This window comes from Providencia sp. wls1943 (assembly GCF_009706275.1).
Lineage (GTDB): Bacteria > Pseudomonadota > Gammaproteobacteria > Enterobacterales > Enterobacteriaceae > Providencia > Providencia zhijiangensis.
Genome location: NZ_WLTU01000023.1, coordinates 115344 through 173014 on the forward strand (window position 1 = coordinate 115344; position 57671 = coordinate 173014).

53 protein-coding genes, 1 tRNA gene, 1 other RNA gene and 1 pseudogene (2 of these 56 cut by a window edge) are annotated in these 57671 nt (G+C 42.1%); 33 read left to right on the plus strand and 23 right to left on the minus strand.

Features of this window, described 5'->3' with window-relative positions; genetic code table 11:
* The 3 genes from GKR48_RS12055 to hpaR form a co-directional block, all read right to left on the minus strand.
* Positions 1 to 3418 carry the 5' portion of a DUF637 domain-containing protein gene (locus GKR48_RS12055; protein ID WP_230088658.1) on the minus strand. Its footprint begins 1739 nt before the window's first position, so only the first 3418 of its 5157 coding nucleotides appear in the window; its start codon is at positions 3416 to 3418; its stop codon lies off the left edge, out of view.
* A 24-nt stretch (positions 3419 to 3442) separates the two neighbouring features.
* Positions 3443 to 5116 carry a ShlB/FhaC/HecB family hemolysin secretion/activation protein gene (locus tag GKR48_RS12060; RefSeq protein WP_154628262.1) on the minus strand — a complete coding sequence of 558 codons (1674 nt, stop codon included), beginning with the start codon at positions 5114 to 5116 and terminating at the stop codon, positions 3443 to 3445.
* 432 nt (positions 5117 to 5548) lie between these two features.
* Positions 5549 to 6001, minus strand: a complete 453-nt coding sequence (gene hpaR / locus GKR48_RS12065) for a homoprotocatechuate degradation operon regulator HpaR (protein WP_006657322.1) — start codon at positions 5999 to 6001, stop codon at positions 5549 to 5551.
* Positions 6002 to 6478: 477 nt separating this feature from the next.
* Between hpaR and GKR48_RS12070 the strand changes: the two genes are divergently transcribed.
* The 25 genes from GKR48_RS12070 (at position 6479) to GKR48_RS12190 (ending at position 31131) form a co-directional block, all read left to right on the plus strand.
* Positions 6479 to 7108, plus strand: coding sequence for a fumarylacetoacetate hydrolase family protein (locus GKR48_RS12070; RefSeq protein ID WP_154628263.1), 630 nt, complete (start codon positions 6479 to 6481; stop codon positions 7106 to 7108).
* Positions 7109 to 7110: 2 nt separating this feature from the next.
* The gene (locus GKR48_RS12075; RefSeq protein WP_154628264.1) at positions 7111 to 7878 is read left to right on the plus strand and encodes a fumarylacetoacetate hydrolase family protein; all 768 of its coding nucleotides are present in this window, start codon (positions 7111 to 7113) and stop codon (positions 7876 to 7878) included.
* A complete protein-coding gene (gene hpaE, locus GKR48_RS12080; RefSeq protein WP_006657319.1) occupies positions 7878 to 9344 on the plus strand; it encodes a 5-carboxymethyl-2-hydroxymuconate semialdehyde dehydrogenase in 1467 nt (488 codons plus the stop codon). The genes GKR48_RS12075 and hpaE overlap by 1 nt, the downstream gene beginning before the upstream one ends.
* Before the next feature lie 223 nt (positions 9345 to 9567).
* Complete coding sequence (gene hpaD, locus GKR48_RS12085; protein ID WP_006662718.1) at positions 9568 to 10449, plus strand: 3,4-dihydroxyphenylacetate 2,3-dioxygenase; 882 nt, start codon at positions 9568 to 9570, stop codon at positions 10447 to 10449.
* Positions 10450 to 10458: 9 nt separating this feature from the next.
* Complete coding sequence (locus GKR48_RS12090; protein WP_006657317.1) at positions 10459 to 10842, plus strand: 5-carboxymethyl-2-hydroxymuconate Delta-isomerase; 384 nt, start codon at positions 10459 to 10461, stop codon at positions 10840 to 10842.
* Between the two features lie 71 nt (positions 10843 to 10913).
* Entirely contained in the window at positions 10914 to 12143 is a 1230-nt protein-coding gene (locus tag GKR48_RS12095) for a Bcr/CflA family multidrug efflux MFS transporter (RefSeq protein ID WP_195848248.1), read from the plus strand.
* On the plus strand, positions 12140 to 13603 hold the full coding sequence (locus tag GKR48_RS12100) for an NAD-dependent succinate-semialdehyde dehydrogenase (RefSeq protein ID WP_154628265.1): 1464 nt from the start codon (positions 12140 to 12142) through the stop codon (positions 13601 to 13603). Before GKR48_RS12095 ends, GKR48_RS12100 begins: the two co-directional genes overlap by 4 nt.
* Positions 13604 to 13795: 192 nt before the next feature.
* Positions 13796 to 14599 (plus strand): 2-oxo-hept-4-ene-1,7-dioate hydratase, encoded by an 804-nt coding sequence (gene hpaH / locus GKR48_RS12105; protein WP_036954012.1) that lies wholly within the window; start codon positions 13796 to 13798, stop codon positions 14597 to 14599.
* A gap of 10 nt (positions 14600 to 14609) precedes the next feature.
* A complete protein-coding gene (gene hpaI / locus GKR48_RS12110) occupies positions 14610 to 15416 on the plus strand; it encodes a 4-hydroxy-2-oxoheptanedioate aldolase (RefSeq protein ID WP_036954009.1) in 807 nt (268 codons plus the stop codon).
* Between the two features lie 153 nt (positions 15417 to 15569).
* Positions 15570 to 16940: a 4-hydroxyphenylacetate permease gene (gene hpaX, locus GKR48_RS12115; RefSeq protein ID WP_154628266.1), complete on the plus strand. Its 1371-nt coding sequence runs from the start codon at positions 15570 to 15572 to the stop codon at positions 16938 to 16940.
* 213 nt (positions 16941 to 17153) lie between these two features.
* Complete coding sequence (gene hpaA, locus GKR48_RS12120) at positions 17154 to 18032, plus strand: 4-hydroxyphenylacetate catabolism regulatory protein HpaA (protein WP_154628267.1); 879 nt, start codon at positions 17154 to 17156, stop codon at positions 18030 to 18032.
* Positions 18033 to 18482: 450 nt separating this feature from the next.
* Entirely contained in the window at positions 18483 to 20045 is a 1563-nt protein-coding gene (hpaB, locus tag GKR48_RS12125; RefSeq protein ID WP_108479482.1) for a 4-hydroxyphenylacetate 3-monooxygenase, oxygenase component, read from the plus strand.
* A 19-nt stretch (positions 20046 to 20064) separates the two neighbouring features.
* Positions 20065 to 20583, plus strand: a complete 519-nt coding sequence (gene hpaC, locus GKR48_RS12130) for a 4-hydroxyphenylacetate 3-monooxygenase, reductase component (protein ID WP_154628268.1) — start codon at positions 20065 to 20067, stop codon at positions 20581 to 20583.
* A gap of 182 nt (positions 20584 to 20765) precedes the next feature.
* The gene (locus GKR48_RS12135) at positions 20766 to 21575 is read left to right on the plus strand and encodes a winged helix-turn-helix domain-containing protein (protein WP_154628269.1); all 810 of its coding nucleotides are present in this window, start codon (positions 20766 to 20768) and stop codon (positions 21573 to 21575) included.
* Complete coding sequence (locus GKR48_RS12140) at positions 21565 to 22047, plus strand: FidL-like protein (RefSeq protein WP_006662724.1); 483 nt, start codon at positions 21565 to 21567, stop codon at positions 22045 to 22047. Before GKR48_RS12135 ends, GKR48_RS12140 begins: the two co-directional genes overlap by 11 nt.
* Positions 22048 to 22515: 468 nt before the next feature.
* The gene (locus GKR48_RS12145; RefSeq protein WP_154628270.1) at positions 22516 to 23067 is read left to right on the plus strand and encodes a fimbrial protein; all 552 of its coding nucleotides are present in this window, start codon (positions 22516 to 22518) and stop codon (positions 23065 to 23067) included.
* 41 nt (positions 23068 to 23108) lie between these two features.
* Complete coding sequence (locus GKR48_RS12150) at positions 23109 to 23663, plus strand: fimbrial protein (RefSeq protein WP_195848249.1); 555 nt, start codon at positions 23109 to 23111, stop codon at positions 23661 to 23663.
* Positions 23664 to 23689: 26 nt separating this feature from the next.
* On the plus strand, positions 23690 to 26179 hold the full coding sequence (locus tag GKR48_RS12155; RefSeq protein WP_154628272.1) for a fimbria/pilus outer membrane usher protein: 2490 nt from the start codon (positions 23690 to 23692) through the stop codon (positions 26177 to 26179).
* Between the two features lie 12 nt (positions 26180 to 26191).
* Positions 26192 to 26920, plus strand: a complete 729-nt coding sequence (locus GKR48_RS12160; protein ID WP_154628273.1) for a fimbria/pilus periplasmic chaperone — start codon at positions 26192 to 26194, stop codon at positions 26918 to 26920.
* A 27-nt stretch (positions 26921 to 26947) separates the two neighbouring features.
* A complete protein-coding gene (locus tag GKR48_RS12165; protein WP_154628274.1) occupies positions 26948 to 27313 on the plus strand; it encodes a hypothetical protein in 366 nt (121 codons plus the stop codon).
* Complete coding sequence (locus tag GKR48_RS12170) at positions 27306 to 27842, plus strand: fimbrial protein (protein WP_154628275.1); 537 nt, start codon at positions 27306 to 27308, stop codon at positions 27840 to 27842. The genes GKR48_RS12165 and GKR48_RS12170 overlap by 8 nt, the downstream gene beginning before the upstream one ends.
* 10 nt (positions 27843 to 27852) lie before the next feature.
* Positions 27853 to 28359, plus strand: a complete 507-nt coding sequence (locus GKR48_RS12175; protein ID WP_230088659.1) for a fimbrial protein — start codon at positions 27853 to 27855, stop codon at positions 28357 to 28359.
* Positions 28360 to 28374: 15 nt separating this feature from the next.
* On the plus strand, positions 28375 to 29430 hold the full coding sequence (locus tag GKR48_RS12180; protein WP_154628277.1) for an adhesin: 1056 nt from the start codon (positions 28375 to 28377) through the stop codon (positions 29428 to 29430).
* A 27-nt stretch (positions 29431 to 29457) separates the two neighbouring features.
* Entirely contained in the window at positions 29458 to 30840 is a 1383-nt protein-coding gene (locus tag GKR48_RS12185) for an O-antigen ligase domain-containing protein (RefSeq protein WP_230088660.1), read from the plus strand.
* Positions 30841 to 30873: 33 nt separating this feature from the next.
* Complete coding sequence (locus GKR48_RS12190) at positions 30874 to 31131, plus strand: helix-turn-helix domain-containing protein (RefSeq protein ID WP_154628278.1); 258 nt, start codon at positions 30874 to 30876, stop codon at positions 31129 to 31131.
* Between the two features lie 118 nt (positions 31132 to 31249).
* Here GKR48_RS12190 and GKR48_RS12195 read toward each other — a convergent pair whose 3' ends face one another.
* The 9 genes and pseudogenes from GKR48_RS12195 to dkgB form a co-directional block, all read right to left on the minus strand.
* The gene (locus tag GKR48_RS12195) at positions 31250 to 31663 is read right to left on the minus strand and encodes a GNAT family N-acetyltransferase (RefSeq protein WP_154628279.1); all 414 of its coding nucleotides are present in this window, start codon (positions 31661 to 31663) and stop codon (positions 31250 to 31252) included.
* A gap of 79 nt (positions 31664 to 31742) precedes the next feature.
* Positions 31743 to 32018 carry a VF530 family DNA-binding protein gene (locus tag GKR48_RS12200; protein WP_154628280.1) on the minus strand — a complete coding sequence of 92 codons (276 nt, stop codon included), beginning with the start codon at positions 32016 to 32018 and terminating at the stop codon, positions 31743 to 31745.
* 172 nt (positions 32019 to 32190) lie between these two features.
* A complete protein-coding gene (fbaA, locus tag GKR48_RS12205) occupies positions 32191 to 33267 on the minus strand; it encodes a class II fructose-bisphosphate aldolase (protein ID WP_006657248.1) in 1077 nt (358 codons plus the stop codon).
* Between the two features lie 60 nt (positions 33268 to 33327).
* A complete protein-coding gene (pgk, locus tag GKR48_RS12210) occupies positions 33328 to 34491 on the minus strand; it encodes a phosphoglycerate kinase (protein ID WP_036953968.1) in 1164 nt (387 codons plus the stop codon).
* A 103-nt stretch (positions 34492 to 34594) separates the two neighbouring features.
* Positions 34595 to 35614 carry an erythrose-4-phosphate dehydrogenase gene (epd, locus tag GKR48_RS12215; protein WP_154628281.1) on the minus strand — a complete coding sequence of 340 codons (1020 nt, stop codon included), beginning with the start codon at positions 35612 to 35614 and terminating at the stop codon, positions 34595 to 34597.
* Between the two features lie 337 nt (positions 35615 to 35951).
* Complete coding sequence (gene tkt / locus GKR48_RS12220; protein ID WP_154604462.1) at positions 35952 to 37946, minus strand: transketolase; 1995 nt, start codon at positions 37944 to 37946, stop codon at positions 35952 to 35954.
* Positions 37947 to 38428: 482 nt separating this feature from the next.
* On the minus strand, positions 38429 to 39664 hold the full coding sequence (locus tag GKR48_RS12225; protein WP_154628282.1) for an HlyD family efflux transporter periplasmic adaptor subunit: 1236 nt from the start codon (positions 39662 to 39664) through the stop codon (positions 38429 to 38431).
* Position 39665: 1 nt separating this feature from the next.
* Positions 39666 to 41102, minus strand: a complete 1437-nt coding sequence (locus GKR48_RS12230) for an ATP-binding cassette domain-containing protein (RefSeq protein ID WP_230088661.1) — start codon at positions 41100 to 41102, stop codon at positions 39666 to 39668.
* Positions 41099 to 41852: pseudogene (gene dkgB, locus GKR48_RS12235) on the minus strand (2,5-didehydrogluconate reductase DkgB). The gene GKR48_RS12230 and the pseudogene dkgB overlap by 4 nt, the downstream one beginning before the upstream one ends.
* Positions 41853 to 42253: 401 nt before the next feature.
* Between dkgB and GKR48_RS12240 the strand changes: the two are divergent.
* Complete coding sequence (locus GKR48_RS12240) at positions 42254 to 42523, plus strand: hypothetical protein (RefSeq protein WP_154628283.1); 270 nt, start codon at positions 42254 to 42256, stop codon at positions 42521 to 42523.
* 155 nt (positions 42524 to 42678) lie between these two features.
* Here GKR48_RS12240 and GKR48_RS12245 read toward each other — a convergent pair.
* Positions 42679 to 42755, minus strand: a tRNA-Asp gene (locus tag GKR48_RS12245).
* A 121-nt stretch (positions 42756 to 42876) separates the two neighbouring features.
* Positions 42877 to 43638: a DNA polymerase III subunit epsilon gene (gene dnaQ, locus GKR48_RS12250; protein ID WP_154628284.1), complete on the minus strand. Its 762-nt coding sequence runs from the start codon at positions 43636 to 43638 to the stop codon at positions 42877 to 42879.
* A 54-nt stretch (positions 43639 to 43692) separates the two neighbouring features.
* On the opposite strand from dnaQ, the gene rnhA reads away from it, so the two are divergent.
* Positions 43693 to 44163 carry a ribonuclease HI gene (rnhA, locus tag GKR48_RS12255; RefSeq protein ID WP_154628285.1) on the plus strand — a complete coding sequence of 157 codons (471 nt, stop codon included), beginning with the start codon at positions 43693 to 43695 and terminating at the stop codon, positions 44161 to 44163.
* Positions 44164 to 44175: 12 nt separating this feature from the next.
* Here the strand turns inward: rnhA and GKR48_RS12260 are convergent, their stop codons facing one another.
* The gene (locus tag GKR48_RS12260) at positions 44176 to 44901 is read right to left on the minus strand and encodes a class I SAM-dependent methyltransferase (RefSeq protein ID WP_154602720.1); all 726 of its coding nucleotides are present in this window, start codon (positions 44899 to 44901) and stop codon (positions 44176 to 44178) included.
* 34 nt (positions 44902 to 44935) lie between these two features.
* Between GKR48_RS12260 and gloB the strand changes: the two genes are divergently transcribed.
* The 4 genes from gloB to GKR48_RS12280 all read left to right on the plus strand — a co-directional run bounded on the left by gloB (position 44936) and on the right by GKR48_RS12280 (position 48321).
* Positions 44936 to 45688, plus strand: a complete 753-nt coding sequence (gene gloB, locus GKR48_RS12265; protein WP_154628286.1) for a hydroxyacylglutathione hydrolase — start codon at positions 44936 to 44938, stop codon at positions 45686 to 45688.
* A gap of 82 nt (positions 45689 to 45770) precedes the next feature.
* Positions 45771 to 47150, plus strand: coding sequence for a murein transglycosylase D (gene mltD, locus GKR48_RS12270; RefSeq protein ID WP_154628287.1), 1380 nt, complete (start codon positions 45771 to 45773; stop codon positions 47148 to 47150).
* Between the two features lie 526 nt (positions 47151 to 47676).
* The gene (gene tomB / locus GKR48_RS12275; RefSeq protein ID WP_154602723.1) at positions 47677 to 48045 is read left to right on the plus strand and encodes an Hha toxicity modulator TomB; all 369 of its coding nucleotides are present in this window, start codon (positions 47677 to 47679) and stop codon (positions 48043 to 48045) included.
* Between the two features lie 72 nt (positions 48046 to 48117).
* Positions 48118 to 48321 carry an HHA domain-containing protein gene (locus GKR48_RS12280; protein ID WP_004905417.1) on the plus strand — a complete coding sequence of 68 codons (204 nt, stop codon included), beginning with the start codon at positions 48118 to 48120 and terminating at the stop codon, positions 48319 to 48321.
* A gap of 370 nt (positions 48322 to 48691) precedes the next feature.
* On the opposite strand, the gene ffs is transcribed toward GKR48_RS12280, so the two are convergent.
* Both ffs and GKR48_RS12290 read right to left on the minus strand, forming a co-directional pair.
* An RNA gene (gene ffs, locus GKR48_RS12285) (signal recognition particle sRNA small type) lies at positions 48692 to 48788 on the minus strand.
* A 180-nt stretch (positions 48789 to 48968) separates the two neighbouring features.
* A complete protein-coding gene (locus tag GKR48_RS12290) occupies positions 48969 to 49427 on the minus strand; it encodes a YbaY family lipoprotein (RefSeq protein WP_154628288.1) in 459 nt (152 codons plus the stop codon).
* A 238-nt stretch (positions 49428 to 49665) separates the two neighbouring features.
* Between GKR48_RS12290 and tesB the strand changes: the two genes are divergently transcribed.
* On the plus strand, positions 49666 to 50532 hold the full coding sequence (gene tesB / locus GKR48_RS12295) for an acyl-CoA thioesterase II (RefSeq protein WP_154628289.1): 867 nt from the start codon (positions 49666 to 49668) through the stop codon (positions 50530 to 50532).
* Positions 50533 to 50679: 147 nt separating this feature from the next.
* Here tesB and GKR48_RS12300 read toward each other — a convergent pair whose 3' ends face one another.
* The 3 genes from GKR48_RS12300 to GKR48_RS12310 form a co-directional block, all read right to left on the minus strand.
* Positions 50680 to 52464 carry a SmdB family multidrug efflux ABC transporter permease/ATP-binding protein gene (locus tag GKR48_RS12300; RefSeq protein WP_154628290.1) on the minus strand — a complete coding sequence of 595 codons (1785 nt, stop codon included), beginning with the start codon at positions 52462 to 52464 and terminating at the stop codon, positions 50680 to 50682.
* Complete coding sequence (locus GKR48_RS12305) at positions 52461 to 54206, minus strand: SmdA family multidrug ABC transporter permease/ATP-binding protein (protein WP_336431157.1); 1746 nt, start codon at positions 54204 to 54206, stop codon at positions 52461 to 52463. The genes GKR48_RS12300 and GKR48_RS12305 overlap by 4 nt, the downstream gene beginning before the upstream one ends.
* 84 nt (positions 54207 to 54290) lie before the next feature.
* Entirely contained in the window at positions 54291 to 54752 is a 462-nt protein-coding gene (locus GKR48_RS12310; protein WP_036953928.1) for an Lrp/AsnC family transcriptional regulator, read from the minus strand.
* Positions 54753 to 54981: 229 nt separating this feature from the next.
* Between GKR48_RS12310 and queC the strand changes: the two genes are divergently transcribed.
* Positions 54982 to 55683, plus strand: coding sequence for a 7-cyano-7-deazaguanine synthase QueC (gene queC, locus GKR48_RS12315; RefSeq protein WP_154628291.1), 702 nt, complete (start codon positions 54982 to 54984; stop codon positions 55681 to 55683).
* A gap of 70 nt (positions 55684 to 55753) precedes the next feature.
* Here queC and GKR48_RS12320 read toward each other — a convergent pair whose 3' ends face one another.
* The 3 genes from GKR48_RS12320 to ppiD form a co-directional block, all read right to left on the minus strand.
* Positions 55754 to 56182, minus strand: coding sequence for an acyl-CoA thioesterase (locus GKR48_RS12320; protein WP_154628292.1), 429 nt, complete (start codon positions 56180 to 56182; stop codon positions 55754 to 55756).
* Positions 56183 to 56395: 213 nt separating this feature from the next.
* Positions 56396 to 56767 carry a ComEA family DNA-binding protein gene (locus GKR48_RS12325; protein WP_154628365.1) on the minus strand — a complete coding sequence of 124 codons (372 nt, stop codon included), beginning with the start codon at positions 56765 to 56767 and terminating at the stop codon, positions 56396 to 56398.
* Between the two features lie 163 nt (positions 56768 to 56930).
* Positions 56931 to 57671: the 3' end of a peptidylprolyl isomerase gene (ppiD, locus tag GKR48_RS12330; protein WP_154628293.1), read on the minus strand. 1128 nt of this gene lie beyond the right edge of the window; 741 of the gene's 1869 nt are visible here — the last part of the coding sequence; the start codon falls outside the window, past its right edge; it ends in the stop codon at positions 56931 to 56933.

Below are 57671 nucleotides of genomic sequence, written 5' to 3' on the forward strand. Positions count from 1 at the left end.
TTTTAGCTTTAACATCTGCGGTGACGCCCTTTGCGGCATCAATGGTCAACTTGCCACCAATGTGCAGGGCTGGCAGTACCCATTTATCTTCGGTATACCCTTTATTGCGTTGGGTAATATAAAACCCTTTCGAATTAGAAATCACTTGCTCAAAAGTGGTGTTCTTCACCGCTTTAAAATTCACCTTACCGGTTTGGCTGGTGATTTTGGCATTCTTGCCCGCATTAATTTTGGTGGCTTCTAACGTGACATCATCCTTGGCATACAGGTTAATATCACCGCCAGCGGTAAATTCAGTCACTTTATTGGTTGTTTCACTACGCGTTTTTTTGACTTCTTTTTTGGTTATACAAAGTGTCCATTTATTGCATTTTTTCTTTTGTTCTTCATAGTGGCTAGTTTCTTCCATCGCTTGTGCATAGAGATACCCGCCTTTTGCCGCAATATCCATCGCACCTTTGGCAACGAGACGAGACGCTTGAAAAAGAATGCTCCCCTCAGACAAAATGGTCAGGGTTTTACCGCTGTTAATTTCAGTGCCAATTTGGCGATATAGATCCTCTAATCGTTTACCCGATTGTTTGCGATAGTGGGTTTTAGCTGACTCTAAGCGAATATTTCCCCCACTGGAAATCGTAATGTCTCCCAGAGATTTGATTATGCTACCTTGTGCGGTGAGAGCGCCGTTTGAAGCCAGTGTAACGCCTTTATCTCCCGAAAGCGTCGAGGTCACATAGCGGATATTTTGGTTATCTTCATTTGGATTCGCAATAGCAGAATAAGCCGTAGCGGTTAATTTAATATCACGCCCCGAGAGCGCAGTGAGTTTACCCTTGGATTGAAGGTTTGCGGATTGAAAATCAATATCATGCGCGGCATTTAACGTGATATTGCCATTCGCGATAAGTTGGGAGCGAAGCTCTGGATAGCGATTGGTTTTAAATACATTGTCGATATCTTTAATGGCTTTAGAGCCTAACAAAATATCTTGGCCCGCATTGAATGTTAGAGATTTTCCACTGCTAAAGGTTATGCCCTGCGCTTCAATATTTTTGCCTGCGGTGAGGTTTATTTCCCCCGAACTAGCCCAATTTCCTATTTTCGTGATTAATGCATTGATATTTGCGGCTGGCTCTAAAGCCGCGAGTTTCATTAAATTGGATTCATCACGACGAATAACAATATTGTCATTAGCACTGAGGGTCAGTTTATTCGTTTTGGCTAATTGTGCATTATCAAAAGTGATATTTTTACCCGCTTGGATATGTAACGAATTCGCAGCGTTAATAACCGGAGGCGATAATACATTGTCTTTAAACGCAGAGACGGGATTTAAGCTGTACGAGATATTGCCATTTTTCGCAATTAAAGTGCCGTCTTTCGCAGTTAAATTGACTTGTTTAAGATTAAGGTCGTTATTCGCAATTAGGCTTTGTGATTGATTGGCTACGAGCTGTGCATTATTAATATTGATGTTTTGACCCGCGATAATAGACAGGTCATTTCCAGACTGTAAGTTGGAGGAAATATTTATATTATTAGAATTTAAGATGATATTTTTTGCGGTAATGGCAAAGGAAGGAGCACCTACTTGCATTATTTTCGCGATAGGTTTTTCGGTGCTAGGAAGTTTGCTTTCAAGATTAATGGTGTTTTTAAAATCAAGAACAACATTATTTCCCGCAGATATAGACTGATAACTTAATGCATCAGGAGACCAAGAATAGAATTTATCGATTAACTTAAAATCTACTGGCTCACCAACATAGAAAATATCATAAGTCCCCGTATCATCACTTTCATCTGCAAATTTGCCTAAATCTGCATTAGATCTATCGTACTTATACCAAAGATCTAACTTACCTGAGTTAAAAGAGGATATTGATACATTTTGTCCTGTCAATATCACATTATTTTTTGCAGTAATTTTCCCAAAATAACTAACTAAATCATTTGCATTAATATAGGCATTCTTTCCTGATGTTATAGTCCCAATATTTCCCAGATTTAAATACTGTTTTCGTTCAACATTAATACTGTCATTGTTGATAAAATCCATCACCCCAAACCATTTTTTATAGGGGAAACTTTCTAGTCGGGGATAGAGTGAAATAATCGATACAACTCCCTGCCTTGAACCAAAAAAAGAAGATACATAAGTACCGTTTTTATCGCTGGTAGTTGCATTAATATTGGAGATTTTTATAGGCGATGTTATTGCTGTATTGGTAAGTTTCTTCGTCCGAACAATCAAATCCCCTGCATTGGTCTTTATCGTTCCCGATTTATTTTCAATCAGGGTGCTCAAATCCCCTTTGGCATTTTTTTGCATCCACAAGTTGTCTTGTGCCTGAATAAGCGCACTATTGCCCATATTGCTTACTGACTCAGCGAAGACACGCATATCCTTACCAGCGATAACCTTTCCATTATTGCTGAGGGTGTTGGTGGCTAATGTGATGTCCTTGGTGGCATTCACCTTGGCGTTGGCGTTAATTTGCAGGTTTTTGGTGCTGATATTAATGTCTTTTTTCCCTTGAATATTGCCTGCAAGGGTAATTTTGCCATCGACGGTTAATGTCAGGTCATTTTGGTTGGTTTGCACATTGCTGAGGTTAATTCCTACCCCAGCTTCGGTACTCACCAGTTTCACTTGATTGGCGTACATGCCGCCCAGTGCTTTGGTATCTACCGAAATACTCGGCTTTGCCCCTTCCCCCGCAATGGGTGCCACGGTGCCTTTTTGAAAGTCGACACGGTTGGTGCCTTGCATCAGAGTCAAGTTCTTAGCTTTGATTTGCCCATTCAATTCGGTAGCGCGGCTGATAATATCGGCATAGGTTTGTGCTTCAGCATTCATGCCATTAGCGCCGATAACCACACTGCCTTTTTTCACTTCAACTGCAGACAAGGCGCCCTTGTTATCCAAAATGGGTTTCCCTGTGGTCAAGGTAATCGCAGGGGTATTCACAAAGCTACAGCCATTGCAGGTAATCCCATTCGGGTTGGCAATTAAGACATTCGCCCCTTTACCTGCCACTTCCAGCTTGCCCTGTAATTCTGAGCGGCTACTGCCTGTCACTTCGTTAATAATCAGATTGGCAGCATTCCCTTTTAAATTGGCATTGGCTTTGAGTTGCCCGGCAATTTGGGAGTTCACATTGCTGGTGGCGTTATTGAGTACCGCGCCTTGTTTATCCACATTGAAGTCTTGGAATTTATTATGTGATACCCCCGCCCCATTCGGCGTGGCAATATTAATAACTGGAATATTATTTTGCTGGCTGACTTGGGTGTTTTTATCTGCCGCCGTCATGACTGCCCCCCAAGCAGGATGTAAAGGGTAGACAGCCGTTAAGAAAATAATGGTGTAACTTAATAGCCGCTTAGGGCGCGAAGGCAACTGTTCATTTAGCATAAATAATCCTTTAAAAACGTAAAGCTACAGAGAGAATGAGACCGACCAGTAGGCCGACCAATTGTCTGGTTTAAGTTGTGAGGGATAATGCAAAGGCTTACTGAGTAAAAACTGAGAATAAAACAGGCTATTACCGGTAAAAGAGAGACCAACGGCTCCACCCGCTAGGGTGTCATGTTCAACGTGGTATTTATCTGAGCCAATAAACCCGTAATCTAACGCACTGATGAATCGCAGTTGCCCAATTGCTGTATTGGCGATGTCTTTGTTAATTTCATTACGCCAATACCCACCTCGGTTACCACTTAAAGACTGCTCATGGTAGCCACGAACAGAGTACTGCCCACCAATACTGATGCGTTCAATGCCATATAAGTTATCGGGTGAGTATTGACCGAAAAATGAGGTTAAATAGGTCAAACCATTGGGGAAAAAATACTGATAGCTGCTGCTTAGACTGAATTTACGGTAATGACTGCGAGGTGAATCTTTCGCAAGGGTGTCCGATGAGGCCCCAAAAGCGGATATTCCCCATTCTGCGGTAGGGTTAAACGTGGCATAGCCTTGCCCGAGTGTGGTGCTGTACTGCGGAGTAAATGAGAGGGAGGTTAGCGTTGGGCTACTGATACTCAGTGTTTGGGAAGCCAACTGAGTATTGGCTTTTTTATGTTTTAAACTGCCTTGTAAGGTTAAACGCTGCTTGCCATCACGATAAATTAAACGGCTGACATCAAATTGTTGGTTGGTATTTTTGCCTTCATAACGGTATTGCTGACCTAACGTCTTAAACGGTTGTAGCGTGCTGTTACGGTAAAATTGATAGCGGTAAGACCAATAGCCATAAGGAACGTTGATTGCAGCAACCGTGTAGCGACTGTGATGAGAACAACTGAAATCTGTATCGGTACTGGCACTGAATGACCACTGTTCACCAAATTCCAAAAGGGAATCAGCCGTCAAACTGCCAGTAATTAACTGTTTCCCTGTTGCCTTCATCCCTGAATTATCGAGGTTCAATTGGCTCGTAATCGGCCATTTTTTACCTTGTTTATGAATAATAATCCGAGAGTCGCCATTTTGGGTGCCTGGCTGAATATCGATAGTGTATTTGGCTGACGATAATCGATTGAGTTGCTCCAACCCTTGTTCAATATCCCGTAAATTTAATATTTTGCCTTGTTGATGAGGAAAGATCTGATGAGCTAAACGCTTAGGGGAATTTTCTATCTCGATAACTTCAATTTTCCCTTCAATCACTTGCAATATTAATTGATGTGAAGATAAGTCTTGTTCTGGGATGATTGCTTGGGAGGTAATAAACCCTTGCTCAATGTAATAGTTAGTGACCTGCTTGGTAAGCCCATATATTTCGCTAAGTGTGAGACAGCGTTTGAGATAGGTGGAAGTTAATTGCGTCTGAGTTGTGGCACTAAGCTGTGTAGCGCCGACAAATTGGATCTCGTTGATAGGAAAACAGGTTTCATCTTGAGTCGGTTTTAAAAAAGCATTATCCACAATGATAGCGCTCTGTTTTTCCAGTTGATTACGTTGGTTCAGTTCCGACTCTAACCGTTGTTTTTGTTCAAATTGAACGCTCTCCTGTGGTGAGCTCAGAAATTGGTTTCCTGCATAACCATAAGGAGAGATGATGAATAACGATAAGTATATTAAACGCCAAAAAATTTGATGAATAGTCATGTTGTTTGAGTTTACGTATGAGCAGTTACTTTTACGTAATGTAACTCATTCTCATTCAATTTTTTCAGCTAAAAAACATACATCATGACTAAAATTTAATCTTTCTTGTATTAGATTTTATTTATCGCACTCTTTTTATTCAATTGCTTCAATAAATCTTCATTTAACAAAAAACGCTATTATAAATTAGCGATCAAGAGGCTGGAATTCCAAGCTTATTGAGTCGATGTGAATACAAATTCAACTACAATGGTTTCACAGGAAAATATAATACTTTAGATTGGAATAAATTTGATATGGTCAATGGGAAAGAAATGACTCCTCGATAAGCCCGAGATCATTATTTATAATCCCACGACCAAAACATCGACAAGTCATATTTATATCAAGGTATAGCCACCAACAGCATTATTATACGAAATTTGAAGAAGGCTATGCGCTCTTACTTCTATCCATAATATTGCTATAATCTGGGCTCTCTAATGCAATCAGCTCTTCCAGCAATGCCGTCAATTGCTGCATTTTCTCTTGGGAGAAAGCCTGTTCAATCTTTTGATAACCCTCTTCAACTTCCTGACGCGCCTTGTCATACAAGTCTTGTCCTGTTGGCGTCAGAGACACGTACAGTTTACGTTGGTCATTCAATGGCTTTAAACGGAAAATAAGCCCTTCGCGTTCCATACGAGTCAAAATTCCCGTTAAGCTCGGGCGCAAAATACAGGTTTGTACTGATAATTCATGAAAATCAATAGAGCGATTATCCGCTAGCACGCGGATGATACGCCATTGCTGTTCGGTCAAATTATAGGACTTTAATATTGGTCGAAAGAAGCCCATTGCGGTCTCTCGCGCCTGTAATAATGCAATTGTCAATGATTCATGCATAAGCTTAAAACTCACCACGCTATTTAAAGTTATGAAACACCCACGACAGGGGGTTAGTCAGCCTCCGTGCTGGTTACCATTTTTAACGCTGCCATTTTTAATGCGGCTGTTTTTTAACACTACCGTTTTTAACGCCGCTTTAGGGTTAGCAATAAATCATAGGGTAACTGCAACACACTCAATTATCTTAAATGCAAGAGTAGCATGCAGCACTAACAATCACAAAGAAAAACACCAAAATATTAATGAGTAAATAAATTTTATTAAAAACTTAAAGTTAATATATTGTAAAATCCTAAAAGTTAAAAAAATAATAAACTCATTATATACAGCTAGTTACATAGCCACCTCTTTATTATGTTAATAAGATCACAATTAAAATTAACATTTCCATAAAGCTATTGCTTATTACAAAATAATACTTTATTAATATATTAATAATTACTCAGAATCGATCTCTTTAATAAGGAGTTGTCAATGAAAGGCACTGTTTTTGCCGTTGCCCTCAACCATCAAAGCCAGCTTGATCATTGGCTCGAGGCGTTCCAGCAAGCCCCTTATAAAACCCCACCGAAAACACCTGTGTGGTTTATTAAGCCGCGTAATACACGCATTAATTCCGAGGATAACATCCTGCATCCTGCTGGCGAAGAAGTGCAAAGTGGCGCAACGCTGGCGTTAGTGATTGGTAAAGATGCACGCAAAGTTAGCGCTCAGAATGCGCTGGAATTTATTGCTGGTTTTGCTCTGGCGAATGAAGTTAGCCTGCCAGAAGACACCTTCTACCGCCCTGCGATTAAAGCAAAATGCCGTGATACTTTCTGCCCAATCGGCGAGTTAGTGAAAACATCGTTATCTTCACCTGTTGAGATAGTGACACTAATTAACGGCCAAGAAGCTGACAGATGGTCAACCAAGGATCTCGTTCGTAGCGCAAGCGAATTAGTGGCTGCACTGAGCGACTTTGCAACCCTAAAACAAGGGGATGTGATTTTACTGGGTACTCCTCATAAACGCGTCACCATCAAACCGGGTGATCACGTTGAGATCCAAGCAGCTGGCTTCCCAAGCCTCAAGAACAACGTTGTTGCGGCAGGAGGACAATAATCATGAAACACGCAAAAATTCGTTATCAAGGCACTGAATATTCCGTCACTGTCGGTGACGACGAAACCATCAAGCTGCCAAATGGCAATGTAATTGCTGGCGATAGCGCAGATGTTGAATGGCTACCACCTGCACAAGGTACTTTATTCGCGTTAGGTCTGAACTATGCCGACCACGCCACTGAATTAGAATTTAAGCCACCTGAAGAGCCACTGATTTTTATCAAAGCAGAAAACAGCTTAACCGGTCACCGCCAAGTCTCCGTTCGCCCAGACAATGTTGAATATATGCACTATGAGTCTGAGCTGGTCGTGATTATTGGCAAAGCGGCACACAAAGTTTCTCAAGAAGATGCCATGGATTACGTCGCAGGCTACACCGTATGTAACGACTACGCGATCCGTGACTATTTAGAGAATTACTACCGTCCAAACCTGCGCGTAAAAAGCCGCGATACGTTGACGCCAATCGGCCCATGGATGGTAGACAAGTCAGATATTAAAGATCCACACAACCTCGCACTGTACACCTACGTTAATGGTGAATTGCGTCAAAAAGGCACCACCGCGGATCTGATTTTTAATATCCCATTTTTAATTGCCTACCTAAGTGACTTTATGACACTGCAACCGGGCGACATGATCGCAACGGGCACGCCAAAAGGGCTGTCCGATGTGATTCCAGGTGATGAAGTGATCGTTGAAGTTGAAGGTGTGGGCAGGCTGATCAATACCATTATCAGCGAAAAAGAGTATGAGGAGCGAGTGTGATGACTAAGATTAACCATTGGATCAACGGTAAAAATGTTGAAAGCAAAGAGTATTTCGAAACCACTAACCCAGCAACGGGTGAAGTATTAGCGGAAGTGGCATCCGGCGGCCAAGACGAGATCAACCAAGCGGTTGCTGCTGCAAAAGAAGCCTTCCCTAAGTGGGCAAACACGCCAATGAAAGAACGCGCACGCTTAATGCGCCGCTTAGGTGAGCTGATCGACGAAAACGTTCCTCAAATTGCTGAGATGGAAACTAACGATACCGGTTTACCTATCCATCAAACTAAAAACGTGTTGATCCCTCGCGCGTCACACAACTTTGAATTCTTTGCTGAAATTTGCCAGCAAATGAACGGTCGCACCTATCCGGTTGACGACAAAATGATGAACTACACCCTGATCCAGCCAGTGGGTGTGTGCGGATTAATTTCGCCGTGGAACGTACCATTTATGACCGCGACATGGAAAACAGCACCATGTTTAGCGCTAGGTAACACCGCGGTTCTGAAAATGTCTGAATTATCTCCACTATCTGCAAACCGTTTAGGTGAATTAGCCCTTGAAGCGGGTATCCCTGCGGGCGTACTGAACGTGGTGCAAGGTTACGGTGCTACAGCGGGTGATGCACTGGTGAAACACCATGACGTTCGCGCTGTCTCCTTCACTGGGGGCACCGCAACGGGTCGCGCCATTATGCAAAACGCGGGTCTGAAAAAATACTCAATGGAATTAGGCGGCAAATCTCCGGTTCTGATTTTTGAAGATGCCGACATTGAACGTGCAATGGATGCCGCGCTGTTCACCATTTTCTCTATCAATGGCGAGCGTTGTACTGCGGGTTCACGTATTTTCATTCAAGAAAGCATTTACCCAGAATTCGTAAAACGCTTTGCTGAGCGTGCAAATCGCCTGATCGTTGGCGACCCAACGGATCCGAAAACCCAAGTGGGCGCACTGATCAGTCAACAGCACTGGAACAAAGTGTCTGGTTATATCCGTATTGGTATGGAAGAAGGTGCAACCTTGTTAGCGGGTGGCCCAGACAAACCAACGGATCTGCCGGCTCATCTGAAAAATGGTCATTTCCTGCGCCCTACGGTTCTGGCGGATGTGGACAACCGTATGCGTGTGGCTCAAGAAGAGATCTTCGGACCAGTCGCTTGTTTGATCCCATTCAAGACCGAAGAAGATGGTCTGCGTATGGCGAACGATGTGGAGTACGGTCTGGCTTCTTATATTTGGACTCAAGATGTCAGCAAGATCCTGCGTCTTTCTCGCAATATCGAAGCCGGTATGGTGTTTGTTAACACCCAAAACGTCCGTGACTTACGCCAACCATTCGGCGGCGTAAAAGCCTCCGGTGTGGGCCGTGAAGGCGGCGAATATAGTTTCGAAGTCTTCGCCGAAATGAAGAACGTTTGTATCTCCTACGGCGACCACAACATCCCACGCTGGGGTGTGTAATAAAAAGCAAAATTATTCCGTAGCAAGCTACACCATTCTTTATTCTAAGTAATTTTGAATCAATGATAATTAATTTAGCTACTTATCCTAAATAATTCGTGTTGTAGCTAGGCGGCAAGTGAAGTTATCCCTAGGAGCATACTGAAGTATGTGACTAGGGTGACTTTATGAAGCCAACAACGCTACGGCGCGAAGTATGACGGATAAGCTAAGGGGGAAGGAAATGGGTAAGTTGGCATTAACGGCGAAGGTAACACACGTCCCATCAATGTACCTATCTGAACTGCCGGGCAAAAACCACGGTTGTCGCCAAGCCGCCATTGATGGGCACAAAGAAATCAGTCGTCGCTGCCGTGAACTCGGCGTCGACACCATTATCGTTTTTGACACTCACTGGCTGGTCAACAGCGCTTATCACATTAACTGTGCCGATCACTTCAAAGGCATCTATACCAGTAATGAATTGCCGCATTTTATCCGCGATATGGAATATGAGTATGACGGCAACTCTGTATTGGGTCAGATGATCGGTGAAGAAGCTCGCAAGCTAGGCGTTCGCGCTCAAGCTCATGAAATTCCAAGCCTAACTCTGGAGTACGCAACGCTGGTTCCAATGCGTTATATGAACAGCGACCGCCACTTTAAAGTGATCTCCATTTCAGCATTCTGTACCTCACACAGCTTTGAAACTAGCCGTAAATTAGGTGAAGCCGTACTGACTGCGATTGAAAAATATGATGGTACCGTGGCGGTATTAGCGAGTGGCTCCCTGTCTCACCGCTTTATTGATGATCATCGTGCGGAAGACGGTATGAACAGCTATACCCGCGAATTTGATGAGCAAATGGACAAACGCGTCGTCAAACTGTGGCGTGAAGGTCGTTTCGCTGAATTCTGCAAAATGCTGCCAGAGTACGCGGACTACTGCTACGGCGAAGGTCACATGCATGACACCGTGATGTTACTGGGTCTGCTCGGTTGGGATAAATATGACGAGAAAGTGGAAGTATTAACCGACCTGTTCGCCAGCTCCGGAACTGGGCAAATCAACGCGATTTTCCCGCTGCCAAAGTTTATTACTGATAAACAAGCTGCCAACGCATAAGGAACGGATATGCCTCATTTTTATGCTGAATGCACCGACAACATTCGTGAAGAAGCCGCCCTACCCGAGCTGTTCGCTAAAGTAAACAGCGCACTAGCTGGCACAGGAATTTTCCCGTTAGGGGGTATTCGTAGCCGTGCAATCTGGCTGGATACTTGGCAAATGGCGGATGGCAAACACGATTACGCGTTTGTGCATATGACTTTAAAAATTGGTGCGGGTCGCTCCCTTGAAGATCGCCAAAAAACTGGGGAGATGCTGTTTGATCTGATCAAAGTACATTTTGCCGATTTAATGGCAAAGCGTTACTTGGCGCTCTCTTTCACCATGGAAGAGCTCGATCCTGTTCTGAACTACAAACAGAACAATGTGCATGCCTTGTTTAAGTCATAGAAAGTTTAAGTCATAGAAAGTTTAAGTTGTCATTGATGCGTATTCATTGATAAATCACGATAGGGGGCAATATGCCAATTTCATTTACCAATAGACCGATACCGCGCTGGTTGATCCCGTTACTGGGCTCACTGGTGGCGTTCGGTCCCCTATCGATTGACATGTACTTGCCAGCCTTACCACAAATGGCACAAGCGCTGAATGCCACCCAAGGACAGATGCAGTATACCCTCGGGGCATTCTTTGCAGGTTTCTGCGTCGGCATGTTGTTTTATGGTCCCCTGAGCGATCTGCTAGGACGCCGTAAAATGTTGCTAAGTGGACTGGTCATTTTTACCCTCGCCAGCCTGCTATGCGCCCAAGCCACCAGCTCGGAAGCCTTAATTACCTTTAGAGCATTACAAGCATTTGGAAGTGGTGCCGCGATAGTGATGGCGCGCGCCATTGCCCGTGATGTGTATCCTTCTAGCGAGCTGCCTAAAGTGCTGTCACTGATGACATTAGTCACCATGATAGCCCCATTATTAGCGCCATTAGTGGGCGGGTTTTTATTAATTCATTTTGAATGGCAAGTCATTTTCTATGTGCTCGCGGCCGTGGGATTGTGCTCTGTTTCAGCAATTTTCTTACTGCTACCTGAAACCTTGCCTCATCAGCGCGAATCCCGCCATTTAGTGGGTATCGCCTTTCATAATTATCGGTTGGTGCTCACAGACCGAGAAGCACTGAGTATCATTGGCACCATGGCATTCTCTTTTGCCGGTATGTTCGCCTTTATCAGTGGTTCACCGTTTGTGTATATCAATTATTTTGGTGTTTCTGAACAGTATTATGGGCTGCTGTTTGGCTGCAATATTTTGGGCATGATTGCCATGTTGCTGCTTAACGTCCGGTTGCTCAAGGTGTATAGCCTGCCACGAATCTTGGGCATGCAAAGCGGTATCCAATTGATTTTTGGTGTCCTGTTGTTAATTTTCTATCAACAAAGCCTACCAATTATTGTTATCCTAGTGGTTCTGTTCCTATCGATGGTTAATGCTATCGGCACCAACAGTTTGTCACTGTTACTGCAACACCGCGGGAAAATCGCAGGCAGCGCCAGTGCGCTCGCCATCTCAATTCAGTTTGCCTTGGCAGCCCTTGCCAGTGTTGCAGTGTCCATACTACAAGATGAATCCCCATTTGCTATGGCACTCGTAATGGCGATTTGTGCCGGACTGAGTTTTTCAAGCCAACGCTTGTCCGCTAAAAATGTCCACGCACACGTTCATTCAGTGTCTTCGGAGAACAACGAAAAATGAGCTTAAACACCAATTCTAAATTATTCCGCCAACAGGCTTACATTAATGGTCAATGGGTGAATGCCCAAGACAGTAGCCAGTTTGATGTGACTAACCCAGCAAATGGAGAAGTGATTGCTCGCGTCAGTAATGTGGGTGCCACGGAAACTCAGCAAGCCATTGAAGCCGCAGAAAAAGCATTGCCAGCTTGGCGTGCCAAAAGCGCTAAAGAACGCAGCCAAATTCTGAATAAATGGTTCCGTTTAATGATGGAAAACCAAAAAGAACTCGCGCAGATCCTGAGTACTGAGCAAGGTAAATCCCTCAATGAATCTATGGGTGAAATTGCCTACGGCGCCAGCTTTATCGAGTGGTTTGCCGAAGAAGGTAAACGCACTTACGGTGAAACTATCCCATCCCCACTGCCGGGTCGCCGCTTAGTGACCATCAAGCAGCCAGTGGGTGTGGTCGCCGCTATCACCCCTTGGAACTTCCCGAATGCGATGATCACCCGCAAAGTCGGCCCTGCCCTCGCGGCGGGTTGCACCATGGTACTAAAACCTGCGGCTGAAACCCCATTATCTGCGTTGGCATTAGCCGCGTTAGGTGAAGAAGCGGGTATCCCTGCTGGCGTATTCAATATCGTCCCGGGTACCGATGCCAAAGCGATTGGTGCAGTCATGACTTCAAGCCCGATTGTTCGCAAACTAACCTTCACCGGTTCTACCCGCGTGGGGAAATTACTGATGGAACAGTGCGCAGATACCGTGAAAAAAATGTCTCTGGAATTAGGTGGTAACGCACCGTTTATCGTATTTGACGATGCGGATTTAGATGCTGCGGTTCAAGGGGCTTTAGCGGCTAAATTCCGTAATAGCGGACAAACTTGCGTGTGTGCAAACCGTATTTTAGTTCAAGAAGGTATTTACGATGAGTTCGCGGCTCGCCTCGCGAAAGCCGTGAGTGCCTTAAAAATTGGTCCAGCGACCCAAGCTGATTCTGAGCAAGGCCCGCTTATCAACCAAGCTGCCGTGGATAAAGTGTCTGAGCACATCGCGGATGCCGTTTCGAAAGGCGCTTCTATCGCTGCGGGCGGTAAATCATCCAGCCTTGGTGGTCTGTTCTTCGAACCTACCGTATTGGTCAATGTGACTGAATCCATGAAAGTCGCGAAGGAAGAGACATTTGGTCCATTAGCACCGTTATTTAAATTCCGTGATGAACAAGAAGCTATCGACCTCGCCAACGATACTGAGTTTGGTCTGGCATCCTATTTCTATTCACGTGATATCGGACGTATCTACCGTGTGGCTGAAGCATTAGAAAGCGGCATGGTGGGTATTAACGAAGGCATTATTTCAAATGAAGTGGCTCCGTTTGGTGGTATTAAGCAGTCAGGACTTGGTCGTGAAGGCTCACGCTACGGAATCGAAGATTATCTGGAAGTGAAATATCTCTGCTTTGGTGGTCTTTCTAATTAGAAAGAAACATTAGCTGGCGGTCTTCGCTTTTAAAATCTTAGCTCTAAATAATTCAAGTTAGAACAAAACAGTAAATGAGACTAATCCCCTAAGAGCATACCGTGTGACTAGGGGATAGGCGCAAGCCTATCGTGAAGCTAACGTAGTTATAGCTCGAAGTATGACGAGCTGAGGTGCAAAAGGAAAAATAAGATGTTGCAACAAGATACCATTTCAACAATCGCTCAACGCCTAAACCAAGCGGAAAAAAGCCGCCAGCAAATCCGTCAAATCTCTTTGGATCATCCCGAGATGACCATTGAAGATGCCTATGCCATTCAAAAAGAGTGGGTCGGCTTAAAGCTGGCGGAAGGGCGTGTATTAAAAGGGCATAAAATCGGTCTGACATCCAAAGCGATGCAAGCCAGTTCCCAGATTGATGAGCCGGATTATGGCGCACTACTCGATGATATGTTCTTTGATGATGGCTGTGATATTCCAACCGATCGCTTTATCGTTCCGCGTATTGAAGTTGAACTGGCATTCGTGTTAGCAAAACCGCTGCGCGGCCCTAACTGCACCTTATTTGATGTGTATAACGCGACGGACTATGTGATCCCCGCTTTAGAGCTGATCGATGCCCGTTGCCACAATATCGATCCTGACACTAACCGTCCACGTAAAGTGTTCGACACCATTTCAGATAACGCGGCAAACGGCGCAGTCATCTTAGGCGGACGTCCGATTAAACCTCGCGATTTAGACATGCGTTGGATCAGCGCCCTGCTTTATCGTAACGGCGTGATTGAAGAATCTGGCGTTGCGGCAGCGGTGCTAAACCACCCAGCTAATGGTGTGGCATGGTTAGCCAATAAATTAGCCCCACACAATGTCGAGCTACAGCCGGGACAAATTATCCTTGGCGGTTCATTCACTCGCCCTGTTCCTGCTCGTAAAGGGGATGTTTTCCACGTTGATTACGGCGTGATGGGCTCAATTAGCTGCCGCTTTGCATAAGGAGTTCACTGTGGATCTGTTAGAAAATAAATTCAAAAAAGCCCTGAAAACAGGCAAACCACAAATTGGTTTATGGCTAGGATTGTGCAGCCCATACAGCGCTGAGCTGGTTGCGGGCGCTGGATTTGATTGGCTGTTGATCGATGGTGAACATGCACCAAACAATGTGCAAACCACCTTAGCGCAATTACAAGCTATCGCTCCGTATCCATCGCAACCCGTGGTTCGCCCGGCATGGAATGAGCCGGTGATTATCAAGCAATTGCTGGATATCGGCGCACAAACACTTTTACTGCCAATGGTGCAAAATGCGGAACAAGCAGAGCAAGCGGTACGCTCAACTCGTTATCCACCGGCGGGAATTCGTGGGGTGGGCAGTGCCTTAGCGCGCGCCTCTCGCTGGAATCGTATTCCTGATTATTTAAAACGCGCTAATGATGAAATGTGCGTGATTGTCCAAGTGGAAACCCGCGAAGCTATCAAAAACCTACCTGAAATACTCAAAGTTGAAGGGGTTGATGGTGTCTTTATCGGCCCTGCGGATCTGAGTGCAGATATGGGCTTTTCTGGCAATCCGAACCATCCTGAAGTGAAAGCGGTGATTGAAGATGCCATTAAGCAAATTCGAGCAGCAGGTTTAGCGCCGGGAATTTTGATGGCAGCGCCGGATATCGCGGAACACTATATTAAGCTCGGCGCCCTGTTTGTCGCCGTGGGTGTGGATACCACATTATTAGCGCGCACCGCTGAAGCCCTTGCGGCGAAATTTGGTAAAACAGTTTCCGATATGGATAACAGTGCATCTAGCGTGTACTAAGCAATCTGAACTCCTCTAGGTCGTTCAATTTTACCCTACGCTCATGGGCGACCTAGATAGTAAGCAATAAAATCGCAACCACAACAAGGCAGCCCAAATGACTGCCTAGTAGACCCTTGTACCTATAATAAATTGTAATTAGAGGGCATTATAATGAGTCATTCACAGAATGTTGCTAGTACCAACCCTGCAGAGCAACATAAGAACCTTACCGAACCGCAACAGCGGGTGATTAATAAGCTTTTTAAACGACTGATCGTATTTCTGTTCGTTCTGTTTGTTTTCTCGTTCTTAGACCGGATTAATATCGGCTTTGCGGGACTAACAATGGGGAAAGACATCGGTCTGACATCTACCATGTTTGGTCTAGCGGCTACCCTGTTTTATGCAACTTACGTTATTTTTGGTATTCCAAGTAACATCATGCTCGGCATTGTCGGCGCTCGTCGCTGGATTGCCACTATCATGGTGTTATGGGGTATCGCCTCTACCGCAACAATGTTCGCCACCGGGCCAACGAGCTTATACATTTTACGTATGCTGGTGGGTATTGCTGAAGCTGGTTTCTTACCGGGGATTTTAGTTTACTTAACTTACTGGTTCCCGGCTTATTTCCGTGCCCGTGCTAATGCTCTATTTATGATTGCAATGCCAGTCACCATGGCTTTTGGCTCTCTAGCTTCCGGTTATATTTTGGAGCTGGATGGTGTTTTAGATCTAAAAGGCTGGCAATGGTTATTCTTACTGGAAGGTTTCCCATCCGTACTGCTGGGTATTTTAGTGTGGTTTTATCTGGATGATTCTCCGAAGAAAGCGAAGTGGCTGACTCAGGAAGATAAAGACACCCTGCAAGAGATGATGGATAAAGATCAATTAGAATTAGTACAGCCACACGGTTCCAAAAGCCAGACTGCACTACAAAATACCAGTCTGTGGAAAGAGATTTTCACCCCAGTGATCTTAATGTATACCGTTGCCTATTTCTGTCTAACTAACACACTGAGTGCCATTAATATTTGGACGCCACAAATTATGCAGAGTTTTAATCAAGGCAGCAGTAATGCCATGATTGGGCTATTAACGGCGATCCCTCAGTTCTGTACGATTTTGGGGATGATTTATTGGAGCCGTCGTTCGGATCGCTTGCAAGAGCGTAAGATGCACACTGCGTTGCCGTATTTGTTTGCGGCGGCAGGTTGGATCATTGCAGCAATGACTCATCAGCCAATGATCCAATTATTGGGGATCATTATGGCATCCACAGGTTCGTTTACTGCGATGGCGGTTTTCTGGACCACGCCAGATCAGTCGATCAGTTTACGCGCTCGCGCAATCGGTATTGCCGTAATCAACGCAACAGGTAATATAGGCTCCGCGGTCAGTCCACTATTAATCGGTTGGCTGAAAGATCAAACGGGTAGCTTCAATTCCGGTCTCTATTTTGTAGCCGGTTTGCTGGTCGTCGGTGCCCTTCTGGTCATCGCCATCCCAATGAAAAACTCAAGACCAAGAGCCACACCGTAAACGGTAGAATTATATAGTTTTGTTAGCTAAAAATGAGTGCTGCAACAAATTGAAAATATTTAGATTTTTTAATTCTCCCTTAAATATTGTTCAAAATAATTCAAGTTGCAGCTAGGCGGCAAGCAAGTTAATCCCTAGGAGCATACACCAGTATGTGACTAGGGTTATCTTGTGAAGCCAACAACGCTGCAGCTTGAAGAATGAAGAACAATTATGACGGGCATTACAAACATAGATATTGGGAAAGATTATGATGACGTTCTGGGCAACGACGACGTCCACTACCAAACCTTCGGTAAACTCGCCGCCTTCTTCGGCCGCGACATGCCAGCTCATCGTCACGATGGCTATTTCCAATTACACTATTTAGTCACTGGGCATATTACGCTTCAGCTGGATGAGTCTCGTTATTCTGTGCAGGCACCTCTATTTATTTTAACGCCCCCTTCTGTCGCCCATGCGTTTTTTACCCAAGAAGATACTGACGGGCATGTACTAACCGTACGGCAAGATTTAATTTCGCCACTATTGGAATCACTTTATTCTGCCAACCTAGACAGAGTGGATATTCCGGCAATTTGTTTATCTGTCGCGGATAAACCCCAAGATATTGAAACTTTTAATCATTATTGGGATTTAATGGCGCGGGAATCTGCCAATAACTATATTGGTCGAGACCAAGTGTTATCTTCACTTGCCCAAGCCCTATTCACCTTTTTACTGCGCTCTGTCCCTCTTGACGAGCACCATGTTAGCGGCGTGCGTGGTGAACATCGATTATTCCAACGTTTTAACCAGCTTATCGATATGCATTATCGCGAGCATCTCTCTGTCCCTGATTATGCGGATAAACTCGGCGTCACCGAATCTCGCTTAAAAGATATGTGCCGGCGATTTGCCAACCGCCCTCCGAAGAAACTCATTTTTGATAGGATTTTACGAGAAGCCAAACGCATGCTGCTCTTTTGCGATATCTCCATTTCTGAAATCGCCTATCAACTTGGATTTAAAGATCCAGCCTATTTTGCCCGCTTTTTTAATCGTTCAGAGGGCACCTCACCGAGCCAATGGCGCGAGCAAAATATCCACTAAATCGTGGATACTAAAATTTTAGCATCCCTCTTAAATTATTTTACATAATGCAAACATTTTTGATGTCTTGCACTTTTATTTTTAAAGTTACACTTGTACTATTAGTCGCAAACAAAAAGTGAATATAGAGCTCAAAAAATAACCAAATAAAACAATAGAAAATAAAAGTCATTAAGTTTTTAATAAAAATTAAAACAATGATAAATAAGAGTTTATTTAAAAAAAATGAAATAGCATTAATATTAAAATATCGATAAGATCACATTTCTTTCATAAAACCATCTCACCAACGAAAAGTACCTGCGTTTCTTTGGAAAGTCTCTTTTAAAACCCCATAGAAAACGATTCAATTAGTAAACACAAAACAAACATAAAATTAACATCATTCAAGCTTGCAACCTTTGTTCGCCGACAACCCGCAAGCCCTCTTTGCTCTAAAACGAGGTAGACATGAAACCAGAAGATTTTCGTTCCGATGCTAAGCGCCCATTTAATAGCCAAGAATATCTAAAAAGTTTGCAAGATGGTCGCGAGATTTATATCTATGGTGAGCGTGTTAAAGATGTCACCACGCACCCTGCTTTTCGTAACTCTGCAGCTTCTATAGGACAGTTATATGATGCGCTTCATGATAAATCGACTCATGACCAGCTTTGCTGGGGCACAGACACAGGCAACGGCGGGTATACACACAAATTCTTCCGCTTCGCAAAAAGTGCCGATGACTTACGCCAACAACGCGACGCCATCGCCGATTGGTCACGCCAAAGCTACGGATGGATGGGACGCACTCCAGACTATAAGGCGGCATTCGCCAGCTGTTTAGGGGCTAACCCAGAATATTATGGTCAGTTTGCCGACAACGCACGCAACTGGTACAAACGTATTCAAGAGAGCGGTTTGTACTTTAACCATGCAATTGTTAACCCACCTATCGATCGCCATAAGCCTGCCGATGAAGTTAAAGATGTTTATATAAAGCTAGAAAAAGAAACTGATGCAGGTATTATCGTCAGCGGTGCAAAAGTTGTTGCAACCAACTCTGCGTTAACACACTACAACTTTATCGGTTTTGGTTCTGCACAAGTCATGGGTGATAACCCTGATTTTGCTCTGATGTTTGTTGCACCAATGGATGCGGACGGTGTGAAATTAATTTCCCGTGCATCTTATGAATTAGTTGCTGGTGCAACAGGGGCTCCGTTTGATTACCCGTTATCAAGCCGTTTTGATGAGAATGATGCCATTCTGGTCATGGATCATGTGTTAATTCCATGGGAAAACGTGCTGATTTATCGTGATTTCGACCGTGCTCGTAACTGGGCGGTACAAGGTGGCTTTGCTCGCCTGTTCCCATTACAAGCGTGTGTACGTTTAGCCGTCAAACTGGACTTCATTACAGGTCTTCTACAAAAGAGCCTTGAATGTACGGGTGTTATTGATTTCCGTGGCGTTCAAGCGGATCTCGGTGAAGTGGTTGCTTGGCGTAACCTGTTCTGGTCACTGACTGATGCTATGTGTTCAGAAGCAAAAGCTTGGGAAGGCGGCGCGTTCCTGCCAGATACTCAAGCCATCCAAACGTATCGCGTTATGGCACCAATGGCCTACACCAAAATCAAGAATATCATCGAAAGTAATGTAACAAGTGGTTTGATCTATCTGCCATCAAGCGTTCGTGATATGAATAACCCAGAGATTGATAAATATCTGGCAAAATATGTTCGCGGTTCAAATGGGATGGATCACGTTGAACGTATTAAAATTTTAAAATTAATGTGGGATGCTATCGGTAGTGAATTCGGTGGTCGCCACGAGCTGTATGAAATTAACTACGCGGGAAGCCAAGACGAAATTCGTCTGCAATGTCTGCGTCATGCATACGGTTCTGGCAATATGAAAGCCATGACAGATATGGTTGATCGCTGCCTGTCTGACTATGATCAGCACGGCTGGAAGCGCCCTCACCTGCACAACAACAACGATATTAATCTGTTAGATTCGCTGCTGAAGTAATCGGCAGCAGGAGGTCAAAATGTCTTTAGAAAATGAACATCGCTTACGCTTCAGAGATGCGATGGCAAGTCTCGGTGCCGCTGTTAACATCGTCACCACGGATGGTCCAGAAGGTCGTTGCGGTATTACTGCCACCGCGGTGTGTTCTGTGACTGATACGCCACCGACTTTGATGGTATGCGTTAACCGCAACAGTGCTATGAATGCGGTTTTTCAAAAGAATGGCCGCCTGTGCGTTAACGTTCTCAACCATGACCAAGAAGATTTAGCTTGTCACTTTGCGGGTATGAAAGGCTCGACAATGGATGAGCGCTTTGGATGGGATATGTGGGATAAAGGTATTTTAGAACAACCATTGTTAAGAAATGCCCTTGCCAATCTTGAGGGTGAAATTACCCAAGTCCAAGATATTGGCACTCACTCTGTGTATATGGTTGAGATGAAAAAAATTGTTGTTAGCGATGACGGACATGGTTTAGTGTACTTTAAACGTAAGTTTCATCCCGTTATGCACAAAATCTTAGAACCTACGGCCTAATTGACCTTCATTATGTAGAACAAGCCCCTATTAAGGGGCTTTTTTATTACCTTAATCTAACTTAATGATCTTAAATGAAATAAATAATTAGGCTATTTCTGTCTAATTGACACCGACCAAATTAGAGGTATAAACTGGATTAATACTTATATAACACCTAAATAAATAAAAATAATCAAAATATGAAATATCTTATAAATAATATTATTTATGACAGCCATCAGGGGTTGTTATATCGCGATAATATCGACGATGCAATTAAACTAACTACCACACTAAACCGCTTATTATTGGTGTTAGTGCAAAATAATGGTGAAGTTTTAGATAGGGATACATTATTAAGCCGAGTATGGGATGAACATAACCAAGTTGCATCTGATAATAACCTTAATAGCAGCATTTCTGTTTTACGCCGCCACCTTTCTTCCTTTTTTGAGGAGGAAATTATTACGACTATTCCCAAAGTGGGCATAAAGTTTGATGCAAAATTACAGTCTCTATCGACTGAATTAAATCAAGAGCCCCATCAAGAAGAGCAACCCAATATATTACTTAAGGAATCTGAACAGCCTTCAATTATAGAAAATACCCCACCACTATCGGTAAAGAAAAAGAGTTACATTCTCAATAACCGCTATATTGAGCTTACCTTAGTTGTCATTATTATTTTTTGCTTGTTGTATCTTTTTAAAAGCTATTTTTTTGCTACGCGCACTGAATACCCTGAAGTTGGACGTATTGACCAATGCAGTATACGCTATATAAATAGCTACCATAAACCTGATATGACCACGATCAATTTTACTGACTTACAAAATCAGCTAACTCGATTAAATATTGATTGTAAAAAACCAGCGACCTTGTTTTATTACAACGTGGGTATCGTCACTAACGATAAAAATCTCTATGATAACTTTTTATTTTTATCTTATTGTCCTACCACCCCAAAAGACAGTACAACTGTGAGTTGTGAGAATTTCTATGTCAAATAAGAAATCGGTCAGAACCGTTTGGTTACTGATTGTTTCAACTATATTAGTCATTATGAGCGGTTATTTTTATTATAAAAATCATACTCCCATCGTGCCAAGTTGCCGAGCAACTTTGAAAATTAACATATCAGACGACCGTTCAGATTTAAAAGGTTACTACCTATTAAGTATTATCCCAAATGAACATGATCCTGATCACCATACCTTTATAATGAATGGAACAATTAGTAGTAATGGAAAAAATTATGCAATCTCTCGTAAGTTTTATATGAAATATGTCTTTCAAGGAGGGCATTTTTTTTCACGCGTTGAAAATATTTTCATTGATCCCAGTGACCAGGCCCAAGATAAAATCAAAATACGTGGAATTCCACAGCAAGACCAAATCTATTTTGTAAAAATAAAACGTTTAAGTGATAAAAATTATATTTTTGAAGAAAATTTTTCCCCTCTTTTTATTTGTACTATTTGACCTATCTCCGTAATTTTCCAATAACATTTCAATAACTACAAAAACAGAGCATCGGATTATGACATTCGATGCTCTATTTTTTTATAACTTAAAATTTACTTGTTAATTTACCTTAAAGCAAAAGTCATTAAACATTCATCGCCAGACGATATTGAAATTAAAACATTAAAATCAACGTTAAAAAAATTAATATTAGAATTAAATATTTTACTTTATTAAAGTATCAACATTTTATTTCAAAGAACTCCTCTAATGGATAAACTTGTTTTCGTCGAAATGACTTACACAAAAAGCCTACGAATGGATACATCAGGCAAATTGCATTCAACACTTCAGGGAATGATTTAACGTTTAGTACTTTTAAATACCAAGTACGTTTAAAAATGAAGTCTTCAATCCTAAGTTGAAACATTCAGTTGCTTAGGCTTTTTAGGGACTGACAATTACTTATCTTTAAGGATCTATAATATGAAATTGAATAAATTATCTGTTGCTGTTTTATTTGCAGCTTCTACTCTGTCTGCTTCTGTTTTAGCTAGCGGCAACACGGGTGAATTACATTTCAGCGGTCAAGTAGTTAACTCTCCATGTAATATCGAATCTGAAAGCACCAAACAAGAAGTTCCATTTGGTCAACTGTCACGTGCTTCTTTAGAAGCAGGTAATGCAGCAGAGAAAGATATCTCTATTAAATTAAAAGAGTGTAACTTCGACGAATTCAGTAAGGATACTGAAGGTAAATGGGTTGCAGTTAAAGATATCAAAATCACTTTCGGTGGTAAAAACTACGTTGGTACTAATAAAGAATTCTTAGGCGTGACTGGTACTGCTAATAACGTTGGTATTCAAATTAAAGATTTTAAATTTGATGAAGCTAAATCTGTTCTGAACCAAATTCGTAACAGACAAGGTGAAAACGTTCTGGAATTTACTGCATTAGCAAAACGTGTTGATGCTGCAACTCCAGTAACTGAAGGTGAATTTAACTCTATCGCTGACTTCAAAATCACTTACGAATAATTTTTATGGGAGGGGTAACCCTCCCAATAAAAAGGTTCATTATGCGAAATTTATTTTTTTTATGGTCAATATTATTAACACCTTTTATTTCTAATGCTGAATACACAATTGATGGCGGTATTCGTGGCGAAACAGTGATGCGTGGATATATTGTTGCTGCCCCTTGCTCAATAGAAACAGACAGCCAATATCAATATATTAATTATGACCTTGTTTCTAAAAGTGACATCAGTACAGAAGAAGCAAAAAATAATAATAGAAAAATATTCAACATTAAATTAAACAACTGCATTAGTGAATATGACAAAGATAATAGCAAAGGCATAAAAATTAAATTCTTTGCCAATAGTGATATCTACAACAATGCAATCAAACTATCAGGCCCCACGGATGGCGTCGTTGTCTATATTTATGACACCAATAACAATTTAGTCACTCCGAATAAATCGTATTCTATTTCAAATAGCGCTATTTACTTTGATAGAAAAACAAAAACCAGCTTTTTGAAATATGAAACAGAAATTGACACCATTAATAATGAGATTGAACCCGGAAATTACTTTGCCACGATTAAATTCACTGTGAGTTACGACTAATAAATATTTTAAATGATAAGAACACTATGGCTAAATTTAATATTTTTCACCAGTTAATTATTATATCTTGCTTATCCAGTATTCCTACTGTCGCTTTTTCTGTTGAATTTAATACAGATATGCTTGATACCAAAGATACTCAGAATATTGACTTTAGCCAGTTTTCTCAGGCCGGATTTATTATGCCTGGAAATTATCACTTAACGATTAAAGTCAATAACGAACGTTTGGGTAACGCGCGCGATATTACTATTGGTGCACCTACGTCTTCTGAAGATTCATTATTTAGTGTCATATGTATTCCAGCGGAAATTACAGATCAACTCGGTTTAAAACCTGAAGCGATTCGTTTAGTCAAATATCGTGATAACGATCAGTGTATGGATTTATCTGCTCTTGAAGGTAGTACGCTGAGTGTGGATTTATCGACGCTAACATTGTCAATTCTGATCCCACAAAGTTATTTGGAATATACCGATCCAAGCTGGGTGCCACCTTCTCGCTGGGAAGAAGGTATTAATGGTTTTTTACTCGACTATTCCTTAACGGGCTCATTCAGCCGTCGAGATAGCGGAACCAAAGAGTCCTATTTATCAGCTAACGGAACCACAGGATTAAACCTTGGTGCGTGGCGTTTACGTGGGGATTACCAAGCAAACTACCGTAAATCATCGGGTAACTATAACAATGAATATAGCGATGCCATATTCAGCCGTTTATATGCTTATCGTTCATTAGCAAATATCGCCTCGGTTCTCACGTTAGGGGAAAACTATTTCTATTCCGCAATTTTTGATTCTTGGCAGTTTACCGGTTTGTCATTAGAAACCGACGAAAATATGCTACCACCCAAACTGACGGGGTATGCACCTGAGATTATTGGGATAGCACAAACTAACGCAACGGTCATCGTTAAAAGCCATGATCGTATCGTGTTAGAGACCACGGTTCCTGCGGGACCGTTCCAGATCCAAACGTTGGATAGCTCAATTCGTGGAACCTTGGATGTCACCGTACGTGAAGAAAATGGCGAAGAGCAAAAATTCAGCATCACCACGGCGGCACTCCCCTACTTAACGCGTCCGGGACAAATTCGCTACAAATTTGCTGCGGGTAAACCACGTTACGATGGTCGTCATCTTGAAGGGGATATGACCGCATCAGGCGAGCTGTCATATGGACTTAACAATATTTGGTCTATTTATGGTGGTTCGATTTTATCCAAAAACTACCAAGCTTTTTCTGCGGGTTTTGGGCGAGACTTATTTACCTTCGGGAGCCTGTCATTTGACGTGACACAATCCCATGCGAAATTGCTGGACAACACCCTGACAGGGCGCAGTTATCGCTTAAGTTATTCAAAATCGTTTGATGAAGCGAGGACAGATATCACCTTCGCAGGATATCGATTCTCGGATGAAACCTATCGTTCATTACAACAAACATTGGACGAACGCCGTACAGGGATTGAAACCCAAGCACACAAAGAGAGCTATCAGGTCAATATCAATAAATATTTTGACGCGTTCTCACTGGGTGGAAACTACCAGTACAACACGTATTGGAATAGCCAAACGGAAGAGCAATTTGGGGCTTACATTAACACCGCATTCAATATTGTCGCTTTAGGGTTGAAAAACATTAGCCTAACTGCATCAGCGACTCGATCCAAAAGAGCGGGATATCAGGATGATGCCATTACGTTGTATGTCACCGTTCCCCTCACAATGGGCAGCAGCATGAGCTTCTCTGAGGGTTATACACGTGACCAAAATGGACGCCGTTCTTCAACCCATAATGTGGGATACAGCGGCTACAGCGATCAACGTAGCTATAACCTCAACGTGGGTTATCAAACGGGACAATTTCAGGATTCACAAACCAGTTTCAGCGGTTACTTGAGCCAGAACTTTCCAACGGCGTCGCTATCCGCCAATGCCAGTTATGTACCAAACCAATACCACACCATTGGTGGGTCGATTAACGGCGGGATCACATTGGTCAAAGAAGGAATTGCGATGCATCAGGCAGCCTATGGTGGAACGCGCTTAGTCGTTGAAACACCGGGAGCGAGCAACGTGCCATTAAACGGCGGTGTTTATAAAACTAACCGCTTTGGCTTAACCGTACTCCCTAACGTCAGTAGCTATCGCAAGACAACAGCATCAATTAATACCAGTAAATTACCGAACAATATCGAAGCGTTAGAGAGCGTTACCGAAGCCACATTAACTCGTGGAGCCATCGGTTATCGCAGCCTTAATGTTATCCAAGGGGAAAAAACCTTTGCCCGTTTAAAATTGGCAGATGGTACTTATCCACCCTTTGGCGCCAGTGTGCGTAATAAAAATAACATTGAGCTCGGCATTGTGGGTGAGCAAGGGATCACATGGATTGTCGGCGTGATGCCAAATGACCTGCTTAACCTTTACTGGGGAAATAAATTGCAATGCAGCACGCAAGTCACTGAGTTTAAAAACAGTGCGGAAAGCTACCCTGTATTAATTTGTCATTAGGAAACAATTTAAATGAAATCAAATCTTTTTAATTTACTTCGCACCAGTGTCTTATTGACCTCTATCGGTGCTATGGGCGCTACTTACGCCGCAGTGACACTGGATCGTACTCGTATTATTTTTGATGGTGATCAGCAGTCTATTAACATCACTATTCGCAATGATAACCCTGAACTGCCTTACTTAGCGCAGTCATGGTTAGAAGATGCATCAGAGAAAAAATTGGAAGCTGGCCCGATTATCGCGACACCACCGATTCAGCGTATGGAGCCAAAATCCACCAGCTTAGTGCGTTTAAGCACTGCGCCAGATATCAGTAAGTTACCTCAGGATAGAGAATCTCTGTTTTACTATAACTTGCGTGAAATTCCACCAAAATCAACAGAAGCGGGTGTTCTACAAATCGCCCTACAAAGCCGTGTAAAACTGTTTTATCGCCCAGAAGCGATTGTGGCTGATAGCAAAAAAGATTGGACAAAACAGGTGACATTAACCCCAACAGCCAATGGTTATCAACTGAATAACCCAACAAGTTTTTATCTGACTATTATCGGCATTGGTAACAGCCAGAAGCAGTCTGAGCAGAGTGACTTTGATGCCGTTATGGTGCCACCGAAATCAACCCATAACCTAAAATCAGCAAAATTTGCGACACCATATCTCACCTATATCAATGATTATGGTGGAAAGCCATCACTGGCGTTTAAGTGCCAAGCATCGCAGTGCACAGTCGCACCATAGACGTAACGGATAAACAGGAATATCAACATGAAACTGTATCACTTTGGGTTATCGCTCATGTTCGCCATGCCTGTATTGGCAGAAACGCCATCGCAACCCTCATTATTGGAAACAACAGGCACTGTTTATGTTCATGCGCGTTTTCTCATAACGCCTTGCCAGCCTAATGTGACGATGACGAGAGCAGTCAATCATGTCAATGAGCCTGTTTATCAATTTACCGTGAGTTATGCCCATTGTGTCACCCGCACTTATAACCAAACGTGGGCGCCATTCACGTTGAAATTTGCGGGTCAGCAATATGTTTTTTCAAAGCCGCAGACAAATGAAAGTATGACTTTTTTACTTCCAGCCGAGAATTCAGCACGCCGTTTGGAGATGATTTATGACTAAAACATTCGCACTTATGGTTAGCATGAGTAGCTTGTTATTCACCAGCTACGGCAGCTTGGCAAATAGCTTATCCGTCTATTTTGAAGGAACACTCGTGCCTCTTGGTTGCCGTCTATCCGATGACGATACGAAGAAAAAGGTCTACCTATCTGGCTTACGATTTTCTGAACTTGAAAATCAAGGTCGTTCTGATATTCAACCTTTTCAGTTGGATATCGTCGATTGCTCAACCGCGGCATTAAATAAGACCATCAAAATTACGCTAAATACTCAAGATACGGAAACTCACAATGGCGTCACCTATTTGAAAACAACTGGCGAGTCCAATGTGTTACTGGCGTTAACTGATGGCAAGAATGCTCAAGCGTTGAAATTTAATACCCCGATTGATATCAGTACCGTCACGGAATCGGGAAAAGGCTCCATTAATCCGCTGCAATTTGGGGTATATGCACAAAAGCCCTTTAACGGGCGGCTCAAAACAGGGAGTTTCTCATCCTTAGTCACTTTCAATCTGGACTACCAGTAGGAGAATGCAGATGAAAATATCCGGTTTTTTAGGGGCGATTTGCCTACTGATGAGCAGCTTTTCACTGGCTGATATTTTAATTACGTTGGAAACCACATTGGTGCGCCCATCCTGTGTGATCACCAATGAAAACGGTGATAAAGAACTGTACGTCAATTTTCAAAATATCGCTTTGGACCGCCTAACAGAAGAAAAGCAAAACTTTGGGATCCTAATTAAGCAATGCGATCTGCGTAAAAACTTACGGATTTATTTGTCCCCAAAAGAGGGTTCGACCCTCACGATTAATAACGAAACGGTATTAAGCACCACGATCCAAGGTTTAGGGATCCGCTTTTCCCAAGCCAATAGAAATACCGCTATCAATCTACTGAAATGGGAGCCCATCTTCCCGTCAGTGAGTGGTGACACTGCCACATTGACCTTGCAGTCACAATTAGTTACGAATCAAGTGGCTGAAACACTTGAAGTCGGCCCGTTTAGTGCGGCACTGTCAGTCATGATTGATTATCTTTAAAGTTAGGTAACGACAATGAAAAAAACATCGAAAATTTCATTAATGGCAATGGTTATGTCATTGTTTTTATACAACCAAGTTTCCCATGGATTAACCCGCTATTCGGGTAGTGGTGGCTCCTATAAAATGAACCTTGTTTCTAATAATTCTGTATTAGCCGACACCCCAACGATTGGCAGTAATGGAGAGAAATACTATTCCGTTGCTCCGCCTAATAAAGAAGGCATTGTGATTGATGAAAGCACTTCACAACCTGTTGGCACGGTGTACTGTAAAGTTAACTATTTAGAAGGTAACTACCAAAGCGGGCTGGCTTCAAGCTATGCCTTCCACCGTGTATTTTCGTATATGCCTGAAGCTGGATTTACTATCAAAGGGTTAACTGCATATAAAATTAATGGTAATACGTTTTTTACTTTGTATTCAGACAACGGAATTACCCAAGGCTGGAAAAATATTGCCGGTAGTGGATGTAGTGGTACGGAAACCTCACAAAGTACTTCCTATTTTACCGTTCAATTTCCATTTGAAGTCCGTATCTATGTAAAAGAAATTCCACTGGATGGCAAAGTTGTTATTCCACCAGCAATGATTGCGGGTTATACACGTATGTTCCAATACCCAGGAACACCCGACATGTTTATTCCTGCTGAAAAATCAGGCGTGAAACTGGATTTAACTCAATCAATAATTAACTACCCATCAAACTGTAAATCCAATATTGATAACTTAAATATCAATCACAATACACTGGATGCCATTGAATTTGACAGTAAACAAACCCGCACTGCAACCTACCAATGTGATCGAGGTCAGGGGATTAAAGTTAAATTCGCCTTAGATTATGTAACCGATAGTGATCCACAAAAGCGGGTGCCGTTAAAATCAGGCAATAACACCATTTATTCCGAGCTATCCCTGTACGATGCAGAGAGCAATCAACGGGGTAAAACCATCGAAACCACCATTGAAAAAGTAAAGAATATTCAAATTGAAAGTCATCTTTACGGATTAGATGCTGAACCAGGTAAATATACCGGTAATGCGTGGTTAATTGCGACTTATTTATAATAACATGTTGTAAAAAATAATATGATTATGCTTTCTCGTGCTGTATTTATTAGTATTTTTATTATTTGGAATCTCGCCAGCATAATTTATATTGATAATTTAGGTAGTTTAAGGCAATCGCTGCCTCAAAACATTATTAGCTGGTTAGCGATTGCATTAATCATTTCCATCATTGCATTTACCGTATTTTATAGAAAAAATCGGATTTTCATTACGATTCCTGCAATGTGTTTTTGTCTAGGGCTCGTGATATTAAGCATTAATCTTTTTTATGTGCAAGAAAATACCAATATCATATTTTGGTATTGGTCTGGAATTAGTGCCGGTGTAATACTCTATATTGTCGGACTGCAAATAAGAGAAAAATGGTTAATTCAATCTTTCTGTATTTATTGTTTAATAATTATTAATGTAATTCAGTGTCTCTTTACTATTTACCAGTATATTTTTGAAACTAATATTTTTTATTTTGCAACGGGCATGCGCTCATACGGCTTGACCCAGCAAATCACCGTTTTGTCGGTTAATATGGCAATGAGTTGCATATTATCGTTAATGGCGATGGTTTTATCGCAGTTTAAATTAGCATCAATTTTCCAAGAAAAATGCCGCACGATGCTATTGGGTATTGGCATTTTCCTTTTTACTATGATGCTAGTTATCTTGCAGTCCATGACGATAATATTGAGCTTTGCAGTGTGCGCCTTTACATTTATCTGCTTGTTTTATCAGAAAAATAAACTCAGAGTGAGTGTAAGCTACTTCATCATTGCTATTGCCGTTTTTATCGGTGTTTACTTGATTCAGTTATGTCCAAAATATATTGATAGTGAAATTATTAATCGTTTCCATATTAAACAAATGTTGAGGTTTTCCATTTCACTGTTTATCTCACCACCAACTGAAGTGTGGGAAAAACCATTAATAATGAATGCGAGCTTTGAAGCAAATCAAATTCCATTCTTGAGTTCTGATAATTACATCATGCCACATGTTTTTAATGAAATTTTACGTTGGGTGATGACAGGTGGATATATTAATCTTATTTTCATGTCATTTCTTATTACAGGAGGAATTTATGTTATTTATCAGTCAATCATTAAATATAAAAAAAATGGAAATGGATACTCAATATCGTTGGTATTAGCGCTAACGCCTGTTGTCATCAACAGTAACTTAGAGCACCCATTTTTACAGTCGGTACTGCATTGGGGAATGATTATACTATTTTTATCATTTTCAGATGCGTTATTCCCATTAAAAGAACAATCAAACTTTTATATTAACAAGCACTTATCGTTATTATTTAGCTTTAGCACTTTTATTATTGGCCTAAGCGTTTTTATTATTGGATTAAATTTATTTAATGGCCAATCTTTCTTTCACACCAATATTTTCTCATTTGCATAATGAGAAAATTAAAGGATAAACGAGGACAGCATAATGACTCTCTATGACAATCAAATCTCCAATACCGATATTGGTGCAAAAGTTCGCAAGCGCCGCCTATTATTAGGTTGGAGCGCCAGTATTCTTGGTAAAAAAACTGGCTTAAGCCAACAACAAATCTCTCGTTATGAGCGCGGAACTCAAAATTTTACGATCCACCGATTATGTATTTTTGCTAATGTGCTTCAGTGCGATTTAAATTACTTTTTAGAACGTAGGAATTCTTCGGTAACATTACCGATTAATCTGTAATGCCGCTGTATTCATACCATCGACAGCCTAATTTAGTCGCGACATAATCATGCCCTCTAAGTCTCTTTTTAGAGGGTATTTTCATTTATAAAGCAGTCTAAACTAATATCAATGACTTTTATTTATGATAAAAAATAATTTCTGGGTCATTATCATCGAGATTGTCAATCTGCCCGCTAGGAATAAAACCCGATTTTAACAGTAATTTTTGCATCAACAAATTGGATTGGTTGGTCGATGTAAATAATTTAGGGTGATGGCAAATTTCCTGTAAAGCCTTCAATAATGCCAGACCAATACCTCGGTGGCGAAACCGCTCAGCAACCATAAGCATTTCAATGAAACCACAGCCAAAGAAATGGTAATTTAATACGCCATACCCCAGCACTTCTCCCTTTTCTTCCGCAAGGTAACAGCTTTGACTCATAACCCAGTCTTGAATTTGCTGCCTACGGATAGAGTCAACCATGATATAGGTATCAATATTGAGGAGTGCAGCAATATCTTGCAAAGTGGCTAGACGAATCAGCATAGTGGTTTACTCTCCATTCGTAGTGACGATCCATAGATAGAGATCATAGCGGGACGGGATGTATCTTTTGGTCGAGGCATTAAACGCGGTGATTACCCCACGGATCATCAGACAAATTAGCATCATCCATTGAATCGTCTTCTAGCATATCAAGATAAAGCGCTTCAACTTCAGCTCGTGCCCATGGCGTTCTTCGTAGGAATTTTAAGCTTGATTTGATACTGGGATCTTTGTTGAAGCAATTGATTTTGATGATACTGCCTAATTTTGCCCAGCCATAATGGTTAACTAATTCTGTTACCTGCATTTCAAGCGTAACCCCATGTAACGGGTCTTTAGATTTATGTTCAGTCATTTGGATTACCTTATAGGGCATTTCAGAGTGTTCAAAGCACGCGAAGGTTACAAGAAAAGCAAGGCGCTCGCAATCAATACGGCAAGTGACAGGCTCCTTAGTGAAAACATAAAAAATCCCCCAGCAAGCTACCCTGCTGGGGGATGATTTATTCACAAGTTAAACTCGTAAATTACAGAACGTCTACGCAGTTCAGTTCTTTGAATGCTTGCTCTAAACGAACAACCATTGAGTCTTGTGCTTTACGCAGCCACACACGTGGATCGTAGTATTTTTTGTTTGGCTTATCATCGCCTTCTGGGTTACCTAACTGAGATTGCAGGTAGCCTTCTTTCGCTTTGTAATACTGTAAAATACCATCCCATGTTGCCCACTGAGTATCGGTATCGATGTTCATTTTGATAACACCGTAGCTTACTGCTTCTTTGATTTCAGCAGCGCTTGAACCGGAACCACCGTGGAAAACGAAATCTAAGCTGTTGTGTGGCAGGTTAAATTTCTCAGACACGTAGTCTTGGGAGTTACGCAGAATTTTTGGCGTTAATTGTACGTTACCTGGCTTATAAACACCGTGTACGTTACCAAAAGAAGCCGCGATAGTGAAACGTGGGCTGATAGCGTTCAGTTTTTCGTAAGCGTAAGCCACGTCTTCTGGTTGGGTGTACAGCGCTGAGCTGTCCATGCCAGTGTTATCAACACCGTCTTCTTCACCACCAGTACAACCTAATTCGATTTCCAGAGTCATGTCGATTTTCGCCATGCGCTCTAAATATTTAGAACAGATTGCAATGTTTTCTTCCAGAGATTCTTCTGACAGGTCAATCATGTGAGAAGAGAACAGTGGTTTACCGGTTTTCGCGTAGTGTTTTTCACCCGCATCTAACAGGCCGTCAATCCATGGCAGCAATTTCTTCGCACAGTGGTCAGTGTGCAGAATCACTGGCACACCGTAGTGCTCTGCCATTTGGTGTACGTGGTGTGCACCTGAAATTGCACCTAAGATAGCTGCTTGTTGCCCTTCAGCTTTCAGGCCTTTACCTGCGATAAATGCAGCACCACCGTTAGAGAACTGAACAATAACTGGAGCGCGTACTTTAGCCGCCGCTTCAAGTACGGCGTTAATTGAATCAGTACCAACACAGTTCACAGCTGGCAATGCAAAGTTATTTTCTTTGGCAACCGCGAAAACTTTCTGTACATCATCACCAGTGATAACACCTGGTTTAACAAAATCAAAAATTTTAGACATGTGAAAAGGTCCTGTGGTGAACAGGCAGCCTACGCTGCCTGTTGTGTATGAACAAATTAATTACGCTTTAGCACGTTCTTCTAGCATCACAACGGCTGGGAGCTTTTTACCTTCAACAAACTCAAGGAAAGCGCCGCCACCGGTAGAAATGTATGAAATCTTATCAGCGATACCGAATAAATCGATCGCCGCTAGGGTGTCACCACCACCAGCGATTGAGAAAGCGTCACTGTCTGCGATAGCACGAGCAACGATTTCAGTTCCCTTACGGAAGTTAGGGAATTCGAATACGCCCACAGGGCCGTTCCAAAGAATGGTTTTCGCATTTTTCAGAATTTCAGCCAGACGTTCTGCGGATTCATCACCTAAGTCCAGAATTTGCTCATCATCTTTGATAGCGTTACTTGCTTTCAGTGTTGCTTCAGCCGTTTCTGAGAACTCGGTAGCCACGCGAACATCAGTTGGCACTGGGATTTGGCAGTTAGCCAGTAATTTTTTCGCTTCTGGGATCAAGTCCGCTTCATACAGTGAACGACCCACATTGTTGCCTTCTGCTGCGATGAAAGTATTCGCGATACCGCCACCCACAATCAGTTGGTCAGCGATTTTAGACAGGGAATCTAACACTGTCAGTTTAGTGGAAACTTTAGAACCACCTACGATAGCCACCATTGGACGCGCTGGGTTACCTAACGCTTTGCCTAATGCTTCTAGTTCGTTGCTTAACAGAGGGCCTGCACACGCAACTGGCGAGAATTTAGCAACGCCGTGCGTTGACGCTTGAGCACGGTGAGCAGTACCGAATGCATCCATGACGTACACATCACACAGTGCAGCATACTGTTTAGACAGCGTTTCGTCGTCTTTCTTCTCGCCTTTGTTAAAGCGCACGTTTTCTAAAACGACTAATTCGCCAGCAGCGATATCAACACCGTTCAGGTAGTCTTTAACTAAACGAACTGGGTTGTCTAATTTTTCTGCCAGATAGTCAACAACAGGTTGCAGTGAAAATTCTTCATTGTACTCACCTTCCGTCGGGCGACCGAGGTGGGAAGTAACCATGACTTTAGCACCTTGTTTCAGCGCTAATTCAATTGTTGGTAATGAAGCACGGATACGTGCATCTGAAGTAACTTTACCGTCTTTAACAGGAACGTTTAGGTCCGAACGAATGAAAACGCGTTTACCCGCTAAGTCCAAATCGGTCATCTTAATTACAGACATGGTGAATCCTCTTGTTGATTCTCTATAAAGTTTTCATTAGCGACTGTGCAAGGTGGTCAATAGCGTATTTATCTATTGTGCCCCGCTGTCTGTCAGACGCCAATTAGTTTAAACCTGTTGCTGCCATCGCTAGGGTTGTATCTAGCATCCGGTTAGCAAACCCCCATTCGTTATCACACCAAACCAGGGTTTTGATTAAGTTCTTGCCGCTAACTCGTGTTTGCGTGCCATCAATAATCGCGCTGTGCGGATCATGATTAAAATCCATCGAGACTAACGGTAGTTCAGTATAGTCTACTATACCACGAAAATGCCCGTGCGCGGCGCTCTGTAATAGCTTGTTGACTTTATCAACACAAACATCCGCATCGACAGTGACGCTTAAGTCAATGGCAGTAACATTGGTGGTTGGAACGCGTACAGAAATCGCTTCGAAGCTGCCTTGGAATTTTGGAAAAATTCGTGTGATCCCCGCAGCCAATTTAGTATCGACAGGAATAATCGATTGGCTCGCTGCCCGCGTTCTGCGTAAATCTTTATGGTAGGCGTCAATCACAGGTTGATCATTCATGGATGCATGAATGATGGTGACTGTGCCCGACTCAATACCAAATGCATCATCCAACACTTTGATGACTGGAATAATACAGTTGGTGGTACAAGATGCATTGGAAACGATACTATCGCTTCTTTGTAGGCTGTCATGGTTAACGCCATACACAATGGTCGCATCGAGATCATCGGTTCCCGGATGGGAAAAGAGCACTTTTTTCGCGCCGGCTTGCAGATGCTTTAACCCATCTTCGCGAGAGCCGTAAACGCCCGTGCAATCTAACACCACATCCACACCTAACTCTTTCCAAGGTAGCTTGCTGATATCCGCTTGATGGAAAAGACGCATATTGTCATCCCCAACTTGTAGCAGATCGCCATTGAGGCGGACATCCCATGCAAAGCGTCCGTGACTTGAATCATACTTCAGCAAATGAGCGATACCTTCCGGCTCCGCTAATTCATTGACCGCAACAACGACAATTTCTGCCCGGCGACCTGATTCATATAACGCTCTGAGGACACTTCGACCAATTCGACCGAAGCCGTTTATTGCTACCCTGATTGCCATTCTACACCTTGTATCTGAGCAAAATCACACGGTTGCTAAGGATAACTGACTACCACCAACTCTACTGCTCATTTTAACTGTCAAACATCAAAAGTGTGCTTCACTCGACATTTTTAAAATTTATTTACATTATTTCAAATGCAACTGAAACGGTTCAGCTTATTGAGTTTTAGATTAAGGGATATATTTAGAGAACGCAATAGAAAAACAAGAAACGGTGCACAAAAAAACAACGCCCCAATACCAAACTTGATATTGAGGCGTAAATTAGATTAATTCACTTTATTTTCAGAGGCGCAGCCGGTTATTCGGAACACACCTCAAGCAATCAAATGAATTATTTCAGCAGAGATTTCGCAGCTTTAACGGCGTTTTCAACCGTAATACCGAACTCTTTGTACAGCTGATCCGCTGGTGCTGATTCACCGAATGAGTGCATACCGATGATAGCGCCATTCAGGCCAGTGTATTTGAACCAGTAATCAGCGATACCCGCTTCGATAGCCACACGAGCAGTTACGTTTGCAGGCAGAACGGCTTCACGGTAAGCCGCATCTTGCTTGTCGAATGCATCGGTAGAAGGCATAGAAACCACGCGAACTTTACGACCTTCCGCAGTCAGTTGCTCAGCCGCTTTCACTGCTAATTCAACTTCAGAACCGGTTGCAATAAAGATCAGCTCAGGCGTACCTGCGCAATCTTTCAGGATATAAGCCCCTTTCTCGATATTTGCTAATTGCTCAGCGGTACGAGGTTGCTGTTCCAGGTTTTGACGAGAGAAAATCAGTGCGCTTGGGCCATCTTTACGCTCAATGGCATATTTCCATGCAACTGCAGATTCCACTTGGTCACATGGACGCCATGTGCTCATGTTTGGAGTCACACGCAGGCTTGCCAGTTGTTCTACTGGTTGGTGCGTTGGGCCATCTTCACCCAGACCGATAGAGTCATGGGTATAAACGAAGATGCTGCGAATTTTCATCAGCGCTGCCATACGTACCGCGTTACGTGCGTATTCAACGAACATTAAGAATGTTGCGCCGTAAGGGATGAAACCACCGTGAAGAGCGATACCGTTCATGATTGCGGACATACCGAATTCACGAACACCGTAATGGATGTAGTTACCCGCTTTGTCTTCGTTCAGAGGTTTAGAGCCAGACCACATGGTTAAGTTACTTGGCGCTAAGTCCGCAGAACCGCCCATGAATTCTGGTAATACTTTACCGAATGCTTCTAACGCGTTTTGAGATGCTTTACGGCTTGCGATATTCGCAGGGTTTTGTTGCAGATTTTCAACGAATTTTTTCGCTTCTGCATCAAAGTTCGCTGGCAGTTCACCCGCCATACGACGTTCGAATTCTTTCGCTAATTCTGGGTGTGCTTTTGCGTATGCCGCAAATTTTTCATTCCAAGAATGCTGTTTTTCTTTACCAGCTTCGCGCGCATCCCAAGCTTGGTAGATATCCGCTGGGATTTCGAATGGACCGAATTTCCAGCCCAGTGCTTCACGAGTTGCTGCGATTTCTGCATCACCTAAAGGTGCGCCGTGAACCGCTTCGGTGCCTGCTTTGTTTGGTGAACCAAAACCGATAACGGTTTTGCACATAATCAGTGTTGGTTTATCTGATTGTTTGTGTGCTTCGTTCACTGCAGCGTTGATTTGGTCTGCATCGTGACCATCGATGTCACGGATAACGTGCCAGCCGTAAGCTTCGAAACGAGCGGCGGTATCATCAGTAAACCAGCCTTCAACTTCACCATCGATAGAGATGCCGTTGTCATCGTAGAATGCGACCAGTTTATTTAATTTCAGGGTACCCGCTAATGAACACACTTCGTGGGAGATACCTTCCATCATACAGCCGTCACCCATGAACACATAGGTATGGTGGTCGACAACGTCATGACCTGGGCGGTTGAATTGTGCCGCTAAAGTACGTTCTGCAATCGCAAAACCCACTGCGTTTGCAATACCTTGACCTAAAGGACCGGTAGTGGTTTCAACGCCTGGCGTATAACCATATTCTGGGTGACCCGGGGTTTTAGAATGTAATTGACGGAAGTTCTTTAACTCATCAATAGATAAGTCATAACCGGTCAGGTGCAGCAAGCTGTAAATCAGCATTGAACCGTGACCGTTAGACAGTACGAAGCGGTCGCGGTTAGCCCAATGTGGATCTGCTGGGTTATGATTCATATGGTTGCGCCAAAGAACTTCAGCAATATCAGCCATGCCCATTGGTGCGCCAGGGTGCCCTGATTTTGCTTTTTGAACCGCATCCATACTTAGAAAGCGGATAGCATTAGCAAGGGTTTTACGAGTCGTCATTAGTATACTCCAAGTAGGATAGAACGTACTTAAACCAATATTCACAACGCAATAGGGAATCATTGCGGTTTATAGAGTTAGCCTCAATAATTCGAGCCGCAGGTGCATAAAAGCTTATTAGACCTACCCACAACTTGAAGTTTGGCGATGAGACCCTACGAAACTAGCGCAATTTCATCCATACAGCAATTATTTGAAACAATATGACAGCAGACTGCGGATCTTTATCGCAACCGTCAAGCTGAATCCTTTCCATTGCGCAAAATATCCCTTTGAGTTCTTCGTTTTGCGCAATTGCCTGACCGTATTAAACCTGAGTTCACCACTTAGGATCAAGGTGATTTATGCTTCTTGAGTAATTAGCCGCAATATTAGTGATATTTGGCAAATTTTTTACTGGAAAACCCGCACAAAACAACAAGGGCGCTCATCTTTGCACCCTTGTTTTCACATTGCTTTCTTTTTGTTTTCTTTTATCGCGATTAACGCTCTGTCATCGCCTGTTTCATCCGCGTGATAGGCTTAATCAGGTAATCAAAGACGCTTTTTTCGCCCGTTTTGATATCCACCGATGCCACCATACCCGGAATGATTTCCATTTTATGGTTATTTTTATCTAATAAATAATTGGTATCCGTTTCGACAAGAATTCGGTAGAACGTCTCATCCGGATTAAGCTTCAATTCACTACGGCGATTATCATTACTCAGCGTGTCAGGGCTGATTAACTTTACCACCCCATTTAAGCCACCATAAATAGCGTAATCATAAGCAGTTACTTTCACCACCACTGGCATTCCCGGTCTTAAGAAAGCCACATCTTGCGGACGAATATAAGCTTCCACCATCAATTTATCATCGAGGGGAATGATCTCAAGGATGTCTTGCCCTGTATTCACCACGCCACCGATGGTATTGATCTTAATGTTTTTTACGATGCCGTGAACGGGTGCGCGGATCTCCGAGCGTGTAACAGGGTCTTCGCGCATGCTCATGGTCTCTTCCGCTTGATCCAGTTCCGATTCCACTTTCACTAATTCGGCGTTCGCTTCCGCAAGGTAGTTATTCATGCGTTCGTTAATTTGCGTTGCTAATTCAACAGATTGCCTTTCCATTCGCAGGATTTCCACATTGGAAACTAACCCTTCTTTCGCCAATGGTTTAGTGATAGCGATTTCTCTGTCTAATAACCCTTTGCTTTGGCGTAAACCTGCAATAGCTTGGTCACGCTGCGTTTTTTTCGCGTTGTAGGTGTTGATTTCACGCTCCACTAATTCTTGGTCGGCTATCTTTGAAAAATCAGGAGCTTCGTTGCGAGATTCGCCCTGCAAACGCGCTGAAATGGCTTCAAGGTTTTGCACTCGCGCTTGGCTTTCACGTAATAATACCATACTGCGCGCATCATCCAGTTTCAGTAAAATTTGTCCTTTTTCAACAATATCCCCCTCTTTGACGTACATCTCTTGGATATTGCCAGGATCGATACTTTGAATAACTTGCTCGCGACTGCTTGGGATAATAGTTCCCTGCCCACGAATGATCTCTTCTAAGTTACTGTTATAGGCCCAGACCACAAAAATCGTCAGTAATAGCGCCAGAAAGATAATAGGCAAAAACAGTAAGTTACTGTGCTCTTTTCTCATTACCGATTCTAAATCGTGAGAAAAATCGCTGGAAAAAGTGCGATGCTCTTTTGGCGCTTTACCATATTGATCCATTTTAAATCGCCCCTTCTTCTTTATTAATTACGTGTCTAACCTGTGAAACGACTCGCACTTGTGGCGCAGGTTGTGGAGCGGGTTTATCTGTCGTGACCGTGCCAGTGGCTTGCTCCGTTTGTCCTAACGCTTTTAAGACTTTTTGTTTCGGACCATCAATTAAGATTTTGCCTTCATCCATCACGATAATGCGGTCAACTAAACGTAAAATTGGCAATTTATGGGTGACGACGATCAGCGTTTTGTCTTTCGTCCACGCTTCTAGCGCATCAAGCACCCGTTTTTCGGTATCCACATCAATGCCCGTGGTTGGCTCATCCAGCAACACCACATTTGGGTTATGCAGGGTTAACTGCGCCAGTGCCACCATCTGTTTTTGTCCGCCTGAAAGCCCTAAACCATCTTCCCCTAGCGGCATATCTAAACCTGCTGGATGCTGACGAATGATTTTATCGAGCTGGAAGCGCTTGAGTGCACGCACTAAATCGTCATCGCTGGAATAGCCGTCAAGACGCGCCAAATCCAAGTTTTCACTCAGAGTTCCGAAGAATAAACGTGGCTTTTGTGTCAACATGCCGACTTTGCTTCTGAGGAAAATCGGGTCAATTTGACGAATATCGAGCTCATCTAAGCTGATATTCCCTTGCTGCTGTTCATATAGCCCGGTGAGTAATTTCAATAGTGTACTTTTCCCGCCACCAATTTTGCCGAGGATCGCAACTTTCTCTCCCGCTTTGATCTCCAAATTAATGTTGTTTAATGCTGGCTGCCCATCTTTATTATATTGATAGGTCACATTGGTCAGTCGTAATGCGCCATTAACGGAAGTCGGCGAGATGTATTTCTTATGATCTTCGCGTTCGATAGGACGGCTAAAGATATTGCGTACGCCGGCTAATGCCATACGCGCTGATTGGAAACGTGTTGCCAGACCCGCAATTTGCCCCAGTGGCGCTAATGCTCGACCAGATAAGATTACACTGGCGATCAGCGCCCCCATCGTAATGCGCGAGTTCACATCGTTCGCGTGGATCAAATAAGTCCCTAAACACACTAAACCGACGGTATTCAGCTGCTGCATCGCCGCACTGAAGTTGACCATAAAGTTGGTAAGATTGCGCACCGCAATGGATGAAAATGCGGTTTTTTCTGTGAGCATTTCCCAGCGCTGTTGCGCCCAGTTCACCGCATTGTTCAGCTTTAAGGTTTCAATCCCTTCAATGGATTCCACCGCTAAACCTTGGCGTTGAGACGTCTCTTTCATTGATGCGTTGATCCCTTTTGCCAGCGGCTTTTGGATCAAAAGACCCGCGATCACCACAATCGGGATAATGGTCAGTGGCACCAATGCTAAGTAACCACCGATCATGCTGATCACGCCGATAAACAGCAAAATAAACGGCAGATCGACGAGGGCTAGTAGGCTCGCGCTGGTCATAAATTCACGTCCAGTTTTGCAATTGCATCACGATCTTCTTGGTCAAGCTGTAATTCTGTGGCTTTTAGGTTACTGATTAAATTTTCACGCTTGGTTGATGATGGGATCACAGAATAACCTTCACCCATCGCCCATGACAAAATAACTTGAGCTGGGGTTGCGTTATGTTTTTGCGCAATGGACTGGATAACGTCATCTTTTAATGCCTTGCCGTAAGCCAGTGTCATATACGATGTAATATGAATACCTAATTCTTTTGCTCGCTCAACCACTTTGCGGTTTTGCAGATACGGTGATAATTCAATTTGGTTGGTGGCAATATTTTCCGCACCAACGACAGCAACAGCTGTCTTCCATCAATGGAATAGTAAAGTTTGATACACCAATTTCACGAGTTAAACCTTGTTTTTTCGCTTCTAATAAAGCAAGCATAAACTCTTCAACAGAAACCGCATCATTTGGAGATGGCCAGTGGACCAATGTTAAATCGACATAATCTGTCTGTAAGTCGCTCAGGCTTTTTTTCAGGCTTGGAATCAGATTATCTTTGCTTAAATTCTCAATCCAAATTTTGGTTGTAATATAGAGTTTATCGCGTGCAATACCGCTTTCAGCAATTGCCTGCCCAACAGCAGCTTCGTTTTCATAGATTTGAGCGGTATCAACCGCACGATACCCAACATCTAATGCATTTTTTACTGATGCAATCACAACATCATCTTTTAAACGAAACGTACCAACACCCATCATAGGAACAGTAATTATGTTATCTCTCTTAAATTAGTTCACGTTAAACTTCACGGGTAATTATCTGGTTAGACCACCTTCATTAACGACAAACTAACGAATAATTACCACGACAATTTGAATACCACAGAGAATACGGTGGAATAATGCAGAGGGAAATAGCCATAAGCTCAATAGACTTTTGCTAAAAAATCAACAATCCCTCTAGTTAATAGCTTTAACTATAAAAATAGTCTTTATGGAGACATTTGACTAAATTCAGCTTAATCAAATTACCATTTAAGATAATCAAACTATAAGTGACCATTCATTACTCCGCTTTTTGTCTTTATTTTAGTTTGTTAGCCTTAATACAACTTAGCAATTAGTGAATAAGGTAATACAAATGAAAATTCGGCTTCTCAATGGCGGGCAAACATTTGCTCACTCAGCAGGGTAACTTTATTCCTGATGAAACCAAAATACGTAGTAACGGTAATATGTGGCACAAATTCACTCAAACGATAGCAGAGGCAGCACAATTTGAGGTCTATGTTGATGATAAGCCGATAGGAAAATTTCAATCAAACGAAAAAATAGGCAAAAAATTTTTACAGACTTTGATTGTGCCCATTGCACTATCGAGATTAATAGTTGAGAAGCTTATCGCAGATAACAACTTGGTTGGCACTTAAGTTGTTATTCTTAGATTGACAAAAAAGAGATAAAGAATCCAATACCCACCAATACAATCGGAGGGAAACCAAAATAAAGAGGCATACTGAATGGCATACTGGCAAAACCCTAAAAGCAAAAACGCCATGCTAATCAATAGCATGGCGTCATAATGTGGCGGAACGGACGGGACTCGAACCCGCGACCCCCTGCGTGACAGGCAGGTATTCTAACCAACTGAACTACCGCTCCGAAGTTCCCTACTGGGAACGCGAAGCATATTACGAATACTTGATATGACAGTCAACTCTTTTTCTTGAAAAATCGTACGATTGAGCAGTTTTTAGCCTTATCAGATCACAAAACTGTCGACCTAATGAAGAGTTTCGTCATCTTGCTCAGTTTGCCGCCATAAACAGGGTTTCCCCCCTTTTTTATCCACGATATCTAAGCGGGCTTCATGCTCTGCAATTTCTTCATCAGAAGCATAAATAATTTTTAATCCACTGACTGGACGCTTAATACGTTGAATTTCATTGGCTTGCTCTGTATTGCTGGACTCAGATTCCATTGAAAATGCAAGAGAGGTCTGCCCCCCTGTCATCGCTAAGTAGACGTCAGAGAGGATCTCAGCATCGAGTAAAGCGCCGTGCAATGTTCGCTTGGAGTTATCGATAAGGTATCTATCACATAAGGCGTCTAAATTATTACGTTTACCGGGGAAAATCTTGCGAGCTAATACTAAGCTATCGGTAATGGTGCAGAATTCGGAGGTTGGAGGAATGCCTCTGTTGAGCTTACGAAACTCGTAGTCCATAAAACCGATATCGAAGGGCGCATTGTGAATAACAAGTTCTGCACCGCGAATAAATTCGATAAATTCATCGGCTATATCGGCAAATACTGGTTTGTCTTGCAAAAACTCATCACTGATTCCGTGGACTTCAAAAGCTTCTGGGTCAACGAGACGGTCTGGTTTGATGTACACATGGAAATTACGTCCTGTTAGGCGGCGATTAATCACCTCTACAGCACCAATTTCAATGATATTGTGCCCTTCATAATGAACACCAAGCTTGTTCATACCTGTGGTTTCAGTATCGAGGACAATTTGTCGGGTTATCGCCGTGCTCATAATGTTTTTTTGTGTCAAACTAGAAGTTGATGAATAAGGAAGAGTGTAACAGAAATGACAAAGCAGGTAGAAATTTTCACTGATGGGTCTTGTTTAGGTAACCCAGGACCCGGCGGATACGGTATCGTACTTCGTTATCAGCAACATGAGAAAACACTCAGTGATGGTTTTTTCCTCACCACCAATAATCGCATGGAATTACTCGCGGCAATCGTTGCTTTAGAGTCACTTACCCGACCTTGCGATATTATCCTGACTACCGATAGCCAATATGTACGTCAAGGGATCACTCAATGGATCCACAATTGGAAACGCCGCCAATGGAAAAAAGCGGATAAATCGCCAGTGGTCAATGTGGATCTTTGGAAGCGTCTCGACCAAGCAATTATACGCCATACTATCGATTGGCGCTGGGTAAAAGGTCATGCGGGTCATGCGGAGAATGAAAAGTGTGATGAATTAGCTCGCGCCGCGGCCAATGCGCCAACAAAAGAAGATACAGGCTACCAGCCTACTCAAGAATAGTCAGGTTCAGACTTAACGAAGTTGCTTCGATTTACTGATTTCTTTCGTTGCACCCAACGCTGTTGAAATTTTCACCTTAGGCTGCTTAAATTTCAGGGGCGTTGGCGTTAATGGATATGTCCGTTTTCTTGCAACAATCACGCTGATCACGCCAATTCCACCACAACGTTTATTGACCCGTTTTTCCGATGAAACCCAAGGAAGCACTTGGCAGTTTCGGTGATATAGCACCTCATAATTGAGTAACCCTAGCCAATCAAATACCCGGAGAGAAGGGAAAAAACGGCTACAGTAAGGCTGCTGCTTACGCAAAATAGGCACTAATTTCGCCATCCCAGCTAGGCTAAATGGATTAAATCCCGATAAAATCAGCCAACCATCATCGATCAATACCCGATCAACTTCCCGTAAGATCCAATGCGGATCATGGCTATAGGCAAGTAAGTGGGGCATTAAACAGGCATCAATAGTCTTATCCGCAAAAGGCAGTGCTTCGGGATTTGCCGCGACATCAAATACGTGAGGATCTTCACCTAGCGTGAATTGATGAGGGATCATGCACTCTTTAGTGTGGATTTCTGTACTCAAATGACCTAATTTAAGCAGGTGAAAACCAAACATTTTTTGCCACCAAGGCGCTAACTGGGCTTCCAAGGCTTGGCGATAGTGTTCACCAAAAGGAATATCAGACCAACTGGCGGGCATTTGAATCTTTTCTTCAATACGCGCAGGTTTCATAACATTCCCCTTAAAAATCGGATCGAGGTTGATTATGGAGTTAATTCGAGTACCAGCGTTAAATGATAATTACATTTGGCTACTAGCAAACAACCAGCAGTGTATCATCGTTGACCCTGCTGAGTCAGAACCGGTTCTCTCAATATTAACGGCTAACCAATTGACCCCTGTTGCAATTTTACTCACCCATCATCATAACGACCATACACAGGGTGTGAAAGAAATTATTGCTCAATATCCAAAACTCCCTGTATTTGGCCCCCAAGAAACCTTAGTTAAAGGGGCGACAGAGTTGGTGTGTGATGGCGATTCCGTCACCATTGATGACTTCAATTTTCAAGTCATCGGTCTCCCAGGTCACACGCTTGGACATATTGGTTTTTACCAAGCTCCTTACCTATTTTGTGGCGATACATTATTTTCAGCCGGTTGTGGGCGGATCTTTGAGGGTACTCCCGCTCAAATGTATCAATCGATTCAAAAAATCGCAGCACTTCCTGATGATACTCTCATCTGCTGTGCGCATGAGTATACGCAGTCTAATTTACAATTCGCTCATCATATTTGGCCTGAAAATGAGACAATTACGAACTATTCCGAAAAAGTAAGAACTTTGCGCAATAATCAGCAAGCAACAGTACCTAGTACATTGAAAACCGAGAAAAATATCAACATTTTTTTACAGTGCGAAAACCCTGAATTGCAACAAAAACTGAACATTAATATGACAAATCCATCATTACGAGCAGTTTTTACATTATTACGCCAATTAAAAGATGAATATTGATGTATAATTATTGTCAATAACAGCTAAAGCCAGTATTATCTGGTCAACTTTTAAACATTAAAAACAAAGAAAAACAGAGCTAATGAAGATAATCGCGACCCTCATCGCCATTGTTTTGCTTGCGGGCTGTCAAGGCGCTTCCAAAGTCACCGTTAAGCAACCAAAATCTTCAGCCAACCACTCAATTGACACTGTTGCATCCCATAACCAAGCAGCAAGTAGACAGGTTTCCAAAGTCGATCATGACCTTTGGGGTTATATTAGTGGTGAACTGAAGATGGATATTCCCGAAAACGCAACAATTCGGGAAATGGCCAATAGTTACTCCAATAAACAAAGTTTTATCTATGATGTGGCAGTAAGAGCAGAGCCTTACATGTACTTAATTGTAGATGAAATCAATGATCGTAACTTACCAATGGAATTAGCCTTAATTCCTGTCATTGAAAGTTCATATAACCCTAAAGCCACATCCCCTGCACAAGCGGCGGGTCTTTGGCAAATCGTACCCATCACGGCACGTTCATATGGGTTAAAACAGACGCAGTGGGTTGATGAGCGACGCGATGTTGTGACATCCACAAAAGCAGCGTTAGATCTCCTTGAAAATCTAAACATTATGTTTGGTCACGATTGGGAGCTCACACTTGCTGCTTATAACTGCGGTGAAGGTTGCGTACAAAACGCGATTAAAAAGAATGAAGCTGCTGGCTTACCAACAGATTTTTGGTCTCTTCAATTACCTAAAGAAACCAAACAATATGTTCCGAAGATCCTTGCGCTTAGCCAAGTGCTGAGACAACCAGAACGCTATCAAGTCAGATTACCAAAAAGCAATAAGAATAGAGGGTTAACGCAAGTTGATGTGGGACAACAAATCACATTGACTCAAGCTGCTGAATTAACAGGTTTAACGGAAGAATCCATTAAAACCTATAATTCGGGTTATACCCGAGGCGTTACGTCACCAAATGGTCCGCATTATATTATGTTGCCAACTGCAAAAGCTGAGCAGTTAAAAGTTTCACTGACGGATCAAGACGTATTAAATGATATTCGTAACGCGGTAGCACAAAATCGTTATGCGAAAGCCACAGCGAGTAATATCCAGACAGCAAAAGCGAACTCAAAGCAAGCTAAAACCTTTAGTTATAAAGTTCGCAAAGGTGAATCTATCGCGAGTATTGCTAAAAAATTCAATACAACGGCAAAGAACATCCAACAGCTAAATGGGTTAAAAACAGCTAAAGCTAACATCCTTCCAGGACAAACATTAAAAATTTCAGGTACGACACCGACCAGCAATAACCGCAAAGGTGGAACCTACAAAGTCAGAAAAGGTGATACTTATTACAGCATTGCTAAACGTCATGGAATTAAACTTAACGACCTGATGAATTGGAACTCAGGTGTTAAAATGGCAGATTTAAAGCCAGGTGTTACATTGAATTTATATCTTTAAATTAAATATTTCAAAAATCCCCATAAAAGTTAAACCTTAGGGGATTTTATATTAAATAAATTTCAATGATTAGAAATAAACTATTTAATTAGGCTTAATCTCGATATCAATCTCGATCACAATTTTAGTTGTAACATATCGTCTAAATACACTTAATTGTCTAAACCGCACAATATCATTTACATTCTTCATTAGAGTGTGATAGAAAAATAATTAGCCCGATTTTTCCTAGTCCTCTTACGGTTCCCTCCATAAAAAAGTCATTATTGGGTGGTGACTTATGAAATAAAAGTGCTATTATTATTGATGTGGCGAAAGCAATCTGAGCAATCAGTTTATATTTGAATATTACTTTTATATTAGTGACAATCTAAAAACTCTCTCAATTAGTGATAATCTTATATTTATCAATATACTAACTATGTTTGCTTATATTGAAAACAGATGCTTATATTTAGTTGATATGACATTATTTTTGATACAAAAATACGCAAAGTAAAAGTCAGATTCGCCCATGGAGGTGATTATGGATGAATACTCACCCAAGAAACATGATATAGCTGAATTAAAATATCTGTGTAACAGTTTGAATAGAGACGCAATATCAAGTTTACAAAAAACAAATACCCATTGGGTAAATGATCTTAGTTCGCCACAAAGCATCAGTCTCAATGAGCTCGTTGAGCATATTGCAGCTTTTGTCTGGCGATTCAAAATCAAGTATCCAAAAGAAAATCTCGTTATTTCTCTTGTTGAAGAGTATCTTGACGAGACATATAATTTATTTGGCAGCCCAGTAATAACTTTCAGCGAAATCATTGACTGGGAAAGTATGAATCAAAATCTTGTCGCCGTGCTCGATGATGATCTAAAATGCCTGACAAGTAAGACATAGAATCACCATTTACCTTTAATTTCACTATCCCATAGTATATTTTAGGTTATCGACACATAAAGAAAGGGCGTTATGACCAAATCCGATTATCTGATGCGTTTAAGAAAATGCACCACTATTGAAACACTTGAGCGCGTCATTGAGAAAAATAAGTATGAGTTATCTGATGATGAATTAGAGTTATTTTACTCTGCAGCAGATCATCGTCTTGCCGAACTCACTATGAATAAACTTTACGATAAAATTCCAGCATCTGTTTGGAAGTTTGTTAGATAAATACTTATTTACGCACATAGATAGTGAATGGTTATAGCCGGTAATACTTTATCGGCTCAATGAAAATTCCTTATTTATCTTAGTTAGTATTCACCGAATACTGACAGCCTCTTTATACCCTTTTATTTTTACCTTTCCCTAATCCCAATTAATTTAACATTTCATGCGATAATAGCTATTTTGATATCAATTTAACCATTGTAAATATCAATTAAGAATAGTAATCAATTTCTTATTATTAAAATATATTAAACCAAGCATGATAATAACAAGAAAGCATAGCCAAAAGACAATAGCTGTTGTTACTGAACATGTGATTGATGAAAACGAGAATATGAAGATTAAGAGAGGACTTAATATTGGGTGGGAGCCCTGCCAGCGACATCCCGGCACACACGACCCCTGCTATGGCTGCTTCCTTCCGGACCTGACCTAGTTAACAAGTTAGCGTTGCGGGAGAACCAACAGAGCCCCCATTGATTGCTTCTTTCAAAGCACGGGCATTATGCTTGATAGATAGTTAAATAGCAAGAAAGCGGCGATCAAGTGCTGTTTTATTACACAAAAATCTGAATGGCTATTTAATACAGTTTAGTATGAACAATAAATATTGGCAGGAATTAATACTTATTAATAAAAAGCAACCGCTAGTTAGCAGGAACCAGAAGTAAATCAATATTTTCAACCATGCCATTGTTGATCACTTCGGTCGGCGATTCTGTAATATAGACTAATTTTCCATCAACGTGTAACGTCGCACTAACCGTGATTTTAGCTTGATTTCTTATTTCATTTTTGTGGTATGTCAGCTGATACGGAAGCGTCACTTGATTGTTCAAGTTAGTATAGTGCTTTTGAGATAATATCAGCGCTGGCAACTCAACAAATGAGTTATCTACCATGGTAACCGTAATATCCACGTTTTCAGATAATCCTTTATTTTTAGCAATAAGGATATTTCCGCTGATCGTACCAATATCTACCTGCTGATTTTCGTGATTACTTTTCCCTTTTATCCATTTTTCAGGGGGATTGGCGTTGTTCCCTTCACACCCGACTAAGAAAATAAGTATCAACGAACTAATCATGTAACGATAGAATGTCATTATAATTACCTGTAATATTTTGATTTAATTAGACATTTCAATATGATTATTCTTGATATATTAGAGTTTATCTAAACTTAGAAAATTATATCTAATACAAATTAAATAATGAAATTATATTTCAAATTGTAACCAAAAACGATTGTCAATTAATCCGTACACAAACTGCCTACCTATTTCTGTGGATTAATGGGAAAATAGCGGCATCTGATATTTTTTAACCATCTTCAAGGTAACTATGAGCACAGAATTACAAAACTTAATTAGCCTAATTAAACTCGAAAAAATTGAAGAAGGTATTTTTCGGGGGCAAAGCGAAGATCTTGGTTTGCCGCAAGTTTTTGGTGGGCAAGTTGTTGGGCAAGCCATGTATGCAGCGAAACAAACCACACCCGAAGATCGCATCATAACCTCATTTCATAGCTATTTTCTGCGCCCAGGAGACAGCCAAAAACCGATTGTTTACGATGTAGAAATTTTGCGTGATGGTGGCAGCTTTAGTACACGCCGTATTAGCGCCATTCAAAATGGTAAACCGATCTTCTTTATGACCGCCTCATTTCAAGAACAAGAAGACGGGTTTAACCATCAAAATTTAATGCCCGATGTCCCCGCGCCAGAGCAATTGATTTCACAGGATGAAATCATTCAACGCTTCGCAGACCAGCTTCCCGATGCTGTCAAAAAATATGCGCTGCGCCCTAATCCTTTCGAGTTTCGCCCGATTCAATTCTACAGCCCATTTGATAGCGCTCCTCAAGAACCATTTCGCTATATTTGGTTTAAAGCGAAAGGAGAGCTTCCCAATACACCAGAGTTACATGACTACTTGCTAGGCTACGCATCGGATTACAATTTCCTTCCCACTGCATTACAGCCTCATGGTCGCGGCTTTATGGAACGCGACTTACAAGTGGCAACTATTGACCACTCAATGTGGTTCCATCGCCCTTATCGTATTGATGAATGGTTACTGTATGCTATTGAGAGCCCTTCTGCTTCTGGTGGGCGTGGCTTTGTTAAAGGGCAAATTTATAATCAACAAGGGGATTTAGTGGCAACTACGGTACAAGAAGGGGTCATTCGTAAGAGAAAACCTCGATAATTTCCCGATGTATATCAGCCCGAAAAAAGTAAGTCATTACTTACTTTAAAACAAGAAAAGCCTCAACTAGATAGGAACTCCTAATTGTGAGGCTTTTCTTATTTGGTAACCTTATCAATTCCATACAGACTAGTCAGTGAGTACTAACTAAACTAATAATGCTTCCGCAGCCGCTTCATCACGAGAGTTCAGCGACTCGCCCACTTGTTGTAATTGATACATTTGGTAATAGCGGCCTTCCTGCTGGAGAAGCTCAGCATGATTTCCTTGCTCAACGATCATTCCTCGATGAAGAACAACAACTTGGTCAGCATCCACAATCGTCGATAAGCGATGAGCTATCACCACCAGCGTAGTGTTTCGACGAATAACACGTAGCGCCTTTTGAATTGCCTGCTCAGTACCAGAGTCTATATTCGCGGTCGCTTCATCCAATATCAGAATTTTCGGTGTTACGACGAGTACTCGCGCCATCGCTAATAACTGTCGTTGCCCAACGGATAACGTATTTCCTTGCTCACCTAACAACGAATCCAATCCATCAGGCAATTCACGGACATGCTGAGCTAATTGTACAGTTTCAAGGACTTCCCACACTTTTTCTTGGGAAACATCGCGCCCTAGAGCCACGTTATCAAAAAATGAAGCCGCGAGTACTACTGGGTCCTGCTGCACCATAGCAATACCATTTCGTAATACTTGATGGGAAAGTGAATTTAAATCTCGTCCATCCAGTAAAATTTCCCCTTCCTGCCATGGGTAATACCCCATGATTAAGTTTGCAATGGTACTTTTTCCACTTCCCGTGTGCCCAACGAGTGCCACAAAATGGTGTTCTGGGACAGATAAATTAATGTCATCGAGGACTTTTTTATCATCTCGATAAGCAAAAGAGAGGTGTTTTATCTCAATTGATCCACCCTGTAATGGTGCAACATTTTCGCCATAGCCTTGCTGTGGACTATCCATCAACTCAAAAACACGTTCACCGGATACAACCGCTTGTTGCAACATGGATTGCTGAGATGTCAGCTCAATTAACGGTTCGTTTAAACGACCTAAATAATTAATGAAAACATACAGAACCCCGACACCGACAGTACTGGTGCCGTCAAATCCAAATAGCAACAATAGCCCACATAGCACACAAGCAGAAAACAAACTCAGTAATGGCCTGAGCAATAATCCATCTAACTTCAATGCTTTCATTCGGGAATGATAGTGATTTTCACTTGCTTCCAACATTTTTTTGCCAAATCTGGCTTGCTGTAAAAATTGCTGGATAACCGTCATACCATTAATGACTTCATTGAAACCATTATTAATATCTGCAAGGTATGTCCTAACACGGCGCACAATTGGCGTACTAAGTCGCTGATAAACCAACATTACAACCAGAACCGCAGGGAAAATGAGTACCGCAATGGATGCCATTCGCCACTCTAAAGAAAACATGGCGACTAACATGGCACAAATTAATGCCAAACTGCGAAAGACCGTTGGTACAACCATAACAAACAGATCTTTGATCACCTCAGTGTCGTTGGTGACACGAGAAATAATCTGCCCCACGGGTTGCTTATCAAAAGCACTTAATGGCTGGCGCAGAGCCGCATTCATCACATCGGTCCGTAGATTTTGCACCACGCCAACTGAAGCTTGATTAAACAGAATTTTTTGATGGTAATGAAGAAGTGCAGCAATGATTTGCAAGGCAATAAATCCAATCACCATATACAGCGTTAGCGGCATAATGATCTGTTTTTTCGCCACCATATTGTCAATAAAGTAGCTAATCAGTAAGGGTCCACTAACTTCTGCGGCAGCAGCCAACCATAGCATAGCAATCGCTACCCCCATGGTACCGCGGTAAGGTTTACCGTAAGATAATAAGCGTTTTAATGCTGGCCAAAGCGGCTTTCTCTGGCTCATAGATCACCGTCCAAAGCAGCTTCGATTTGCTGATAATGATACATATCGCTGTACCAACCAGATTGCTGGGAAAGTACTTTATGAGTGCCTTTGGCAACTATGCCACCATGGCATAATACAAGAATATTATCAGCATCCACCAAAGCCGATAGTCGATGTGCGCTAATGATCAACGTTCTCCCCTGCCTCCAACGACTCAAATTCTGCAAAATGGTGTGCTCTGTCTGCCCATCAACCGCAGATAGCGCATCATCTAAAATAAGAATTTCTGCATTTTGTAAAATTGCACGGGCTATGGAAATCCGCTGTTTTTGCCCCCCTGAAAGCATAACGCCACGCTCTCCCACCTGGGTTTGATACCCTTCTGGTAGACGTAAAATATCTTCATGCACACAAGCCACTCGAGCCGCTTCTTCTATTTGTTCCATTGTTGCATTAGGCCGCCCAAGAGCGATGTTGTTTGCGACCGAATCAGAAAATAGGAATGGAGATTGATTCACTATTGATAACCTTGCCCGCCACTCATCGAGTCGAATATCTGTCAGTAATTTATTCTGATAAATAATCTCACCGTCATTCACATCAAAATGGCGTTGTAATACAGTAAGTAATGTCGATTTTCCCGCCCCCGTTGGCCCACATAACCCAAGGAATCCCCCTGGTTTTACGTTGAACTGGATATCATGCAAAGCATGGCGCTGGGTTTCAGGATACGAAAATGTTCTGATATTGACGTTTAACTCGCCTTTTTCTGCAAGCAAGCTTTGACTACCATCCTTAATCACTAATGGCTCGTCTAATAAGCTTAAAATCCGGCTATACGCTGCACTTCCTCGTTCAACAATGTTAAACATCCATGCAAGAGCAAGCATCGGCCAGATCATCAGCCCTAAATACATCACAAAGCTGGTAAGCTCACCGAGGGTTAATGTGTCATTCAATACCATCCAGCTTCCACCCGCGATGGCTAATAAGTTTGCCATTCCAATCGCCATAAAAATGGTTGGGTCGAAACGAGCATCAATCTTCGCGACATGCATATTTCTTCGCCCAGCTTCAGTGGCAACTTGCTCAAATTGATTGGATTGATGGTTTTCAAGACCGAATGCTTTGATCATCCGGATACTGGTTAAACTCTCTTGCGCATGGTTATTTAACGATGAAAAAGCACCTTGTGCATGTTTAAAACGATGATGAAGCTGATCCCCATAACGCTTAATAACCAGTGCCATAATGGGCATCGGAATCAATGCAAGGAGTGTGAGCTGCCAACTTATTTCTATGCTCATCATGATAAGGACCGCACATCCCATCACCAAGGAGTCAACGAGAGTTAAGACGCCTTCACCTGCAGCAAATACCACGCGATCCACATCATTTGTGGTACGCGCGATGAGATCTCCCGTGCGATATTTCAAATAAAATGGCTGATTTTGTAAGCTAAGCTGCTGATAAATTTGTTGTCTTAATCGGACAGCCAATTTGTAGGAAGCGCCAAATAGCCATAAACGCCAAACGTAACGCAACCCATAAACGGTTAAAGCAATTCCGAGCATGGATAATACGTATGCCAAAAGCTGTTGATTCGTCATCGACCCTTTGCTAATACCATCCACTATCACACCAACAAAGCGCGGTGGGATCATTTGTAGAATAGCAATGACCACAAGAAAACAAATCGCGCCAGCATAGCGACGCCATTCGCTTATAAAATACCAACGTAATTGTGAAAATAATCGCACGTATTACTGCCTTGAATGATGTTAGTGACTGCTTGCTTTATTATTACGAACTTTGCACTCTTCCGCTAATAGATGACTTTTTGATTAGTCAGGGATGGGCAACACGGTTGTGTATTTGATTTTTTCCATTGCAAAACTGGAGGTTACATCAATTAAGCCATGAACGCCATTGACCAGTTTCTTATAAAATAGATCATAGGATTTCATATCATGAACTTCGACTTGCATCAGATAGTCATACTCACCGGCCATGCGATAAAACACTAAAACTTCTGGTAATTTTTCTACAAATGAAACAAATTGCGCATACCATTCGCTATTATGTTGTTGGGTTTTAATCATGACAATCACCGTCAGCCCCAACCCCAGCTTTTCACCGTCTAATAGCGTGACACGTCCTCGAATATATCCTTCGTCTTCTAACCGCTTAAGTCGCTTCCAGCACGGTGTCGAGGTTAAGTTGACGGCTTCGGCTAATGAGTTTAATGATAGGCTGCTGTCATTTTGTAATAAGCAAAGTAGTTTTTTATCTATTTTATCCAGCATGTTTAGCCCCTGAGCGAATCCTATTATCAGCAAAATTCTATCATGATGAAATAATAAAGCTGTTACGAATTGCTAGTATTGTAGAATAACTTTGCATAAATAACCGAAACATAGCATAAATTGCTTAAGTTAGAGGTTGAAGGTACAAAAACAGACTGTTCATTCTCCTCTTGGCTCGTTAACATAGGGCTAAATTAATATCCTCATTATTTAATCTTAGGAGAGACTCATGAAACGTGCTGTTGTTGTCTTCAGCGGAGGGCAAGACTCAACAACCTGCCTAATTCAGGCACTCAAACATTATGATGAGGTTCATTGTGTCACCTTTGATTATGGTCAGCGCCACCGCTTAGAAATCGATATTGCACAAAAGCTCAGCTTACAATTAGGCGCAAAAGCGCATAAAGTTCTCAATGTCACTCTGCTTAATGAGCTAGCGGTTAGTAGCTTAACCCGTGATAATATTCCGGTTCCTGACTATGAAGAGAGTGAAGCCAGCGGGTTACCAAGCACATTTGTACCCGGACGTAACATTCTATTCCTAACACTCGCCGCTATCTATGCCTACCAAGTTAAAGCGGAAGCCGTAATCACTGGTGTCTGTGAAACTGACTTTTCAGGTTATCCCGACTGCCGTGACGAGTTTGTCAAAGCGCTCAATCATGCCGTTAGTCTAGGCCTAGCAAAAGACATTCGTTTCGAAACACCACTTATGTGGTTAGACAAAGCGCAAACCTGGGCTCTTGCTGACTATTATGGTCATCTGGAGACTATCCGCACTCAAACTCTCACTTGCTACAATGGTATTCCTGGTGATGGCTGTTCCGAATGTGCTGCCTGCCATTTACGCAGCAAAGGCTTGAATTATTATCTTAATAATAAACAAGCCGTTATGGATTCATTACTCAAACAATTGAGCGCAACGAAGTAATTCTAGAAGCCAACCCTAGTCAGTGTTTTCTGGTTGGCTATCCTTCTAGTTTTTCTATACTTCAATTTGCCTATACTTCGATAAAAGCATCTGTTTTATTGTTCAGTGACTCAATTTTTTCTCGGAGTTCATCCTCGATCACCATGGCTTTATTAACTTTACCATCAATGAAAACAAACGTGATGTACGCATCGGATACCACTTCATCAACCCCATTACGATGGCGAATAATTTGTTGGTAACAAACAGCACTCTTCACTCCGATTTTATCCATTCGTGAAATGACGGTTAGCTCATCGCCCAATCCAACGGCTTGGAAATAGTTAACATTAATATTCACGGCCGCCATAACTATTCTATGCTGGATAGCCCATTCGATAAGATTAGCTTTGCCCATCCAATCCCATCTATCCGCTTCATAGAACTCCAAGTACCGAGCATTATTGACATGCTGAAAGACATCAATGTGATAACCGAGCACTTTTATGTGTATTGCCATAACTACTCCGACCAGCTGAATTATTTGATAACATAAAAGTAACAAATATTTGAAAGGGCTGCTGAAAAAATATCACTAATCAGACTTAGCTCTCATATTCGTGCTTTAAATTAAATTTAATAGCATAAATATTACCCATAATTTATTTTTAATCTCATAACACGACTTTCTATTTCCTAAAAAATAGCCCACGTTGAAAGTGGGCTATTTTGCTTATAGGACAAGTTTATTACGATTTTTCTCTAAAAATGCAGGTCCAATTCCCTGCACTTCAAGGATGTTTTCAACCGTATTAAAAGCGCCGTATTTTTCTCGGTATTCCACTATAGCCTGAGCTTTCTGCTTACCAATTCCATTGAGTTTCCTCGCTAACTCTTCTGCAGTGGCTTGATTAATGTTCACTTGGTCTGGGGAAGCTAAACTCGCCACGTTTTTTATTTCATCACTCTTTTGAGGCTGTACTATCGCTGCTACCGGTTTTTCAGTTTCTGCTTTCTTGACTGCTGCAAATACAGATAAAGGGCATAACATTGCCACCATTAACGCTGTCCCTAATCCTTGTTTAATGCTTTTATTCCATTTCATCATTGTTCTCCTATGTGTGTTGAGACATCACAATGCCAGAGAACTTTTCCAAACACTTTTCTTTGGTTTATACAATGCGAAAGGCCACCCAATGGGTGGCCTTCTATTACAGAGATTACAATTTTAGTTGCGAAGCGCTTCGCAATTATTCCATGCAAATAACTTATTCTAAGCTTTGCACTTCAATTTTTGCATTCGCGCGTAAATTCAGCATTAACGCTTCATTCACCGCTGAGCTCATTGCGCCACGATACTCGTTAGATAACTGAGTCAGTTCATCAGCTGTTGGCTGACCTAAAGTCACTTTATCTAATTGAACAATTAGCAGATTATCTTTTTGATCATAAGCGATTGCATAAGTTGGCTTACCGTCAGTTGGCGGTGTCATTTTCATCGCAACGCCAGTCACATCCGTTGCAGGTGCAAGGAATGAAACTGTTTGAACAGCGCCAAATTGGGTGTCTGCAGCTTTTAATGCTTCATCACCTTTGCCCGCTTGTAACTCTGCCAGTAATTTCTCACCATTCGCTTTTAATTGAGCAGATGCTTTCTGACGCTTAACTAATGCTTCAATATCCGCTTTTACTGTTTCGAATGGCTCTGTTGATTCCGCTTTATAGTCAGTCACACGCAGGACAAACGCACGGTCCCCTTCAACGTTGATTACGTCAGAGTTGATACCTGTTGTGCCTTTTTTATCGACTAAACGGTCGCTGAAAACTTCATTAATGACTTTCGGGAAATTCAGTTGTGCCGGTGGGTTTTGACGATCGAACCAGTCCGTAGTCGCCACTTTCAAGCCAGAAATGCTTTCAACTGATGCTAATGATTCATTATCATTAGTCGCAGCTTCACTCACTTTCTGTTGTAAATCGTAAAATTGTTTGACGCTTTTATCTTGAAC

Coding starts and splice junctions, on each gene's coding strand:
- tkt (WP_154604462.1), bottom strand. CDS start 37,946: ATGACGACTCGTAAAACCCTTGCTAATGCTATCCGCTTTCTAAGTATG.
- fbaA (WP_006657248.1), bottom strand. CDS start 33,267: ATGTCTAAAATTTTTGATTTTGTTAAACCAGGTGTTATCACTGGTGAT.
- GKR48_RS12095 (WP_195848248.1), top strand. CDS start 10,914: ATGCCAATTTCATTTACCAATAGACCGATACCGCGCTGGTTGATCCCG.
- GKR48_RS12225 (WP_154628282.1), bottom strand. CDS start 39,664: ATGGATCAATATGGTAAAGCGCCAAAAGAGCATCGCACTTTTTCCAGC.
- queC (WP_154628291.1), top strand. CDS start 54,982: ATGAAACGTGCTGTTGTTGTCTTCAGCGGAGGGCAAGACTCAACAACC.
- GKR48_RS12150 (WP_195848249.1), top strand. CDS start 23,109: ATGCGAAATTTATTTTTTTTATGGTCAATATTATTAACACCTTTTATT.
- pgk (WP_036953968.1), bottom strand. CDS start 34,491: ATGTCTGTAATTAAGATGACCGATTTGGACTTAGCGGGTAAACGCGTT.
- hpaR (WP_006657322.1), bottom strand. CDS start 6,001: ATGCATGAATCATTGACAATTGCATTATTACAGGCGCGAGAGACCGCA.
- GKR48_RS12060 (WP_154628262.1), bottom strand. CDS start 5,116: ATGACTATTCATCAAATTTTTTGGCGTTTAATATACTTATCGTTATTC.
- GKR48_RS12070 (WP_154628263.1), top strand. CDS start 6,479: ATGAAAGGCACTGTTTTTGCCGTTGCCCTCAACCATCAAAGCCAGCTT.
- GKR48_RS12290 (WP_154628288.1), bottom strand. CDS start 49,427: ATGACATTCTATCGTTACATGATTAGTTCGTTGATACTTATTTTCTTA.
- hpaD (WP_006662718.1), top strand. CDS start 9,568: ATGGGTAAGTTGGCATTAACGGCGAAGGTAACACACGTCCCATCAATG.
- hpaH (WP_036954012.1), top strand. CDS start 13,796: ATGTTGCAACAAGATACCATTTCAACAATCGCTCAACGCCTAAACCAA.
- GKR48_RS12185 (WP_230088660.1), top strand. CDS start 29,458: ATGCTTTCTCGTGCTGTATTTATTAGTATTTTTATTATTTGGAATCTC.
- GKR48_RS12310 (WP_036953928.1), bottom strand. CDS start 54,752: ATGCTGGATAAAATAGATAAAAAACTACTTTGCTTATTACAAAATGAC.
- GKR48_RS12140 (WP_006662724.1), top strand. CDS start 21,565: ATGTCAAATAAGAAATCGGTCAGAACCGTTTGGTTACTGATTGTTTCA.
- GKR48_RS12320 (WP_154628292.1), bottom strand. CDS start 56,182: ATGGCAATACACATAAAAGTGCTCGGTTATCACATTGATGTCTTTCAG.
- GKR48_RS12135 (WP_154628269.1), top strand. CDS start 20,766: ATGAAATATCTTATAAATAATATTATTTATGACAGCCATCAGGGGTTG.
- GKR48_RS12160 (WP_154628273.1), top strand. CDS start 26,192: ATGAAATCAAATCTTTTTAATTTACTTCGCACCAGTGTCTTATTGACC.
- GKR48_RS12175 (WP_230088659.1), top strand. CDS start 27,853: ATGAAAATATCCGGTTTTTTAGGGGCGATTTGCCTACTGATGAGCAGC.
- hpaA (WP_154628267.1), top strand. CDS start 17,154: ATGACGGGCATTACAAACATAGATATTGGGAAAGATTATGATGACGTT.
- GKR48_RS12300 (WP_154628290.1), bottom strand. CDS start 52,464: ATGAGCCAGAGAAAGCCGCTTTGGCCAGCATTAAAACGCTTATTATCT.
- GKR48_RS12280 (WP_004905417.1), top strand. CDS start 48,118: ATGACCAAATCCGATTATCTGATGCGTTTAAGAAAATGCACCACTATT.
- GKR48_RS12165 (WP_154628274.1), top strand. CDS start 26,948: ATGAAACTGTATCACTTTGGGTTATCGCTCATGTTCGCCATGCCTGTA.
- GKR48_RS12075 (WP_154628264.1), top strand. CDS start 7,111: ATGAAACACGCAAAAATTCGTTATCAAGGCACTGAATATTCCGTCACT.
- GKR48_RS12240 (WP_154628283.1), top strand. CDS start 42,254: ATGGCGGGCAAACATTTGCTCACTCAGCAGGGTAACTTTATTCCTGAT.
- GKR48_RS12190 (WP_154628278.1), top strand. CDS start 30,874: ATGACTCTCTATGACAATCAAATCTCCAATACCGATATTGGTGCAAAA.
- tomB (WP_154602723.1), top strand. CDS start 47,677: ATGGATGAATACTCACCCAAGAAACATGATATAGCTGAATTAAAATAT.
- tesB (WP_154628289.1), top strand. CDS start 49,666: ATGAGCACAGAATTACAAAACTTAATTAGCCTAATTAAACTCGAAAAA.
- hpaB (WP_108479482.1), top strand. CDS start 18,483: ATGAAACCAGAAGATTTTCGTTCCGATGCTAAGCGCCCATTTAATAGC.
- GKR48_RS12090 (WP_006657317.1), top strand. CDS start 10,459: ATGCCTCATTTTTATGCTGAATGCACCGACAACATTCGTGAAGAAGCC.
- GKR48_RS12145 (WP_154628270.1), top strand. CDS start 22,516: ATGAAATTGAATAAATTATCTGTTGCTGTTTTATTTGCAGCTTCTACT.
- GKR48_RS12325 (WP_154628365.1), bottom strand. CDS start 56,767: ATGAAATGGAATAAAAGCATTAAACAAGGATTAGGGACAGCGTTAATG.
- rnhA (WP_154628285.1), top strand. CDS start 43,693: ATGACAAAGCAGGTAGAAATTTTCACTGATGGGTCTTGTTTAGGTAAC.
- hpaX (WP_154628266.1), top strand. CDS start 15,570: ATGAGTCATTCACAGAATGTTGCTAGTACCAACCCTGCAGAGCAACAT.
- gloB (WP_154628286.1), top strand. CDS start 44,936: ATGGAGTTAATTCGAGTACCAGCGTTAAATGATAATTACATTTGGCTA.
- GKR48_RS12155 (WP_154628272.1), top strand. CDS start 23,690: ATGGCTAAATTTAATATTTTTCACCAGTTAATTATTATATCTTGCTTA.
- GKR48_RS12195 (WP_154628279.1), bottom strand. CDS start 31,663: ATGCTGATTCGTCTAGCCACTTTGCAAGATATTGCTGCACTCCTCAAT.
- mltD (WP_154628287.1), top strand. CDS start 45,771: ATGAAGATAATCGCGACCCTCATCGCCATTGTTTTGCTTGCGGGCTGT.
- GKR48_RS12170 (WP_154628275.1), top strand. CDS start 27,306: ATGACTAAAACATTCGCACTTATGGTTAGCATGAGTAGCTTGTTATTC.
- hpaE (WP_006657319.1), top strand. CDS start 7,878: ATGACTAAGATTAACCATTGGATCAACGGTAAAAATGTTGAAAGCAAA.
- dnaQ (WP_154628284.1), bottom strand. CDS start 43,638: ATGAGCACGGCGATAACCCGACAAATTGTCCTCGATACTGAAACCACA.
- GKR48_RS12260 (WP_154602720.1), bottom strand. CDS start 44,901: ATGAAACCTGCGCGTATTGAAGAAAAGATTCAAATGCCCGCCAGTTGG.
- epd (WP_154628281.1), bottom strand. CDS start 35,614: ATGGCAATCAGGGTAGCAATAAACGGCTTCGGTCGAATTGGTCGAAGT.
- GKR48_RS12230 (WP_230088661.1), bottom strand. CDS start 41,102: ATGACCAGCGCGAGCCTACTAGCCCTCGTCGATCTGCCGTTTATTTTG.
- GKR48_RS12200 (WP_154628280.1), bottom strand. CDS start 32,018: ATGACTGAACATAAATCTAAAGACCCGTTACATGGGGTTACGCTTGAA.
- hpaC (WP_154628268.1), top strand. CDS start 20,065: ATGTCTTTAGAAAATGAACATCGCTTACGCTTCAGAGATGCGATGGCA.
- GKR48_RS12180 (WP_154628277.1), top strand. CDS start 28,375: ATGAAAAAAACATCGAAAATTTCATTAATGGCAATGGTTATGTCATTG.
- GKR48_RS12100 (WP_154628265.1), top strand. CDS start 12,140: ATGAGCTTAAACACCAATTCTAAATTATTCCGCCAACAGGCTTACATT.